The organism is Micromonospora sp. DT15, from assembly GCF_049841475.1.
In the GTDB taxonomy this organism is placed as follows: Bacteria; Actinomycetota; Actinomycetes; order Mycobacteriales; family Micromonosporaceae; genus Micromonospora.
This window is the reverse complement of sequence record NZ_JBNCKJ010000018.1, coordinates 28,771-85,914: the sequence shown is the minus strand read 5'-3', so window position 1 is coordinate 85,914 and position 57,144 is coordinate 28,771. Positions and strand designations below refer to the sequence as shown.

Here is a 57,144-nt window from a genome sequence, read left to right as displayed (position 1 = left end):
GCTCTTCGCGTGGATCAAGCGGCACCCCGCCGGTGACCGGCCGCTGGGTGGGCTGTTCGTGATGGACGAGGCGCAGACGCTCGCGCCCTCGACCGGCACCACTGCCTGCACCGCCAGCTCGATCGCGCTGGCCTCGCAGGCCCGCAAGTACGGGCTCGGGCTGGTCTTCGCCACCCAGGCGCCCAAGGGTCTGCACAACCAGATCTCCGGCAATGCGACGACGCAGTTCTTCGGGCTGCTCAACGCGCCGGCGCAGATCGACGCGGCCCGCCAGCTCGCCGAGGCCAAGGGCGGGCGGCTGCCGGACATCGGCCTGCTCAACAGCGGCGAGTTCTACGCCGCCGGGGAGGGGTTCTCGTTCGTGAAGGTCCGTACCCCGCTGTGCCTGACGCACCACCCGAAGGCGCCGTTGACACCCGAGGAGGTCGTCGCCCGTGCCCGCCCGGCTGGGTAGCCTGGGGCCATGATCTTCATTACCGCCAAGTTCCGGGTCCTTGCCGAGCACGCCGACCGGTGGCCGCAGATCGCCGCCGAGTTCACCGAGGCGACCCGGGCGGAGCCGGGCTGCCTGTGGTTCGACTGGTCCCGCAGCGTGGACGATCCCACCGAGTACGTGCTGGTCGAGGCGTTCCGCGACGACCAGGCCGGCGGGGCGCACGTACAGTCGGCGCATTTCCGCGCGGCCCAGGAGACTCTGCCGCCGTACCTGGCCGAGACCCCGCGGATCGTGAACGCCACGGTGCCGCAGGAGGACTGGTCGCTGCTCGGCGAGATGGCCGTTCCCGAGGGCCGCTGACCGCCACCGGTCCGCGACCGTCGGCGACGCAGCCGGTCCGGGACCCGCCGTCAGCGCAGACGGCGGGCGGTGAACCGGGCCGGCGGGTCGGCGATCACGTCCTGCGCCGCGATCAGCTGGATCTCCCGGGTGCCCGCCGCGAGAGTGGCCTCGAGCACCGCGTAGACAGAGGCGATGGTGCGTTCCAGCGCGGTCGCGGGTGAGCCGGTCGTCCACAGGTGGGCGAGGTACAGCGCCGCGGTGACGTCGCCCCCACCGTTCGGGTTGATCGGCAGCAGCGGCGTGGTCACCGCCCAGGCGCCCTCGTCGGAGACCGCCACCACCTCCAGCGAGTCCGGGGGCAGGTCGCCGTGGAGCACGCTGGTCACCAGGACGTGCCGTGGCCCGGTCGCCCGCACCACGTCGACCGCGTCCAGCACCTCGGCGAGCGAGTTCGTGGTGCGACCGGCGAGGAAGTCCAGCTCGAAGTGGTTCGGCGTGATGATGTCCGCACGGGGCACGACGGTGTCCCGTAGGTACTCCGGAATCCCCGGCCGGACGAACATGCCCCGGCCGGCGTCGCCCATCACCGGGTCGCAGCAGTACACGGCGGCCGGGTTGGTCGCCTTCACCGTCGCCACCGCGTCGAGGATCACCGCGCCCACGGCCGGGTCGCCCTGGTAGCCGGAGAGCACCGCGTCGGCGCTGCCGAGGACGCCCCGGTCCTCGATGCCCGCGATCACCTCGGCCACGTCCGACGCCGGGAGCAGCGGGCCGCGCCATGCCCCGTACCCGGTGTGGTTGGAGAAGTGCACGGTCAGGACCGGCCAGACCTCGTGCCCGAGGCGTTGCAGCGGAAAGGCCGCCGCCGAGTTGCCGACGTGACCGTAGGCGACAGACGACTGGATGGACAGGATCTTCACCGGCCCATCATCGCCGCTGCGGCCGGCGGCGCACCGACGGCCCGCCGTTTCTGTCGGGTGGCCCACTCGCCGCCCGCGCGTCGGGACGGCACGAACGGGCGACCCGGACCGTGTCGTCCGGGCCGCCCGAGCGGTGGCGGGGCGACCAACGCGCTGGGTGGCCGTCCCGTCGTACGGTCAGCCGCCGAGGCTCGCCGCGGCCGAGGCGATGGACGAGGCGAAGTAGCTCACCTGGGTGTAGACACCCGGGTAGTTGGGCCGGGCGCAGCCGTTGCCCCAACTGACGATGCCGACCTGGATCCAGGCGTTGGAGGCGTCGCGGCGGAACATCGGGCCACCCGAGTCGCCCTGGCAGGTGTCCGTGCCGCCGCTGGCATAGCCGGCGCAGATCTCCTGGGCGGGGATGAGATCCCCGCCGTAGTTGGCGTTGCAGGTGGAGTCGCTGACGAACGGCACTGTCGCCTTGAGCAGGTACCGCTGCTGGCTGCCGCCCTCGCGGGCGGCGCCCCAGCCGGCCACGGTGAAGGTGCCGCTGTCGTACGCGGTGGTGCTGGCGATCGGCAGCGTGCTCAGTCCGGTGACGGGGCTGGCCAGCCGGATCAGCGCCCAGTCGCGGCCGGCGCCGTTGTAGCCGGGGGCGCGGTAGACGTAGTTGGACCGGACGGTGATCCGGCTGGACGACTGGAGGTCGACCGTCCCGAGCGTCGCGGTGATGCTGGTGTTGGTGCCGGTCGCGCCCACGCAGTGCGCCGCGGTGAGCACCAGCCGGGGGCTGTACAGGGCCCCGCCGCAGCCCATCGAGAGACGGACCATGAACGGGAACTCGCCCTGCGCGGCGCGGGTGCCACCGACGACGTTCGGCGTGATGGGGCTGTCGGCCGCGGCAGCCGGCGCGGTGAGGGTGAGGCTGGCCGCGGTCACCGCGGCCAACGCGGTGGCCAGCAGGCCAGTGAGGGTACGCCAGCGAACCATGCATTCCTCCGCATCAGGATGGCACGCCTCGTGAGCGCACCGCAGTCGAGATAGCGGTCATCATATTGAGGTCTATGGATCTAGCGGGTCATCCTCTCTGGGTCGTACCACCGGCGGTATGGATCTCGCACCGCGCGCGGGCGACCGGCGGTCAGGCGTCCGGCGTGCCGGTGCTCTCCCGGCGGAGAAGCCGGAACGGTGTCTGCACGGTCAACGGCCCCGCGACCTCGGTGCCCTCGATGCGGGCGACAAGGCGGCGCACCGCGAGACGGCCGATCTCCCTCTTGTCCGGGGCGATCGTGGTGAGGGTCGGGGCAGTGAACCGTCCCTCCTCGATGTCGTCGATCCCAACCACCGCGACGTCCTCGGGCACCCGGTGACCGGCCTCGGCCAGCGCCCGCAGCGCGCCGATGGCGACCAGGTCGTTGTAACCGAACACCGCGTCCGGCGGATCACCGAGGGCGAGCAGGTCACGCATGGCGCGCATGCCGTCGAGCCGACCGAACGCGTCGGTGCGGGCCACCAGCCGTTGTCGGTACGGCAGGCCGGCGGCCGCCAGGGCCTCCCGGTAACCCCGGACCCGCAGGTGGGCCGACTGCCGGTCACCTCCCGGCGTGGCGCCGATGAACGCGATCCGGCGGCGGCCGATCGCCACGAGGTGCCGGATCGCCGCGTGGCTGGCCGCGACGTTGTCGATGGCGATGTGGTCGTGTGGCACGTCGTAGACGCCCTCGCCGATCAGCACGAGTGGGCTGCCGGCCGACCGGGCCAGCACCTCCTCCCGGCCGATGCGCACCGGGCTGAGGATCAGGCCGTCGATGATGCGCTGTCGCGAGCCGTCGAGGAGCGCCATCTCCGCCTCCCGGTCCGCTGCGGTGTTCTCCATGACGAGCGTGTAGCCGAGCACGGCGGCCTCGGAGATGGCGATCTCGGCGAGCTCGGCGAAGTACGGGTTGGTCAGTTCCGGGACGGCCAGGGCGATCAGGCCGGTACGGCCCCGACGGAGGTGCCGGGCGCCGAGGTTGGGGCTGTAGCCGAGTTCGTCGATCGCCTGCTGCACCCGTTGTCGGGTCCGCTCCCCCACCGGCCGGTACCCGTTCACCACGTTGGAGACCGTGGCCAGCGAGACACCGGCGCGCTGGGCGATGTCCTTCAGGTTGACGCCCATCCCCAACCTTTCGCGAATTCGACAGGCGGGCCGACCGGACATTGATGAACGGGCATTGACGGGAGGGTCGGCGCGGCTCTATAACGTTATACAGGTGATGATGGATGTCAATCTTCTTGCCGCCGTTGGCGCGTGGAGATCCCACCGACATCCGTCGCTGACGCCCGTCCCCCGTCAATGACCACCCGATGCCCACCACCCACGCGCTTCGGGCCTGGCTGCACCGCCCGCGGCGACTCGCCCCCCGGAGACGGCATGACACGTCACGTCCCCATCCGCCCCGCCCTGCCACTGCTGCTCATCCTCACCCTGGTCGCCGGCGTCCTCACCGCGCCCGCCTCGCCGGCATACGCCGCACCCGCCAAGACGCCACCACTGACCACCCCCTGGACCAGCCAGGCCCTGACCGGCACCCCACTGCCCGAGTACCCGCGACCCCAGATGACGCGGCCGGACTGGCTCAACCTCAACGGCGAGTGGCAGCTACGCCAGTCGACGACCGACGACGCGCCGCAGTTCGGCACCAACCTGCCCGAGCGGGTCAACGTGCCGTTCCCGGTGGAGAGCGCCCTGTCCGGCATCCAGCGGGCCGCCAACGACAACCGCAACTATCTGTTCTATCGACGCACCGTCACCATCCCGGCGAACTGGTCGGGTCGGCGCACCCTGCTGCACTTCGGCGCCGTCGACTGGCAGAGCACCGTCTGGGTCAACGGTGTCCGCGTCGGCGCGCACACCGGCGGCTACGACGCCTTCACCTTCGACGTGACGCCCCAGCTCACCGCCGGGACGAACGAGATCGTCGTCAAGGTCTGGGACCCCACCGACACCCGGCAGAACGGCAGCCTGCCCGCCATCGGCAAGCAGACCAAGACACCCAGCGGGATCTTCTACACCCCGAGCTCCGGCATCTGGCAGACGGTGTGGATGGAGCCGGTGCCCGCCGCCTCGATCAGCAGCGTGGACGTCTACCCCAACCTGAGCAACAACACAGTGCGGGTCCGGGTCTTCACCCGGGGCGACGTGAGCGGCCACACCGTGCTCGCCGAGGCGCTGAACGGCACCACGGTGGTCGGCTCGGCCACCGGCGGCTTCACCGACTTCAGCGTGCCGGTGCCCAACGCCCGCCGCTGGTCACCCGACGACCCGTTCCTCTACAACCTCCGGGTGACAGTGCGCGGCACCACCGGCGCCACAGTGGACCGCACCACGCACTACTTCGGCATGCGGGAGATCACCACCGGCCTGGTCAACGGGGTGCTGCGTCCCAAGCTCAACGGCCAGTTCGTGTTCCAGGTCGGCACCCTCGACCAGGGCTTCTGGCCGGACGGGCTCTACACCGCGCCCACCGACGCCGCCCTCGCCTTCGACCTTCAGAAACACAAGGACCTGGGCTTCAACATGGTGCGCAAGCACATCAAGGTCGAGCCGCAGCGCTGGTTCTACCACGCGGACCAGCTCGGACTGCTGGTGTGGCAGGACATCCCGTCGCTGACGGCACAGGACGTCAACCCCACCGACGCCCAGCAGGCGCAGTTCGAGGCCGAGGCACGCGAGATCGTCGACGAGCACCGCAGCTCACCCGCCGTGATCGCGTACACGCCCTACAACGAGGGCTGGGGCGAGCGGTCCCTCGCCGACACCCGGCGGGTCGCGCAGAACATCAAGAACCAGGACCCGACACGTCTGGTCAACCCGCACAGCGGCCACAACTGCTGCCAGTCCCTCGGCAACCCCGGCAACGGCGACATCGACGACTGGCACGTCTACCTCGGCCCGGACTCGCCCGTACCGTCGAGCAGCCGGATCGCGGTGCTCGGTGAGTTCGGCGGCCTGGGCCTGCACACGCCGGGCCACGAGTACAGCCCGAGCGGCAGCTTCTTCGCCTACGAGTGGCAGTCCAGCTCGACCGCCCTCACCGACCGGTACGTGGGGCTGGTGCAGGGCACCCAGAACCTGATGCTCGGCAAGGGGCTCAGCGCCTCGATCTACACCGAGATCACCGACCTGGAGGGTGAGCTGAACGGGTTCATCACCTACGACCGCCAGGTGATCAAAATGGACCAGGCGCGGGTACGCGCCGCCAACACCGCCCTGATCAACGCCTCGAAGACCATCGGCAGTTCGGCACCCGTCGCCCTGCCCGTCAACACCCGCCGGTCGTTGCAGGTGACCACGCCCGGCTTCACCAACCGCTACCTACGTCACCAGGACAGCCTGGCCTACACGGAGGTGGTCGACGCCGCAAGTTCCAGCCTGCTCAAGGCCGACGCCACGTACACCATCAGGCCCGGCCTGGCCGGTTCCGGTTGCTTCTCGTTCGAGTCGGTCAACTTTCCCGGGCAGTACCTGCGCCACCAGAACTCCCGGGTCCGCAACTCGCCGGACGACGGCTCCGCGCTGCTGCGCGCCGACGCCACCTGGTGCGCCCGCACCGGGCTGACCGGCACCGGCGTGTCGCTGGAGTCGTACAACTTCCGGGGTAGGTACCTGCGGCACTACAACGCGGAGGTCTGGCTGAGCAACGGCGCCGGCGGCGACGCGTACAACACGCCGACGTCGTGGACCGCCGACAGCACATGGAACATCGCCACCCCGTGGGCGCCCTGACCGCTGGGCACTGACCGGGCCGTCACGACGAAAGAAGGGCGGGGGTTCCGGCGTGGACCGGAACCCCCGCGAGGCGTGGACGGTGTCGCGGGCCGACTCCGCCGACCGATTTCATCAGCGCCAGGGTCGTCGGCACGGTCGGTGACCGGACCCCGGCGTCACTCCTCGTCTCGGGTGTCGTTTCCCCGATCATGAGCGAAAGCGGCGAGTTGATTGCACCGCCCGGCCGGGTCGGCTTCAGGGCAAGGACCGAGCCGCAACTTGCATCCGGCCAGATTCACTCGGCTGTTGCAACACGCAATTATGCCGACCAATAAATAGACGATAACCAATCTTGACTTGTACGGCCGACCAGCGCACCGTAAAGAGCCAGAGGCAGATGCACGCCATTATCGGCCAGACTGAAGTGGATCGCCAATGGGGCGCTGCCGATTTCGCGCCGCGTGCACCAGGAGGCTTTCCATGCGGTTGAATCCGTTTACCGGGGTCTATCTCGCCGATCCGGCGAGCATGTGGCGGCGCATTCTCGACGATCCTGCCGGGGTGCACTACGCCGAGGATCTGGGCCTGTGGCTGATCAGCCGGCACGCGGACGTCCGACGGGCCCTCGCCGACGCCACGACATTCGCCAACGCCCTCACCCTCGCCCCGGTCTACGAGGTGTGTCCACCGGCGCTGAACGTCATCATGCAGATCGACGCGCCACCCACGACGGCCGCGGCGGACCCACCGACACACCCGCGTACCCGGCGGGCCCTACGGGCGACCTTCGCGAACACCGCCGAGCGGGTCGAGGCAGAGTACGGCGCGATCATCCGACGCCGGGTCGACCAGTTGGTGACCCGTCTCGCCGCCCGCCAGGGCGACCAGGTCGACCTGATCCCGGAGTTCGCGACCGAGCTTCCCCTGCTGGTGGTCCTGGACATCCTCGGGGTGCCCGCCGCCGACATCGGGCGGATCCGGAGTTGGGCGGACGGGCAGATCGCCCTCATCTGGGGGCAGCCGGACCCGGCCGAGCAGGTACGCCTGGCCCAGGACCTGCTGGAGTTCTGGCACTACTGCGAGGATCTGGTCCGCCAGCGGGTGGACAGTGGACACCGGGGCGAGGACTTCATCAGCCGCGCCCTGGACTACCGGGACGACGACGACAGCGTGCTGACGGTGCCCGAGGTGGCGAGCCTCGCCTTCAACCTCCTGGTCGCGGGCCACGAGACCACCGCCGGGTTGCTCGCGCACGCCCTCGACCAGGCCCTCTCCGCTCCCCAGCGCTGGTCGGCGATCACCGCGGACCCGGGGCTCGTCCCCGCCTTCGTGGGTGAGACGCTCCGGTTCGCGCCCGCCATCGACGGCTGGCTGCGGGTGACCACCCGCGATGTCACGGTGGGGACGGTGACGATCCCCGCCGGGGAGCGTTGCCTGCTGTTGATCGGCGCGGCGAACCGGGACCCGGCGGCGTTCCATGATCCGGACCGGTTCGACCCACACCGGGCCGATGCGGGTAATCACCTGTCGTTCGGCCACGGTCCACATTTCTGCATCGGCGCGGGACTGGCGCGACTTGAAGCCGTAATCGCCCTCAGCCGACTCGCCGAATCCATTCCCGAGCTGAGGTTGTCACCGGAGCAACATCGGTCGTACAAACACAATGTCGCGTTTCGTGCGCACCGCACGCTGCTCGCGATAATCGACGTCCCGGCGCCCACCGACGTGCCGGCGGCACGGAACGGCGCGACGGCCGAAGTGCGCGCGGGCTGAGCGGGCACCGGCTCCAGCGGTGCTGACCTGCGGACGGGTCGAGGGTGGGGTGGGTCGGCGTCGGCCCGTTTCACCCGGCGCGCCTCAGTGCCAGCGCCGGGTCCGGCGAGAATCTTTCCGGCTTTTCCCGACGATCCATGCCGGTGAACGTCTTCACACCCATCGCTTCCTGGGTTAAGAATTGCCCTCTGTGAATGTTCGGCTCATCGGCCAATCTCGATCTGGCGTCCGCCGCTGAATGTCCGTTCCACGAAGGTGAGCGCATGGAGCACACGTCCCCGTCGAGCTCGGCCCACTCTGCGGCCAGTCAGCGGTTCCGACGGGAGTTGCGCGACTGCCGCGTCCAACGGGGTCTGACCCAACGAGCCCTGGCGGACCTGGTGCGGTTCAGCCGGGAGACGGTCGCGGCGGTCGAGTCAGGTCGCCGGTTCGGCAGTCACGAGTTCGCCCTGCGCTGCGACGACGTGCTCGGCACCGGCGGCCAGTTGGCCGCGCTGTGGCCGCAGGTCGCGGCCGAGCAGTTGGCGGCCGACGGTCGCCGAGGCCCCCGCGCCCCGGAGCCGGCTCGACTGGATCAGCAGGTGCCGCGCCAGCGCGGCCGGCGCGACGCGCGCGACCCGGGCGCCGTGGTGGACGCGATCGACGAGCTGCGTGAGCTGATCGGCCAGGTGCTCAACGGTCAACCCGAACCGGATGAACCGGAGCGGCGGCACCCGTCGGCCGAACCCCTCGACAACCAGCGCTGACCCGACGAGCCAACTCGACCTCGCGGCGTCACCGGCCGCTGACGTTGGGTACAGATGCTGGTACGGGCAGTTTGTACCACGGCCAGGTCTGGTCTATGAGCGCGGCTTCCGGCCGAATGGGACTTGCATTCGGCAACGTGCGGATAGACCGTCATCGAAGTCGTGGGAGTCAATCTTGGCGTCGAGCACCCGGTCCCACGCGGCCAGACCCTACCCGACCCGCCGACGCGGTTGGAAGATAGCCGGCCGGATGCGGCTCATCGTCGCGGCCCCGCTCGTCGCCGTGATCGGCTTCGCCGGTCTCGCACTGACCGAGAGCGCCCGCCAGACGGCCCGCGCCAGCGACCTTCAGATCCTGGCCCAGGTCGGTGCCGAGGCCGGTGACCTGGCCTACCGCCTGCAACGCGAACGCATCGCCGCCGCCGACCTGCTCACCTACGCCCGGCCGGAGCAGCAGGACACCTTCGGCGTGGAGATGGCCGCCACCGATGACGCCGTCGCCCGCTACCGCGGGCAGCGTGACCGACTGGCCACCGACAACGGCACCAGCTCGGCTCTCCTGCGGCGCATCGACGCCGCCCTGGACGGCCTCGCCCCGCTGCGCACCCAGGTGCGCACCGCCACGCACGCGTCGGTATCGGCGATGACCTTCAGCTACCGCATCGCGATCGCCGACCTCATCAACTTCCGGGAGAACGTCTCACACGGCGTGGTGGACGCCCCACTCGCCGACGGGATCCGGGCCTCGGCGGCGCTGTCGAAGACGGCCGAGGCCATCGGTCAGCAACAGGTGGCCGTGCTGCGCGCCGTCGCGGGCGGCGAACTGACCCCGGCCATGCAGCAGGACATCACCGCCGCCCGCACCAGCTACACCGAGTCGAGCCTGTCCTTCCTGGCCCTGGCTCCACCCGACTGGAGCATCTGGTGGGAGCAGGCCGGCACCGGCAAGGAGGCGCTGGCCCTGCAACGAATGCAGGACGAGGTGGCCCGAGCCCAGCCGGGGTCGCAACTGAAACTGGAGACCGACGACTGGGTGTCGACCACCCAGACGCGCGCCGCCCGGCTGGCCGACCTGCGCGCCCGGGTCGACAACGCGGTCCGCGACGACGTTCGGGCCGCGCACGCCGACCAGCGCCGCCGCGCCGTCGCCGAGGCGGCCAGTGTCCTCCTGGCCCTGATCCTGACCGCGTTGGTGACCTGGGCCGTCGCACGGCAGATCACCCGACGGCTGCGCCGGCTGCGGGACGCGGCCAACGCCGTTGCCTTCGAACAGCTCCCCGCCGTGGTGGCCCAGCTCCAACAGCCGGGCAGCGCCGCCGTCGACCCACACAAGCTGGCCCACCAGCAGTCCAGTGCCGCCCTCGAGCCGTCCAGCGACGACGAGATCGGCGAACTGGGGCAGGCGTTCAGCGCCGTGCACCAGGCCGCCGTGCGGACCGCCGCCGAACAGGCCGTCATGCGCGCCAACACCGCCGACATCTTCATCCACCTGAGCCGCCGCGAACAGCGACTGGTCGACGCCGTCCTGGCCCAGGTCGACCTGGTCGAGCGGGACGAAACCGACCCCGACCGGCTCGACCAGCTGTACACACTGGACAACCTGGCGACCCGGATGGGCCGGATCAACGCCAGCCTGCTGGTGCTCGGCGGTGTCGGCGTGGGGCGCGTACGCCAGCGCGACGTTCCGCTTCAGCAGGTGCTCCAGGCAGCGCTGTCCCAGATCGAGCACTACGCACGGGTCCGCCTCGGCATGATCGACGGGGACGTCGCGGTGGCCGCCAAGACCGTCGACGAGGTCGTGCACCTGCTCGCCGAACTCATGGACAACGCCACGACGTACTCGCCGCCGGGCAGCGAGACCTGGGTGAGCGGCCGAAGTCTCGGAGACCGCGTCATCGTCCAGATCAGCGACGAGGGCGTGGGGCTGTCCACGCAGCGGATGCAGCAACTCAACGAGCTGCTGGCGCACCCGCCGGCCATCGACGTGGCCGCCGTACGGGCGATGGGGCTGGTCGTCGTGGGCCAGCTCGCGGCGCGGCTGGGCGTCACCGTCCAACTGCGACGCGGCCCCCGACGCGGCATCCTCGCCGAGGCGACACTGCCCGCGGCGATCATCCGGTCGCTGCCACCGGAGGAGTACCTGCTCGCACCCGGCCGGCTGTCGCGGCGGGCAGCTCGCACACCCAGCCCGCCTCCGCCCTACCAGCCGCGCCCCGAGCCCACCGCCGGCCGCCCACCGACCGAACGAACCCTGCCGGCCGCGCCGGTCTTCCGACCGGCTCCCCCACCGCCGGACCGGGGTGACGCGCCCACCGAGGAGCTGCTCATCTTCGAACAGGTCAACCACTGGTTCCAGAACGACGTCGTCGACGGCCAGAACGGCCAGAACGGTCAGCAGTGGTCCAGTCCCGCCGACGAGGCCTGGCGTACCGCCGCCCAGGCCCACACCCCCGAGGTCGCCACGACCACCAACTCCGGCCTGCCCAAACGCCAGCCGCAACGGCACCTCGTGCCCGGCGGTGTGACAGTGCCCCAGCAGCAGCAACGGTCCGAGTACCGCGACCCGGCGCAGGTGGCCACGGCGATGGCCGCGTACGCGCGGGGCGTGGCCAACCGACGGCGCACCCCGATCAACCTCGGAAACAAATGACGCGACAGGAGAGCACGTGACCGACCAACAGGATCTCGGCTGGCTGCTGGACAATTTCGCGGCGCGCGCGACCGAGGTCAGCCACGCGATCGCCATTTCCAGCGACGGCCTGATGGTGGCCGCCACCCGCGACCTGCCACCGGACCGGGCCGACCAGTTGGCCGCCACGGGTAGCGGGCTGGTCAGCCTGCTGCGGGGGGCGGCGGCCTTCTTCGACGCCGGCGCGGTGATCTCGAACGTCACCCAGCTCGAGGGCGGGTTCATGTTCTCCATGGCCTTCAACGACGGCGCCTCGCTGCTGGTGCTCGCCGCGCCCGAGTGTGACGTGGGCAAGGTCTCCTACGAGATGACCGAGCTGGCCAACCGCATCGGGGACGCGCTGACCCCCGCTGCCCGGGCGGCGCTCGCCCGCAGCCGCTGACCACCCCGGCGCCCCCACGCCGGAGACCACTTCCCCTTCCTCTGGAGTTAGACATGCCTCTCACCACGCCTTGGCGCAGCCGTGCCCTCACCGCCGCGCTGCTCGCCGCCGTGCTGGCCACCAGCACCGCCTGCGGCGACGACGCTCCGGGCACGAGCGCCGGCGGCTCCATAAAGATCGGCCTGCTCGCGTCGCTGTCCGGGACGTACCAGGCTGTTGGCACGGAGATCCGCGACGGCTTCCAGCTCTACCTGGACACCCACGACGGCAAGTTGGGCGGCCGGCAGGTCGACCTCGTCGTCGCGGACGAGGGCAACGGCGCGCAGACCGCCGTCCCGGCCGCGACCAAGCTGCTCAAGCAGGACCGGGTGTCCGCGCTCACCGGCATCGTCGGTGGCGGCTCGGTCGCCGGCGTCACCCCTCTGCTCAACGAGACGAAGGTGCCACTGGTCGGCTCCAACGGCCGGCCGGAGCTCAAGGACGTCTCCCGGGTCTGGCACACCTCGTACCTCTCCGACGAGCCCGGGGCGGCGATCGCCCAGCACGTCCGCGACAACGTCAAGGGCTCCGTGTACGCGATCGGCCCGGACTACCAGGGCGGTTGGGACGAGCTGCGCGGCTTCACCGACGCCTTCGGCAAGATCGGCGGGAAGCTCGCGAACACCGACGGCAAGACGACCTTCACTCCCTTCCCGGCCACCACCAACTTCCTGCCGTACTTCGCCCGCATCAAGGCCTCCGGCGCGGCGGCCGTCTACACCTTCTACGCCGGCAGCGCCGCCGTCGACTTCGTGAAGCAGTACGCCCAGTCCGAGATCAAGGACATCCCGTTGTACGCGGCCGGGTTCCTCACCGAGGGCGGCGTACTCAACGCGCAGGGCGAGGCCGCCCGGGACATCTACTCGGTGCTCAACTACTCGCCCGACCTCGACAACGCCGAGAACCGCGCCTTCGTGGCCGCGTGGAAGGCGAAGCACGACGGTTCGCCGACGACCTACGCGCTGGCCTCGTACGACGCGGCGGCGGTGCTCGACCGGGCGATCGGCGCGGCCGGAAACGACCCGACCCCCGAGGCCATCAATACGGCCATCGGCCAACTCGGGCAGATCGCCAGCCCGCGCGGCACCTGGCAGTTCTCCACCACCACGCACTCTCCCGTGCAGAAGTGGTACCTGCGGCAGGTCCGCCAGGACGGCCGGGCGCTGTCCAACACCGTCGTGGGCGACCTCGCGACCGTCGGCCGGTGATAGTGGTGGCGGCCGGCACGAACCGGATCGACCCGTACCTGATCCCGGCGTTGGACGGAGTCGCCTACGGGCTGCTCGTGTTCGTCGCCGCCTCGGGCCTGGTCTTCTGTTTCGGCGTCGCCAACATCCTCAACCTGGCGCACGGCCTGCTCTACGCGATCGGCGGGTACACCGCGGCGGCGCTGCTCGACGGCGGCTGGGCGAGCCTGGCGTTGGCGCTGACTGTCGGTGTGCTGGCCGCCGCCGCGACGGGGGTGCTCCTGGCCGGCCTGCTCACACCGGTCGCCACCGGCAATCACCTGAGTCAGGCGCTGCTGACGTTCGGGGTGGCGCTGGCCGGCGGCAGCCTGCTCGTCGCCGGCTTCGGGCCTGACAACCCGCAAGTTCAGGTGCCCGCAGCCCTGGAGGGGTCGGTGATGGTCGCCGGTCACCGCTACGCCGCGTACCGGTTGGTCTTCATCGTCGTCGCGGCGGTGCTCGCCGCCGCCCTCTACCTGGTGGTGCGACGCACCAGGGCCGGGATGCTGGTCCGGGCGGCGGTCGACGACCCGGAGATGGTGGCCTGTCTGGGCGTGAGTCCGGCACGGATCCGGGCCGGTGTGCTCGCCGCCGCCGGCGCGCTGGCCGGCGCGGCCGGAGTCCTGGGCGCGCCCATCATCGGCCCCGGCACCGGCACCGCCGACACGGTGCTGCTGCTCAGCCTGGTGGTGGTCGTCCTCGGTGGTCTCGGGTCGATGGCGGGCACCCTGCTGGCCGCGCTCGCGATCGGCGAGATCCAGACGTTGGGAGTGGCGCTGCTGCCGTCCGCCGCGCCGTTTCTGCTCTTCGCCGCCATGGCGGCCGTGCTGGCCGTGCGGGCGCGTGGCCTGGCCGGCAGGTGGCGGGCGGCATGAGGGGCGAGGTGATCCGGCGAGTTCGAGGCGGCATCGCGGCGCTCGTCCTGGTCGGCCTGGTCGTGGCGCCCTGGGTGGTCGACGACTACACCACGGCGATCCTCGCCCGGACGCTGGCGCTGGCAGTGGTCGGGGTGAGCGTGGCCCTGCTCACCGGCGTCGCCGGCATGCCCACCCTCGGCCAGACCGCGCCGTACGCGGCCGGCGCATACGCCTGCGCCGTGGTCGGCAGCCGGGTCTCCGACGTCGGCGTCGTGCAGCTCGTCGTCGCGGCGGCCGCCGGGGCGCTGCTGGCCGCGCTCACCGTGCCGCTCGTCGTGCACGCCCGAGGGGTGATCGTCCTGATGATCACTCTGGCCATCGGTGAACTCGTCGTCATCGTCCTGGGGCGGTGGCGGTCGGTGACCGGTGGCACGGACGGGCTGGCCGGCATCCCCGCGGTCCGCCCGTTCTGGGGGCTCCCGCCCTTGGCCAACGACCAGGCCCGTTACCTGTACGCCCTGGTCGTCGTGGCCACGCTGGTCGGCGCGGTGCTGGTGCTGCTGCGTACCCGGGCAGGGTTGGTGCTGCGGGCCGGCCGCGACGACGAGACGCGGTTGCGGGCCAGCGGTCACCGGGTGGCGTTGCACCTGTCCGGCGCGCACATCGCCGCCGGAGCCATCGCCGGCGCCGCCGGCTCGCTCCTGGTCGTCGCCCAGCAGTACATCTCCCCCGCCGACTTCGGCTTCGACACCTCAGCGCTGCTGCTGCTCGGTGTCGTCATCGGTGGCACCGCCTCGGTGGGTGGCGCCCTGGTGGGTGCGGCGTTGGTCATCGCCGTCCGGGACTGGCTGTTCGGGGTGCTGCCCGGCCATGCGCCACTGGTGCTGGGCGCGCTGTTCGTGGCGACTGTCTACCTGCTGCCCACCGGTGTCAACCGGGCCCAGGGTCGGCTGCGCCCACCAGGCGCCGGGACGCCACAGCCGGACCAGCCAGCCGCCCACGACCAGGCCGAGGTTGCGGAGCTGCACCGATGACCGGCCTGTTGGAAGCCCAGAAAATCAGCGTGCGGTACGGCTCGCTCGCCGCACTCGACGGCGTGGACCTGTGCATCCACGACGGCCAACGGCACGCGTTGATCGGCCCGAACGGGGCCGGCAAGACGACCCTGCTCAACGTCCTCGGCGGGTCCACCCGACCGCAACGCGGCACCGTGCGGTTCGACGGACGGGACGTCGGTCGACTCGGCCCGGCGGCCCGGGCCCGGCGGGGCATCAACCGTATCCACCAACGACCCGCGGTCTTCCCGACGCTCACCGCGACGGAGAACGTCGTGGTGGCCGCGCTGCCACGGATCATTCCGGGCGGCCGGTGGTGGCCGGGCGGCCCCCGACGCGCGGCACAGCGGCTGGCCGGCCCGATGCTGGAGCAGATGGGGCTCAGTGCCGTCGCGGCGGTGCCCGCCGGGCACCTCGCCCACGGGCAACGACGCCAGTTGGAGATCGCGATGGCGATGGCGGGCCGCCCCCGGCTGCTGCTCCTCGACGAACCGGCGGCCGGGCTGTCCGCCGTCGAGGTCGGCCGGCTGGTCGAGGTCCTCCAGGCACTGCCCAGGGCGGTCGCCGTGTTACTGGTCGAACACCGACTGGACCTGGTGTACGCCCTCTCCGACACGGTCACGGTGCTGCGCGACGGTCAGACGTTGGCCGCCGGCACACCGGACGAGATCCGTACCTCGCCGCTGGTGCGGCAGGCCTACGCCGACGGGGTGGCCTGATGCTCACTGTGGATCGTCTCTGCGCCGGCTACGGCGGGGGAATCGTCCTGCACGAGGTCAGCCTGCGGGTACGCCCCGGCAGCATCCAGGCCGTGGTGGGCCGCAACGGGGCGGGCAAGAGCACGCTCGTGCACACCATCGCCGGGCTGGTGCGGGCGTCCAGCGGTCGCATCGAGATCGGCGGCGTGCACGTCGCCGGCCGACAACCGCATCGCATCGCCCAGTCCGGCGTCGGTCTCGTCCCGCAGGGCCGACGGGTCTTCTCCCGGCTGACAGTGGCCGAGCACCTGCACCTGGCAGCCGCGCCGTGGCGGGCCCCCACCTCCGGCGGCGAAGGCTGGACGGTCGCCCGCACCCTGGAGTTGCTGCCGAGGCTGGCGGTGCGGCTGCGGCACCGCGGCTGCGAACTCTCCGGTGGCGAGCAGCAGATGCTGGCGATAGCCCGTGCGCTGCTCGGCCAACCCCGGGTGCTGCTGCTCGACGAACCGTGTGAGGGGCTCTCGCCCGATCTGGCGGCGCGGGTCCGCGAACTCGTCAACGGTCTCGCCGCCGACGGCCTGACAGTGCTGCTCGTGGAGCAGCAACTCCAGTACGCCATCGAGCTCGCGGACCGGGTGGCGGTGCTGGAGTACGGCCGGGTGGTCTACGACCGGCCGACCGCGGAGGCCCGCCGGGATCCGGCCCCACTGGCGGCGATGTTGAGCGTCGCCGCCGTTGCGCCGCCCCCGGCCAACAGAGCGACCCCTCGGCTCTGGGCCGACACCCCGTAGTCACCCGACCATTCTCGAGTCACCCGACCCTCCACGGAGAGGTAGACACCGATGACAACCGCTACGAGCGACGACACCTATACCTTCGACAACGGCGCGCCGGACGCCGTTCCCCAGATGCACGCGCTGGAGTCCTTCCTGGATCCGATCACGACACGTCGGCTGGCCCGCCCGGTGCTGGAGCCCGGCGCGACCTGCTGGGAAGTCGGGGCCGGTGGCGGCTCGATGGCCCGGCGGATGGCCCGCGCGGTCGGCGACGACGGGCACGTGCTGGCCACCGACATCGACCCCACACACCTGGTGGCCGAGGGCAACCTGCACGTACGCCAGCACGACGTGCGCACCGAACCGCCACCCGGGGACGCGTTCGACCTGATCCACGCCCGGCTGGTGCTGCTGCACCTTCCCGATCGACGACGGGTCCTGCGTACCCTCACCGGCGCGCTGGCGCCCGGCGGGTGGCTGGTGGTCGAGGAGTTCGACTGCACCGCGCCGCAGCGGGTGTTGACCGCGCCCAGCGACGACGCAGCGAAGCTCTTCGCGCAGGTCATGGACGCCATGATGGGTGTCCTGGAGGACCACGGCGCCGACCTGGGATGGGCGCAGGACGTCCACACCGAGATGGCCCTCGCCGGCCTGACCGACCTGGACACCATCACCCACTCGCAGAGCTGGGCCGGCGGGTCGACCGGAACATCGCTCTACGAGACCAACTCCCGCCAGTTGGAACCGGACCTGCTGGCTGCCGGGCTGTCGCCCCAGCAACTCAACGCCTTCCGACGGCTGCTCCGGGACCCCGGGTTCGCCGTCATGTCGTACCACTTCGTCTCCACGCGGGGCCGTCTGCCGAGCTGAGCACGCGGACCACCGCGCGGAACGCGGTCACGCCGTCCGTACCTCTCCCGTGCGCAGCACCTCCCCCCGCTTCGCCCCGGACAGCTCTACGACGACGCCGACCGCACCGGCCGGGCTCCCCAAAGGGGAGCCCGGCCGCCCTCACGCCCTCACGCCCTCACGCCCTCACGCCCCGCGCCCGGCGCCCGGCGCCCCGCCGATCTTGCAGTTTCGGTTGTCGATACGCGTGGAACGACCCCTATGTCACGACAGAAAGTGCAAGATCGCGGCATGGGGGCGGGCCCGGCCCGTGGATCATGGAGTTGTGGTGCCTGAATTGTTGCTGTTCACGGCTTTTGTTGACCACCACAACTCCATGATCGACGACGGTGGGGCGGGTTACTGGACTCTGATCCTTGCGACAGTGGCCCAGACCGCCCCGGCTCAGCGCGGAACGGTCTCCTGGTCGGCCAGCACAATCAGGTCGTCGGGGCGGGCCGAAAGCGGCGCCGTCGCTCCGTCGAGCCACACCAGATAGCCCACCGGTGGACCGGACGAACCCCAGCCGGCGCCGATGATCGTGGCTGAGCGCCCGTCGTGCGGCGGTGTGAGAAGGCGTACGCGGGTGCCCGGCGCGTGTCCGTCGTCGGCGACGATCAGCAGCGCGTCGAGGATCTGCCGGACCCCGGCGACGGGCAACCCCGGAACGTACGGCTCGCCCGCGTATCCCAGACGCGGGGTCATCATCGTGCCCAACAGCGCGCTCTGCCGGATCGCCTCCTGGCGGACCTGCCCGTCCACGCTGCGTCCGGCCACGGTCAGCGCCTTCTGGATGCGCGACCAGAGGGCCAGTGGCTCCTGGTCGAGCAGGCGGCGGGCCTCCCTGTCGACTTCGGCGCACGCCGTGTCGAGTGCGGTGTCCTCGCCGAGTTCGGCGATCCAGGCGAGGTCGCCCACCTCCGGCAGCAACCCCGGCGACTCGGCCACGATCACGATGTACAGCATCGCGAGCAGTTCCTCGCGGCCCTCGCCGTGATAGAGCGAGCCGACCCCGCTGCCGGTACGCCCGCGGCTGGGCGGGAACCGCTCGACGAGGTGCCGCGCACGCCCATGAGGCAGGGCCGCGGCCCGCCTGGTGTCCGACACCCGCTCCTCGAACGACCGCCGCTCACGGCGTTCGACGAGCAGCTGGCGATGCGGGTCGAACCCGATCGGATAGATCGTCCGCCCGTACCGGGAAAGGGTTTCGCCGGGCCGAAGGCCGACCGACTCGAGCTGCCGGGCCGCCTCCGAGTAGGCAACGCCAGCCCGCGCTGCGTGCTCCCGGATGGCGCGTTTGCGGGCGCGTCCCGGGGCCGGGGTCCGTCGGGGGGGTGGGATCAGACATGACGCCTCCGGTGCAGCCCCACGCACTCCACCGAACGGACGGCGTGACCGGCACGCCGAGAGTCGACACATCGGCGCGGAGTCGGAGACTCTTGGCCCCAAGCATGTGGTCGGGCGTGGGCCACCACATCGGGCGCTGGCAGGCGCTCTGCCGTGGCCAGCATATCGTGGCGCCGGCCGTCGGTGTGGACGCGCACACCCTGGCCGCCCTCCCCCTCGACGACTGCGGTGTCAGGCCTTGTCAGCCGATGTCGGTGGCGTGTCGGGGCGGTGTCGGCGGACCCGCGCATGCTGTACGCATGACAGCTGACCTGGTGATCGAGGCCGAGGGCCTCGTGAAGACGTTCGGGAAGACGAGGGCGCTGCAGGGCGTGGACCTCGCCGTGCCCCGGGGGACGGTGCTCGGGGTGCTCGGCCCCAACGGCGCCGGTAAGACGACCGCCGTTCGCATCCTCTCCACCCTGCTGACCCCGGACGGCGGAACCGCCCGGATCGGTGGTTTCGACGTGGTGCGGGACGCCGAACGCGTTCGTCAGAGCATCGGACTGACCGGCCAGTACGCCTCGGTCGACGAGGACCTGACCGGTCGGCAGAACCTGGAGCTGTTCGGCACCCTGCTGGAGTTGGGGCGCAGCGGCGCCCGGCGGCGGGCCGCCGAACTGCTCGACTGGTTCGACCTGACCGATGCCGCGAACCGTCAGGCCAAGACCTACTCCGGTGGCATGCGGCGACGGCTGGACCTGGCCGCCAGCCTCGTCGGCTCGCCCGACGTGATCTTCCTGGACGAGCCGACGACCGGGCTCGATCCGGCCAAACGCGAGGACATGTGGGGCGTGGTCCGCACGCTTGTCAGCAACGGCTCGACAGTGCTGCTCACCACGCAGTACCTGGAAGAGGCCGACGCGCTCGCCGACGCGATCACGGTGATCGACCACGGCCGGGTGATCGCACACGACACACCCGACGGGCTCAAGCGGGTGGTTGGCGGGCAGACCCTGGAGGTCCGGCCGTCCGACCCGGCGCACCTGCCGCGTACCGCGGAGATCCTGACTCAGGTCGGCTCCGGCGCGCAGGCCGACGAGATCCGCAAGGGTGTCCTCGCGGTGCCGGTCACCGACGACGCGGCTTTGACCGAGAGCGTCGCGCGCTTCGCCACGGCCGGCATCGCGGTCACCGAACTCTCGCTGCACCTGCCGAGCCTCGACGAGGTGTTCTTCACCCTCACCGGGCGTACGGCATCAGAAGACGACACCACCCGCCCCACGGAGGTCGCGGCATGAGCACTCTGACCGACGCACCACCCACCCGGAACCGGGCGCTGTCGACGATCACCGCGCACCCGCGACCGTTTCGACTGGTCCGGCACTCGTTGGCACTCGCCAAACGCAGCCTCATCAAGACCTGGCGTACGCCCGAGGCGCTCATCGACGTCACCCTGCAACCGGTGCTGTTCCTCATCATCTTCGTGTACGTCTTCGGCGGCGCGGTCGCCGGCTCGACCCACGACTACCTGCAGTTCCTGCTGCCCGGCATCCTGGCGCAGACGATCGCGACCGGTGCCATCGCGATCGGCGTCAACCTCAACACCGACATCGCCAAGGGCATCTTCGACCGGTTCCGGTCGTTGCCGATCCCCCGCTCGGCCCCACTGGTCGGCGCGGTCCTCGGCGACGTCGTCCGGTACGTGATCGTCACCGTGTCGACCCTCGCGATCGGCTACGTGATGGGTTTCCGGATCGAGACCGACGTGTTCCGGGCCATCGCCGGGTGTCTGCTCGCGGTGCTGTTCGCGCTCTGCCTGAGCTGGCTGCCGGTCTTCGTGTCGATGAAGGTGCGCACCCCGGGTGCCGTACAGGGTCTGATGTTCGCACTGATCATGCCGCTGAGCTTCGCGTCGAACGTGTTCGTCGGCGCCGACACGCTGCCGGGCTGGATGCAGGCGTTCGTGGACGTCAACCCGATGACCCACCTGGTGGCGTCGGTGCGCGGGCTGTTCCTCGGCACCCCACTGGACAACCACGTGTGGTGGACGCTCGCCTGGTGCGCCGGCTTCGTCGCGGTGTTCATGCCGCTGGCGCTGCGCGCGTACCGGAAGAAGATCTGACCTGGTCACGGCGTCGGCACCTCGACCTGCCGGCGCCGTGGCCGAATGCTGGCCCGGCGGGATGCACCGCCGACGGCAGCAACACTGCGGCCGGGACGCCCGGTCGCCGGCCCGACGACAACCCACTACCGGGAGGTGAGCCTGCCGCTGGATGTGACGCTGACCGCGGGCAATCTTCGGGACGTGTCCGCGGCCTACGCCGTGCGGTCGAACAACCTTTCCCTGCCGGGTTACTACCGGCGGCACGCGCAGCAGATGATCGCGCAGATCGACGCCGGGACGTTCGCGACGTCGATTCCGGTGCCCCTGCAGTCCTGGAGATTCGCCGGCAGCCCGGACCTTCGGCTGCTGCTGGCCGGCGGCGAGATCGTGTCCGGATACGCCGTCTACTTCCGGGCGCGATACGGCACGTCGAGCCAGCTGCTGTTCGCCGGCTACGCGAACGAGGTACCCGCGTACCTGCCCAGCGACGAACTGCTGCGGAGACCCGAGACGTACGCCGGCGGGATCGACACCGACTTCCCGGGTATCGCCGGCGGCTCGATGACGGTCTACGGCTCGTTGGGGCACCTCAAGGGAAAACCGACCGCCACCTCTCCCGACGGGGCGGAACAGATCCTCATCGGAGCGATCACCGCGGCACTGGCGGCGTAGCAGACTCCACCAGGCAGACTCCACCAGGCACTAGGCGAGCAGGTCGTCCATCAGCTCGCGGACCCGGGCGAGGGTCGCGGAGACCGACCGCCCGCGCCACACGGCCACCAATGGCTCACGTTGCTCCTCGTCCCCGAGGGCGGCGTTGAGTCGTTCGGCGTCGCCGGGCGGGAAGAACGTCCCGGCGTGGGTGCCGATGCGCGTCGCGAGCGCGAACAGCTCGCGAGCCGCCGCCACGTCGCCCCGGTGCGCGGCGAGTTCGGCGCCGCCCTGCGCCCATGCCCCGATGACCGGCAGGTCCCGTGAGGAGAGCGCCTCGTCGCTGGCGAGGCTCAGTGCGGCGGCCGCGCGCGCGTCGGCGTTCTCTCCCGGCACCGGTCGCACCTGCGCCACCCGCAGGTGCAGAACCGCCACCGCGACCCGGAGCATGGCGCGTGGCTGTGGCGGCGGGCCGGTCCAGCCGGCCAGGATGCGGATCACCCCGTCGCCGTACGCCCGGGCTTCGTCGTACCGCTCGCGCTGCCACGCCACGTGGGCCAGCCCGAGGCACGCCACCGCGGCGTCCACGGCCTCGGCTTCGCCCGGCGCCGCCGTCTCGACCAGCCGCCGCTCGGCGTCCGGGTCGCCGGCGAGGGCGAGCTGCACGTCCAGCCGCACCCGGATGGACCGGGCATCCTGCGTGGCACCGATCAGCTCCATGTGGCGGACGCTGCGCGCGAGCCACTCGGCGGACCGGGCACCCTCGCCCGGCACCAGGAACTGCCCGACGGCACCCGCCGCCATCGCCATGCCCCACTGGTCGCCGGCCATCTCGAAACGACGGTAGGCCTGCTCGGCGTCGACGATCGACGCCTCGTGCATGCCACCGTTCTCCCGGACCGCGGCGCGGGCGAACAGGCCGAGCCCCTGCACGTACGGGTCGGGGTGCCCGACCATCTCGACGGTGCCCTTCATGCTCTCCTCCGGGTCGACGGCGTCGAACAGGGGTAGCGCAGTCGCGATAACGGTGAACCGGGACGACACCTCGTCCGGCCGGTCGGCGAGAACTGTCCGAAGTGCCCGACGGGCGAGCACTGCGAGCCGGAGGTCGCCGCTGATGCCGGCGTTGACCCCGGTCAACAGGCACATCCAGGCCAGCCGGTCGGCGTTGGGCAGCGGTCTGCCGCTGCGGCGGCCGTACGTGATCGCGGAGTGGAGCCGTCGCTTCGGGTCCTCGACGTGCAGCAGACCCGCCGCCCACCCGGACACTTCCAGGTGCAGTCCCCGAACCGCCCAGAGGTGGAACAGCGCGGTGGCGACCTCGACGGCGGCCGGCTCGTCGTCCTGCCCGAGTGCCCAGCGCAGACCCGCGACCAGGTTGTCCTGCTCGTCGGCGCAGCGGGTGAGCGCGTCGATCTGACCGGGGCCGACGAACTGGTCGGCGAGCGCGACCGCCTGCTCCCGCGCCCACTCGACCAGGCCGCCCATGGCCGGACCCCGTGCACCCACCGCGTCGAGGCGGGCTTCGCCGTACTCGCGGACCGTTTCGAGCATGCGGTAGCGCGGTGGACCGTCCCCCTCGACGAGGGTCAGCAGGGACTGTTCCACGAGTGTCGCCAGTCCACGACGGACATCCGAAGTCTGGGCGACCGCCGCGGCGAGGCCCGCGGTGAACGGCGCGGGGATGACCGCGACCCGCTGGAGCAGGTCACGGTCGTCCTCGGCGAGTAACTCCCTGCTCCAGTCGACCATCGCCCACAGGCTCGCGTGGCGCTCCGGCAGGCCGCGCAGGGCGTCGTCGAGCAGCGCGAAGCGGTCGCTCAGACCGGCGAGGACGTCGTCGATCGGCATGCTGCGCAGTCGCGCGGCGGCGAGTTCGAGTGCCAGCGGCAGGTTGTCGAGCCGGTGGCACAGAGCGAGTGCCCGCGTCGTGTCCCAGGTGGGCACCGCGCCACCGGCCCTCGCCCGGGTCTCGATCAGGGCGAGCGCGTCGCTGTCCGGCAGGGCGGTCAGCCGGTGGACCAGTTCGCCGGCCAGGCCCAGCGGTGCCCGGCTCGTCGCGAGCACGGTGACCTCGGGCGAGGTCACCGCGACCAGGTCCGCGACGACGGTGGCCACCGCGTCGAGGACGTGTTCGCAGTTGTCCAGCACGACCAACCCGTCGAGGTCGGGTGCCACGGCGCGAAGCCGTTCTGCGGGGTTGAGCACCCGCCGCTCCAGGCCGAGGTTGCCGCCGGTCGCCGAGGTGTCCGCACCCCCGAGGGCCGCGAGCACCGTGGGCAGCACCTCGTCGGACGAGCGCAGGCCGGCCAGTTCGATCACGCGTACCGACTGCCCGGCCGCCGCCGCGCGACGCGTCACCTCGGCGGCAAGACGGGTCTTGCCCGCGCCGCCGGCTGCCACGATCGTCACCAGAGGCGCGTCGGCGAGTCCCTCCACCACTGTCGCGACGTCGCGTTCCCTGCCGACGAGGGCGGTCATCGGCCGACGCCACGCGGCGGGCAGGGCGATCCGCATCGGCTGCCGGGGCGAGGGCTCGACGGCCGGGGTAGTCAGCTCGCCGCGCAGCAGCGCCAGGTGGACCTGTGTGATCACGGGTGATGGGTCGGTGCCGTAGCGGTCGGCCAGGTCGGCGCGCAGCCGCTCGACCACCTCCAGCGCCTCCGCCTCCCGCCCCTGGGCGGCGAGCACCCGGACGAGCAGGGCGGCGGAGGGCTCGTCCGGCGGTGTCCGCGCGGCGAGTCGGCCCAGGTCGACCTCGTCGTACGGGCCCGCGCCGGCGAGTGCCGCCTGCGCGCGTAGCGCGGCGACCTCGGCGAACAGGCGGGTGTCCTCTGTGGTGTCGAGTTCGGGAACCTCGGGGAACAGGGCCCGCGCCTGATCGGCAGTGCTGCGGGCGGCGCCGGCGTCGCCCGCTTGGAGCAGGGTGCGCGCCCGGTCGACGAGCGCGCGTGCCTCGACCGCGTCGATGGTGATCTCGTCGGCGGGCAGCCGGTAGCCACCCGGCACCGCGACCACGGGCAGCCCGAGGCGACGTACCCGGGACACGAGCGCCTGGACGGCGCCGGTCGCGTCGTCGGGTGGCACGCCGTCCCAGACGGCGTCGACGAGCAGGCTCACGGAGACCGCTCGCCCCCGCGCGTCGACGAGCGCGCGGAGCACCGCCGCGAGCCGTTCACCTCGAACGGGCTTGCCGTCGACGGCGAGTGGGCCGAGGGTCGCGATGTGCACGGACCCAGCATCCCCCACGCGCGCACGGGCCCGACGAGCACCGGTCCGTCCGGCCGGTCACGGCCGCGCGACCGGCTTGACAGGCCGTCATTCGGTTAGGTTAGCCTAACCTCATGCAGAACGAGTTGGCGTCGGTCAACGGGGAGCGCAGCCTGTCCGGCGTCGACCTCCGTCTGGGCTATCACGGTGTGCCGGTGGTACACGGTGCCGCGATCGACCTCCGCGCGGGTGCCGTCACCGCACTGGTGGGGCCCAACGGCAGCGGCAAGTCCACCCTGCTGCGGGCTCTGGCCCGGCTGCACCCGATCGAGGCCGGAATCGTGCACCTCGCCGACGGCGTCACGGCCGCCAGCCTCGCGGCCCGGGAGTTCGCCCGGCGGGTCACGCTGCTCGCCCAGAGCCGGCCGGTGCCCAGCGGCGTCACCGTCCGCGACGTCGTCGGCTACGGCCGCCACCCCTACCGGGGGCGCTGGCGCACCGAGGACCCGGACGGCCCCGCCGCCATCGCACGCGCCATGGACGTCACCGGCGTGGCCGCGATGGCCGACCGTCCCGTCGACGAACTCTCCGGAGGCGAGTTGCAGCGGGTCTGGTTGGCCACCTGCCTCGCCCAGAACACCCCGGTCCTGCTCCTCGACGAACCCACCACGTTCCTCGACCTGCGCTACCAGGTGGAGATCCTCGACCTGGTCCGTGACCTCGCGGACGATCACGGCGTCGCCGTCGGCGTCGTACTGCACGACCTCAACCAGGCAGCCGCAGTGGCGGACGAGGTGGTCCTGTTGCAGCAGGGCCGGGTCCGCGCCACCGGCACCCCGGCGACGGTGTTCACCGAGAACGCCCTCACCGAGACCTACGGGATCCGCATCGAGGTGACCACCGATCCGGTCAGCGGACTGGTCACCACCCGCCCGGTCGGGCGGCACCAGATCCGCACCCTGGTCTGAACACCCCCATCCACAGCAGAGAAAGACCGTCATGACCCGTACCCGTTTCACCGCCCTCATCGCCGTCGTGGCCGCGCTGACGCTCGGCGCCTGCGGCACGACCGAGAAGACCGCCACCCCCGAGACCTCCGCCTCGGCCGCCGGCGGGCCGGTCACCCTCACCGACAGCCGAGGCAAGGAGATCACCCTCAAGGCCCCGGCGACCAAGGTCGTCGGTCTCGAGTGGGGTGAGGTCGAGATGCTGGTCAGCCTGGGCGTCATGCCGGTCGGCGTGGCCGACCCGAAGGGCTACAGCACCTGGGTCACCTCGGCGAAGCTCGACCCCGGCGTCAAGGACGTCGGCACCCGTGGCGAGCCCAGCGTCGACTCGATCGTCGCCCTCCAGCCCGACCTCATCGTGATGGAGGACGACCGGGGCGCCAACATGATCAGTCAGCTGGAGAAGTACGCCCCCGTCGTGGTCGCCAAGGGCAGTGACGCCACCGACAACCTGGGCCGGATGCGCACCGACCTCACCATGATCGCGAAGGCGGTCGGCAAGACCGCGCAGGCGGAGAAGCTGCTTACCGACTTCGACGCGGCCATCGCCGACGGCAAGAAGAAGATCGCCGACGCGGGTGCCGCCGGCCGACCGTTCGCCATCGCCGACGGCTGGAAGGAGGGCAGCACCGTCAGCATCCGGATGTTCGGCACTGGCGCGCTGGTCTCCCAGATCGGCATCCAACTCGGCCTCACCAACGCCTGGACCGGCAAGACCGATGAGGTGTGGGGCCTGGGCCAGACCGACGTCGAGGGCATGACGGTCCTCAAGGACCCGGACACGCACCTCTTCTACAACGCATCCGACGGCGACGACGTGTTCGCCGACGGTCTCGCCGGCAACGCCATCTGGAAGTCGCTGCCCTTCGTGCAGAAGGGCAACCTGCACAAGATGCCCAGCGGCATCTGGACCTTCGGCGGTCCGCTCTCCGGCAAGCAGTACATCGACGAACTCGTCAAGACGTACACGGTGTGAGCGTGCTGAACGCGCCCCCACGCCCGGAGCCGGCCACCCGGCCGGCTCCGGGCGGACGCCTGGCCGTGCCCCGCATCGCCGTCGTCTTCGCCGCCGCGATCCTGCTGCTGCTCGTGGTCGGCGCGGTGCACCTCACCCAGGGCACCTCGAACGTCGGCGCCCTCGACCTGCTGCGGCTCGCGACCGGCGCCGACGATGAGGCGGCCCGCGTCCTGATCGCGTCCCGCCTGCCCCGGCTGCTCGCCGGGCTCGCCATCGGCGTGGCGCTCGGGTTCGCCGGGGCGGCGTTGCAGTCGATCGCCCGCAACCCGCTCGCGTCCCCCGATACCCTCGCTGTCAACGCGGGCGCCCACCTGGCGATCGTCGCCGTCGCCGCGTTCGGCGTCTCACTGCCCGCGCTGCCCGCCGGCGGCCTCGCCTTCGGCGGCGGGCTGGCCGCCGCCGGCCTGGTGATGGCGATGTCCTCCGGTGGGCAGGCCGGCACCACCCGGCTGATCCTCGCCGGCTCGGCGACCGCGCTGGCGCTCGGGTCGGTGACCACCCTGCTGCTGCTCCTGTTCGAGCAGGCCACCATCGGGCTGTTCGCCTGGGGGAACGGCTCGCTGGTGCAGAGCGACCTGACCGCGCTGACCCAACTCGCCCCGGTGATCGTCGGCGCCGCCATCGTGCTCGTGCTGCTCGGGCACCGCCTCGACATCCTCGCCCTCGGCGACGACACCGCCACAGTGCTCGGCCTCGACGTGCGGCGCACCCGGCTCACCGTCATGGTGCTGGCCGTGCTGCTCTCCGCGGCGGCCGTCACCCTCACCGGCCCGGTCGGCTTCGTCGGCCTGTGCGCACCCGTGATCGTCAGGCTGCTCGCCCCCGTGGTGCCGGGCGTGCACCGCCACCGCGTCCTGCTGCCGTTGTCCGGCATCGTCGGGGTCATCATCGTGCTCGGCTCCGACGTGCTGCTGCGGGCCGTGATGGGCGGGCAGGCCGGGGTCGACATCCCCACCGGCGTGGTCACCACACTGTTCGGCGCGGTGATCCTCATCTGGCTGGCCCGCCGGCACCGCGACGCCGGCCCCACCCGTCGTCCGCCCGGCGGGCACGCGGCCGTCCGCTCCGCCGCCTTCCACCGCGGCGTCGTCGCCGTCACCGCCGTCCTGACCGTCTGCGCGGTGGCGGTCGGCATGCTCGCCGGTGACACCTGGGTGCTGCTCGGTGACGTCGTCAACTGGGTCAACGGCAGCACCGGGCCCGCGTACACCTTCGTGCTGGACCAGCGGTGGCCGCGCGTCGCCGCGGCGGTCCTGGCCGGCGCGGCGCTCGCGGTAGCCGGCACCACAGTGCAGGCGGTCTGCCGCAATCCGCTGGCCGAACCCGGCATCCTCGGCATCACCGCCGGCGCCGGGCTCGGCGCGGTCTCCCTGCTCACCTTCGTGCCGCTGGCCGGGGTGTGGGCGGTCTCCGGCGTCGCCGGACTCGGCGCGATGCTGGCGTTCGCCCTGGTCTACGGCCTGGCCTGGCGCGGCGGGCTGAGCTCCGACCGACTCGTGCTGATCGGCTTCGGCGCCTGGCAGGGCGGCATGGCGGTCATCACCTACCTGGTCGTGGCCTTCGACCCGTGGAACACCGGGAAGGCGTTGACCTGGCTGTCCGGGTCCACCTACGGTCGGATGCCCACCCAGGTGCTGCCGGTGGCGATCGCGCTGCTGGTGCTCACCCCGGCCGTTGTCGCCGCCCGCCGGGAGCTCGACCTGATGGCGCTGGACGACGACACCCCCCGCGTGCTGGGCGTCCGGCTGGAACGCACCCGGTTGATCGCGCTCGGCGCGGCGGCGCTGCTCACCTCCACCGCCGTCTCGGCCGTCGGGGTCATCGGCTTCGTCGGTCTGGTCGCCCCGCACGCCGCGCGGGCGCTCGTCGGCGGCCGGCACTCCCGGGTGCTCCCGGTGGCCGCCCTGCTCGGCGCGGCGTTGGTCAGCATCGCCGACACCTTCGGTCGGACGGTCATCGCGCCGGCCCAGATCCCCGCCGGCCTGGTCACCGCCATGATCGGCACCCCGTACTTCGTCTGGCTGCTGTGGCGCTCCCGCGCCGTGGCGAGCACCACCCGGTAGAGCCGCCCGAGTCGAGAGAGGCACCATGACCGAGACCCTGCCCATCGCCCCGTGGCGCGTGTTCACCGTCACCGTCCGCGCGGTACGCCGCCTGAGCCCGTCCTTCACCCGGGTGACCTTCACCGGGGCGAACCTGGACCGCTTCGCCGACAACGGTTACGACCAGCGGATCAAGCTGGCGCTGCCGCTGCCCGGTCAGGACCGGGCGACCCTGCCGGAGGGCGCGGACTGGTACGCGACGTGGCGGGCCCTGCCCGAGCATCTGCGCAACCCGATCCGCACCTACACCGTCCGGGCGGTCCGCCCGCACCTGGCCGAGGTCGACGTCGACCTGGTGCTGCACGGCGACAGTGGCCCGGCGACGCGCTGGGCGCGGCGGGCCAGCGTCGGCGACGAGATCGCCCTGGTCGGGCCAGATGCCGGCTACGACGGCAACCACGGCGGGGTCGAATTTCGACAGTCCGCCGGCGGCACCGTGCTGCTGGCCGGGGACGAGACCGCCGTGCCGGCGATCAGCAGCATCTGCGAGCGACTTCCCCTCGACGCCCGGGGCACCGTCGTGCTGGAGGTGCCCGACGCCGCCGACGTGTTGCCGCTGCTCGCACCGCCCGGCGTCGAGATCCGCTGGCTGGCCCGGGGCGCCGACGGGTACGGCAGCCGACTGGTGCCCGCCGTCGTCGCCGCGGCCGGGGAGCTGCTGGCCCCCGGCGCGTCGACAGCCGCCCAGCCCGTGCCGGACGTCGACGTGGACACCGAGATCCTGTGGGAGGTGCCCGAGCAGGTGGCCCCGGCGCCGCTCTACGCGTGGCTGGCCGGGGAGGCCGGCGTCATCCGCAACCTGCGCCGGCACCTGGTCGCCGAGCGGGGTCTGGACCGGCGGGCGGTCGCCTTCATGGGCTACTGGCGTCTCGGACACTCCGACGCCGCCTAGCGCCGCGAGGCGCACCACGCCGGGCGGCCGCGAGGTGCGTCGGAGGCCGTGAGGCGCGTACCGTTTCGGGTCGGACTTGGGGCGGGCCGGCTGGAGCCGGTCCGGGATACGGGACGAGACAACGACGCATGACGGTGGACAACATTACCGAAAACGGTCAAGAGGGTATTGACCGAAGCCGGCTGGAGGCCTGCCTCAGCGTCTTCGAGGAATTGGAGGCGCTGCCCTCCGACCACCCCGACGTGGTGCAGGTGCAGCGGGCCACCGCCCGGCTCTACAAGGTGATCAAGCAGCGGCGGCGGGAGGAGCGGCGGGACGCCATCCTCGCCGCCGACCGCGCGGTGACGGAGGCCACCGCCACCGGCGCTCCGGGCCGGATCGACGACGAGACGCAGGGCATTCCGCTCGCGTCCTCCGTCGCGGGCGAGACGGCCGGCTTCCTGCACAACGCCCGCGGCTGCTACGTCTGCAAGCAGCGCTACCGCGAGGTGGACGCCTTCTACCACCAGCTCTGCCCGTCCTGCGCCGCGCTGAACCGTGAGCGCCGCGACGCCCGCACCGACCTGACCGGCCGCCGTGCGCTGCTCACCGGCGGCCGGGCCAAGATCGGCATGTACATCGCGCTGCGGCTGCTGCGCGACGGCGCGCACACGACGGTGACGACCCGGTTCCCGCACGACGCGGTCCGCCGCTTCGCCGCGATGCCCGACAGCGCCGACTGGCTGCACCGGCTGCGGATCGTCGGGATCGACCTGCGCGACCCCGCCCAGGTGATCGCCCTCGCTGACGACGTCAGCAGCCAGGGCCCCCTCGACATCCTGATCAACAACGCGGCGCAGACCGTCCGCCGGTCCCCCGGGGCGTACGCGCAGCTCATCGCCGCCGAGGCCGCGGCCCTGCCGGACGGCCCGCTGCCGGAGCTGATCACGTTCGCCAAGCCGGACGCGCAGGGCGGCCCGGTGGGCACCCTGACCGCCGGCCCACAGTCGACGGCGCTCACTCCGCACGCGCTCACCGCGCTGGCACTGACCAGCGGTTCGGCCTCGCCGGAACGGATCGCGGCGTCCACCGCCATCGACGCCGGCGGGCTCGTGCCCGACCTCGACTCGGTCAACAGCTGGGTCCAGCGGGTCCAGGAGGTGGACCCGGTCGAGCTGCTCGAAGTGCAGCTGTGCAACGTCACCGCGCCGTTCGTGCTGGTCAGCCGGTTGCGCCCGGCGATGGCCGCCGCGTCGGCCCGCCGCAAGTACGTGGTGAACGTGTCGGCCATGGAGGGTCAGTTCGGCCGCGGTTACAAGGGGCCGGGGCACCCGCACACCAACATGGCCAAGGCGGCGCTGAACATGCTGACCCGCACCAGCGCCGAGGAGATGTTGACCGACGGCATCCTGATGACCAGCGTCGACACCGGCTGGATCACCGACGAACGCCCTCACCCGACGAAGATGCGGCTGGCCGACGAGGGCTTCCACGCCCCACTGGATCTGGTCGACGGCGCGGCCCGGGTGTACGACCCGATCGTCCGCGGCGAACAGGGCGAGGATCTGTACGGCTGTTTCCTGAAGGACTACGCGCCCTGCGCCTGGTGATCGCCCCGAGCGACGAGGATGATCGCCCGCACCAACAAGGAGAAGAACATGTCAGCTGACCGTGAATCGTGGCCGACGCTCGACGAGCTGCTGCGCGAGGAGAACGAGCTGGAGCTCGCGGGCCTGTCCGAGACCGACGCGTACGAGCTGGGGATGCTCGCCGTCGCCGCCGCGACCGAGCAGCGGCTGCCGGTCTCGGTGGGCGTGTGGCGGGCCGGGCGGCAGCTGTTCCACTGTGGCCTGCCGGGGTCGACGGCGGACAACGACGCGTGGCTGCGCCGCAAGGGGCGGGTGGTGATGCGCTTCGAGCACTCCTCGCTCTACATGGCCCGGCTGTGCCAGGACAAGCAGGTGACGCTGGCCGAGCGGTTCGGTCTGCCGGCCTCGCGGTACGCGGCGGCGGGGGGCGCGGTACCCCTGCGCGTGCGCGGCACCGGTGTGGTGGGCTGGGTCGGTGTCTCCGGGCTGCCGCAGTTGGACGACCACCGTTTCGTGGTCGACATCCTCCGCAAGCTCCCCCGATAGGGCGTTGCCGGCGGCCTCGCAGGCGAGGCCGCCGGGTCACTCGCTCAGTGTGCGCGCCGGTTGGCGCGCAGGGCGCCCAGGAGCACGCCGGGGCGGGCCAGGGAGTGCGGGTGTTCGCGCATGGAGACGACGTCGTTGAACCGCCGCGCGGTCACCACGTCCGTGACGGTCGCGGCGATGACCTGGCTGCTGGCCCAGCGGGAGAACCGGTAGCCGCGCGGGTAGGGCCCGTCGACGTGGGGCAACGCCAGGTCCGCCGAGGTGGAGAGCGACCAGGCGGCGTCCACCACGACCTTCTGGAGCGCGAGGTAGTGGCGCGCGGGCGCCCGGAGATCCGGGCCGGACCGAAGGTACATCGAGAGGCAGGCCGCGTGCAGGGCCGCCGCCGTCATGCCCTGCCCGTACACCGGGTTGAACGACGCGACGGCGTCGCCGACGCTGATCAGGCCGGCCGGGAACCGCTTGAGCGCGTGGAAGTCCCGTCGTCGACTGTCGGCATGGTGGTAGGTCTGGACGTCGCCGATCATCTCCTGGTCGGCGACGTCGCCGAACTCCGGTGGGAACTGCTCGCGCAGGCGGCGGACGAAGTCATCCGCGGTACGCCCCGGGCGGTCGTTGCCGTAACCGGCCATCATGGCCATCCACCGGCCGTCCTCGATGGCGAAGAACGCGGCCCCGGCCACGTCCATCCCCGATTTCGGCGTGTTCAAAGCCAGGACGACAGTCGAGGCCGGGGTGACCTCCGGGCGGCGGAACAGGGCGGTCGCGTAGTTGAGGTGCACTGTCATCCGCCGGGTGACCGGCCGGTCCCAGTCGGCCTGCTCCAGCCAGTCCGAGAGTCGGCTGGACCGCCCCATGGCGTCCACCACGAGGTCGGCGCGTTCGACCCCGGGCACCCCATCGACCTCGGAGCGGACCCCGGTGACCGCGGTGCCGTCGAACACGAGGCCGGTGGCGCGGGCGGTGATCGTCTTGACGTTGGGCAACCGAAGCACCTGCTGGCGGATCAGGCCCTCCAGCAGCGGTCGACTGCCCGCCAGACTGTCGGCGTCGTCGGGGACGACGACCTTCAGACGCCCGTCGAGGTAGTTGCGCCGGGCCTCGGGCGGCGCCTCGACCGCTCCGCGCGCCAGTGCGTCGTCGCGAAATCCGGGGAACAGGCGCTCCAGTTGGAAGAGGCCGCCGGGCAGCAGCGCGTGCAGCTGTGTCCCCTGGGGTACGCCGGGCCGCGCGCCGGTCACCTGCGGGTCGTCCCGGTCGATGATGACGACGGTGTCGGCGTGGTCGGACAGCACCCGGGCGGCCAGTAGACCGGCGACACTGCCGCCGACCACAACGGCCGTGCCCATCGTCGGGGTCGGCTGGTCAGGGGGTCGCGGCGCGTTCAGTTCCGCGAAGACCCGGGACGGGGAGAGGGACATGGTGCTCTCCAAGGGGGGTAACGGGGGGCGTGCCCTCCCCGGTTGCTGTCAGCGACCGTGCGCGGACAGACCGGTGGACGGTCGTTCGACGTATTGCCTGCCGATCGTCGCACAACCACCTGAACGGCAACCGGCTGTGTCTGCCAGATGACCGCCTGTTGGCCGATGGGCCGGACGGGTCCGTCGTTCGGACGGGTCCGGTGGCGCGTCCTCCGGCCGGCTGTCACGATCTCCGGCATGTCCGTCGCACGTCGAACTCTGCTCGGGGCCGGCCTTGCCGCCGCGACCTCCGCCCTCACCGGTTGCGGTGCCACCGGCGCGCCGGACACCGGCTCGGCCGGCCCTGGCGACGCAGCGACCGCGAAGGGCGCCACCGGCAGCCGGGTCGGATTCGGAGCGGCGGGTGACGCCGGGCCGCCGCTCAGGGCACCGGACGCACCGGTCGGCGGCAACCCGCCGGTGCGTCAGGCCCCCTACGCCCAGGACGTGACCGCCCTGCTCCGGCGAAACCTGCCCGCGACTTCACAGACCGTGCAACACAAGGGTTTTCCCGGTGCTGTCGCTCTCGTCGTGGTGGGCGGGAAGGTGACTGTGCACACCGCGCTCGGTGAGGCGCTGCGGTATACGGCGGGTCCGAAGCTGCTCGCGGCGAACCAGCGCGTCGCGATGCGCCGGGACTCCATCTTCGACCTCGCCTCGGTCACCAAGGTGTATACGGCCATCCTGCTGTTGCAGCAGGTCGACAAGGGCCGCGTCGACCTCGGCGCTCCGGTGCGTGACTACCTGCCCGCCTTCACCGGCACGGGCAAGGAGCAGATCACCGTCGAGATGCTGCTCACCCACACCAGCGGTCTTCCCGTCGGCGCCACGGTCACCGGCCTGCCCGACAACGCGGCCCGCTGGAACGCCGTGCTCGGCACGCCGCTGGTCTCCGGCGCGGTGCCGGGGAAGACGTTCCGCTATTCCAGCGTCGGGCTCATGGTCGCCGGCAAGATCGTCGAGAAGGTCACCGGCCAGCGGCTCGACCAGGCGCTCAAGACCAACCTGACCGGCCCGCTCGGTCTGCGCGACACCGGCTTCAACCCGAACAGCTGGCTGTCGGCCGCCGCGAAGGCCAGCCGACTGGTCGCCACCGACGCCCGCTCGTCCCGAGGGCTGCTCCGTGGCGTCGTCCACGACGACGTCGCCAACCACCTGGGTGGCATCGCCGGTCACGCCGGCATCTTCGCCTCCGCGACCGATCTCGCGGCCATCGGTCAGTTGCTCCTGAACGCGGGCGCCCACCAGGGCAAACGGATCCTCTCCGCGGCGACGGTGCGCCGGATGCTCACCAACCACAACGCCGGCAAACCGGCCATCGATCCCGAGCGCCCCAACCGGACCTCGGCGCACGGCCTCGGCGTCGTGCTCAACCAGAGCTGGTTCATGGGCAGGCTCGCCTCGGCCCGGACCTTCGGCCACACCGGATTCGCCGGCCCCTCGCTCCTGGTCGCGCCCGACCGCAAACTCGTCCTGGCGCTGCTCACCAACCGCGCGCACCCCAACTGGAGCTGGTCGAACCCCGACCCGGTCCGCGCCGCTGTCGGCGACCTGCTCGCCACGAAGGTCAACTGACCGGAAGGTGTGGACCATCGCGCCCCACCCTGACACGATACTTGCGCTAGTAGTGCAAATACTTCGTCCGTCCTGGTGGAGGATCGATGCACAAATCTCGCCGGAGCCTGCTCTCCGTGGTGGCCGGGGTCGCCCTCGCGGCCAGCCTGTCCGCCGTCGCCGTGCCACGCGCCGCCGAAGCCGCCGCCACACCGACACACCGTCCAGTGATCTTCGTGCACGGCAGCGCGGGATCAGCAGCGCAGTTCGAGACCCAGGCCAAACGGCTGGCCAGCAACGGGTACCCGATCGACATCATCGAAGCCCACGAGTACGACTCCCCGAGCATCGCGACGATCCTGCCCCAGGTGTACGCGGGACTCGACGCACGGATCTCCCGCCTGCTGGCGGCCACCGGCGCGGACCGGGTCGACCTCGTCGCGCACTCACTGGGCACCTTCGTCTCGCAGGGCTACCTCAACAGTTCGCCGGAGCGTGCTGTCCGGGTCGCGCACTACGTCAACCTGGACGGGCGCACCGCGACCTCCCCGCCGGGTGGTGTGCCCACGCTCGCCATCTGGGGCGAGGGTGACCCGGCCCGCGCCGTCGCCGGCGCGACGAACGTGCACCTGCCGGACCAGTCGCACACGCAGACCGTGTCGTCGGCGGAGTCGTTCACCGAGATCTTCGGCTTCCTCCGGGGCCGTGCGCCCCACACGACGCGGATCGTGCCGCAACTCTTCGGCGCCGCCCGGGTCTCCGGCCGCGCCGTGCTCTTCCCGAGCAACGTCGGTGTCACCGGTGCGACCCTGGAGGTCTACCCGGTCAGCCCACTGACCGGCGGCCGACTGTCACACCGGCCCGCGCATCGGCTGTCGCTCGGCGTCGACGGCTCGTTCGGCCCCCTCCCGGTGCTCGCCACGGCACGCTACGAGTTCGCCATCGTGCGCCTGGGCGCCGCGACGCACCATTTCTACTTCCAGCCATTCCTCCGCTCGGACTCGTTCCTGCGCCTGGCGACCAGCGAGCCGGGCGAGGGCCTCAGCGGTCTGGTCGAGACCAGCGACCGGCACACGGCGCTCACGATCCAACGGCAGAAGGAGTGGTGGGGCGACCAGGGCGACGCCGGCGACCACCTCTGGATCAACGGCAGGGACGTCCTGAACGCGGCGAACACGCCACGCGCCAAGCGGACGATCGGCATCTTCGCCTTCGACGACGGCAGCGACGGCGTCACCGACCTGTCGGCCCCGCTGCCGGAGTTCTTCAGCCAGACCTTCATCACCGGCATGGACGTCTTCATCCCGGCGACGCCGGCACACCTCGGCCTGGTACGCATCACCGTGGGCCAGCGCGGCGGCGGCCACGAGGTGATCAACGTGCCCAACTGGAGATCGAGCACCGACCGGGTGACGGTCAGCGTGGACGACTTCTGACCGCACCTCGCGGATGGCCCGGCCACCTCAGGTCGAGACGGTGGCCGGGACCCGCACTCGTCAGACGGTCGCCGGGACCCGCTCGCGCACTCGTCGCCCGACGGCGAAGCCGATCAGCCCCAGGATCAACCCGACGACCGCCAGAGCGACACCCACCCGGGCCGGCGCGAGGTAGCCGAATCCGGCGGCGATGGCGACGCTGCCCAGTGCGGCGCCCAGGCTGTTCGCGATGTTCATGGCCGACTGGTTGACCGCCGCGCCCATCAGTTGCGCTCCCGGGGCGACGGTGATCAGAAGTGCCTGCAGGACCGGACCGAGATACAGGCTGGTCGCACCGACCAGGAACGCGCCCACGAACAGGCCCACGCTCGTTGACGCCACGAGGCTGAACACGGCGATGCTCACGATCATCGCCACGAAGCCGATGACCATGCTCCGCTGGAGGTCGCGGTCCGCCAGCCAACCGCCCAGGGCGTTGCCGACGGTCATCCCCAGACCCACCGCGACCAACGTCCACGGCACCGTCGCGGCGGAGAGACCGGCGACGTCGGTGGTGACCGGTGCGATGTAGGTGTTCACCGCGAAGAAGCCGGCGAAGCCGACAGCGCCGGTCGCGGCGACCAGCCAGACCTGCGAGGTCCGCAGCGCCCGCAACTCGGCGGCCGGCGAGCCGTCGACCGCCGCGGCGACCTCCGGAACGACCGCCAGCACCGCCAGCAGGGTGAGCAGGAAAAAGCCGGCGATGACCAGGTACGCCACCCGCCAGTCGACCGTCTGCCCGAGCCGCGTGATGAGCGGTACGCCGACCAGGTTGCTCACGGTCAGACCGCCGAGCACTGTGGCGAAACCACGGGCCTCGTTACCGGGGCCCATCAGGGTCGCCGCGAGCAGACCGGCCGCACCGAAGTACGCGCCGTGCGGCAGCGCCGCCACGAACCGGGCCACCAGCACCAGATCGAAGGTGGGGGCGAGCGCGGACGCGACAGTGCCGACGGCGAACATCACGAGCAGCCCGAGGACGAGCTTCTTGCGGGGCAGGCGCGCGCTCAACGCGGCGATCAGCGGCGCGCCGACGACCACACCGAGCGCGTACGCGGTGATCATCCAGCCCGCCTGGGCGACGGCGTCCGACGACGACCGCGCGTACTCGTGCGGGAGCAGACCGCGGGCGATGTCGGGCAGCAGCCCCATCGCCACGAACTCGGTCAGGCCGACCGCGACGCCGCCCAGTGCCAGAGCGGCAAGCGCCGCCAGCCGTCGACCTCTACTCAACTCGATCACCGAAAAAATTTAGCAACAGCGTTGCGTAATAGGGTGGTGAGATGACTCGCGTCACTGCCGACGTCACGTTCCTCCGCGGCTACAACCAGGCTCTCGTGATGGCGGTGGGGCGCACGGCTCGCACGTTCGAGCGCGCGACAGTGGTCGAGGCCACCGGCCTGACACCACAGGCGGTCTCCAAGGTCATCGCCCGGCTGACCGCCGACGGCCTGATCCGCCCCGCCGGCGTCCGGCGTCCGGGCATCGGCAAGCCCGCTGTCGTCTACGAACTCGTCCCGGACAGCCGGTACGCGATCGGCGCCCACGTGGCCCGACGCACGCTGCGGCTCGTCCTGGTCGACCTGGCCGGCACCGTGCACCACTCGGCGGTCAGCCCGCTGCCCCGCGACTTCACCCCGGGGCAACTCCTCGACGCCCTGAGCACCGGCATCGACACGATGGCCGGCATCGGCGACCTGCGGGGCCGACTCACCGGGCTGGGCATCGGCATGATCGGCCCACTCGACCACGCCAACGGCCTGGTCCGGGACGCCCACGGCCTGCGGCACTGGCACGACGTACCGCTGCGCGAGATCGCCGAGAAACACCTCGGTCTCCCCGTCCACCTGGACAAGGACGTCACCGCGGGGATCACGGCGGAGGCCTGGCGGCACGGCGCGGCGTTCGGCGACGCGGCCCTCATCATGGTCGAGTCGGGCATCGGCGGAGGCTTCTGGCTGGGCGGCGCGGCCCATCGGGGGGCACACACCAACGCGGGCGAGTTCGGCCACACTGTCGTCGACCTGACCGGGCCCCTCTGCGTCTGTGGCCGGCACGGGTGCCTGGAGATCGTGCACCACCGCGCCGTCGAGGCTGGCGACATCGCACACGCCGCCCGCGTGCTGGCCGTCGGCGTCGTCAACCTGCTCCAGACCCTCGACCTCGCCCACGTGGTGCTGACCGGCGCGGACCTCCTGCGGCATCCGCAGACCTATCTCGCGGCGGTCACCGAGGCAGTCGGGGCAGACACCCTGCGCGCGGACTGGCTCAGCACCAGGGTGGCCCTGTCCAGCCTCGGCGCGGACGTGATCGCCGCGGGCGCCGCCATGCAGGTCCTCGACCAGCACTACGGCATCCCGGAGCTGGCCCATTCCGTGATCGCTGGCAGCTGAGCGAATCGACACGCCAAGCGACGCCCTGCTGAGCCGCCACCGATCGCCCTGAGGTCAGATCGCGGCGGGTGGTGACGGCCGGGACTCGCCGTGTCGCTACGCCACCACGGCGTCGGTGCCCGTATGAGTGCATCCGCTGGCTGGGCTCTCGCTGTCCGCGATGACCTCGTCGAGCCGCTTGCGCGCCTGCCGGAGTTGGGTGATCTGTCGATCGATGCGGTCGCGTTCGGCGCGCAGCAGTGCCCGCGACTGCGGTGTGTTGACCTTCGCGTCGACGCAGGGCAGGAGGTCCAGGATGGTTCGGCTGGACAGGCCGGCGGCGTACAGCATCTGGATCAGATAGACCCGGTCCATCGCGTCGTCGAGGTAGTGGCGCTGACCGCCACTGCTCCGTGCGGCAGTCAGGAGGCCCTGCTCCTCGTAGTAGCGCAGGGCTCGTACCGACACCCCGGTCTTCGTGGCGAGTTCCCCGATCCGCATCGACCCCTCCCTCCGAGCCGGTGGCGTCAGCCACACAGCCTTCTTCCTCACGTGAGCGTCAGGTTCACCGTAGCTCGCGCACCAACTTCTGCGCGGCGACGGTGCGGTCTCTCACTGGCAGACGCGCCACTCGCCGTCCTCCTTGACCAGCGCCACCCCCTGCGTGAACCTCGCACCGGTGGCCGCCTGGACCACCTCGACCTGGACGGTCCCGGTGACCCGCCCGTTGTAGTTGTTGACGTTCACGCCGGTGATCTCGTAACTGCTGATCTTCAACTGCGCGCTCTGGATCCGGGCGAAGTCCTCCTGCGGCATGGTGTCGCGCACCCGGTCGCACAGCCGCCCGTACCGTCATGGCCCGGAGGGTAGGGCCGCCGCGCCAGCGGCGAGAGCCCGCCGGGTGCCCGGTGGTTCAGCCTCCGGAGGCGGACGGTCCCGGCGTCGGCACGCCGCCGGCGACCGCACGGGCGGGCGGCGCCGACGCCGGGGCCGGTCGCAGATTCGCGGGTACGGGCAGCGCGCTGCCCTTGATGAACTGGCCCCAACTGGTGTTCCAGGCCGTCCAGCCGTTGCCCGACTGGAGCCGGACCTCGGTGCCGGTGAAGGTGACCAGGTCACCGACCCGGGTGACGCCCATCAACCAGTCGGCGTTGGCCGCCGAGATGTTCGTGCAGCCGTGCGAGACGTTGCGGTGTCCCTGATCCGACACCGACCAGGGTGCCCCGTGGATGAACTCGCCGCCCCAGGTGAGCCGTTGCGCGTCCTCGACGTTCACCACGTAGCCGCCGTTCGGCTCGCCGCGCGTGTCGAACGTGGTGTACTGGTGCTTCTCCATGATCACCATCTTGCCGCTGGACGTGGGGGTGCTGCGCTTGCCGAGGCTGACCGGGATCCTGCGGATCAGCTTGCCGTCCCGTAGCACGCGCATCTGCTTGGTGGCGTTGTCGACTTCGAGCGACACCTGCCGTCCGATCCGGGACGTCGCGGTGCGGTCGGCGTCACCGACGTGGCTCTTCCCGATCGGCAGACCCGTCAGGCCCGCCCGGACACTGATGGTCGTTCCGGGTCGCCAGAAGTCGGGAGCCCGGTAGTAGACCTGGCTGCCGTCGTCCACCCAGGACCAGACGCCCGGCTGCGGCGGGTTCGTGGTGACGAACAACCGACGTTGCACGTCGGCGCGGGCGGACCTGGCGATGGGCGGATCGAAACCGATGGTCACCGGCATCGCGGTGCCGTACGTCTGCTTGTCGGCGAAGTACAGCGTGCTGCTCACCTGCGGCTTCGTCGACGCCGCCGCGGTGGTGAAGCTGCTGGTGCGGGTGGTGGTCCGCCCGGAGTCGCCGGTGGCGGTCACCGACGCGGTGTACGTGTGCTGCGGGCGCAACGGGGCGCTCGGCACCCAGGCCGAGCCGTCCTCGCGTGGCTCCGCCCCGACCGTCGTGCCCGCCTCGTCGACGATGCGCACGGCGGTGATCTTTCCACCCGTGACGAGCGGAACCACCTCGGCGCTGAGCGGCACGTTCCGGGAGAGATCGGCCGGCGTGACGGTCAGCTCGGGCGAGGGCACCACCTGCTCGGCGGGACGTACGGCGGCCTTTCGCTCGGTGGTGCACCCACCGAGGACCAGCGGTGTCGCCGCGACGGCCACCGCGACGAGCGCCATGCGCCTCCGTAAAACCATCTAACGTCCCCCGGCTTCCGTGTGCTCCGTGGCGGCAATTCTCTCCGCGTCGACGGCACCCCGCGCTGTTTCCGGAAATCACGCAACGAAGGTGGGAAGGTTCCGGCACGGCACGCGGTCCGGGCCCTTCGGTCGCGCTTCCCTTTCGTGATCCTCGGGGCATCGAAGTGTGATGCCGCCGTGGAATGCTGCCGACATGCGCGGAAGACGACGTCCATGGATTCTGCTCCCGCTCCCCCTCATTGTCCTGACCGCCTGCTCGCCTGCGGAGCAGCCGATTGTCGCTCTCGCCGTCCAGGACGGCCGGCCGACCGGCGTACTGGTCACCTGCGACGACCGTGACGCCAATATCCGTGTGTTCGAGAACGACCATCAGGGCGAACCGGGCAAAAGTTCCCTGATCAGGTGGCGCATCGGCGGCCCGCCCGCGAGCGAGGTCGTCGAGGTGGCGCTGTTGGGTCAGCCGCCGGAGGGCTGGGAGGTCGCCGACGCTGTCGACAGCCCTGCGACCGAGGCGGACATCGAGCTGCTCACCGAATTTCGGGCCGGGGTCACCTACACCCTCGACGGGTCAAGCCGCAGCGAGGCCCTCTCGGTGGACTTCACCCTCGCGGACCTGCCACGGATCGGCCCGGACCAGGTGTTGGCGCCGAACGGACACAACTCGAAGGTCATCTCACGGGAGACCTTCCTGCGCAAGGCACGGGACCGCTGCTGACCCGACACGGCCGACCACTCAAAGGAGCAGAGTGCCGCCGCTGCCGCCGATTACGGTTTTTGAAAAGAAATCAGGGAATTGAGATCGAGCCGACATCACGGCGACTCCACAAAGCTGACCAGGCAATCGCTGAGCGCTATTTAAGGGAGAATTAATCGTTTCAACTGGGAGCGGGCAGGGGGTCCACTCGTATTCTTCCCTCTCGGAAGAAAGGTGCGCCCCCGTTGATAAATCTCCGTTCCACCCCTCGACACCGTCGTTCCGTCACCGCCCTGCTGCTGGTGAGCCTGGCGCTGGCCGGCGGATGCAAGGAGGCGCCGGGAACCCCCGGCGCGTCCGGCCCGTCCAGCGACACCGGCATCGGCTCGTCCGGCCCGGACGCGCCGACGGCCACCGCCCCGGGCGACCCGTCGGCCACGCCGAGCGCCCCGGGCACCTCGGCCACCCCGTCCGCGCCGGGCAAGCCCGGAACGCCGGCGACCAGCGCCGCCCCGCCCACCGCATCCGGCGGCTGGATCACCATCGACGCTGGCGCGCAGGCCGCCGCGACGAAGGCGTTCTTCGCGCGCAAGCCCAAGCCGGTGACCGGCAACCCGGTCAAGGTGCCCGAATTCAACGTCGGCTGTACGACCAGCCACCACAACAGCGACGACCCGATCGTCCTGCCGAAGCTGGTGGGTGGCTCGCACAACCACACCTTCTGGGGCAACAAGTCGACCGACGCCAACTCGACAGCCGAATCGCTGCGGACGTCCAAGGCGACCACCTGCAACTCGCCGGACGACCAGTCCGCCTACTGGGTGCCGACGATGTACCAGAACGGCAAGGTCGTGGACCCGAAGGAGGTGACCGTCTACTACGGTTCCCGCCTGAAGGACCCGAGCAAGACCCAGCCCTTCCCGTTCGGCCTGCGAATGATCACCGGTAACGCCAAGACCCAGGTCGACACCCCTGACAAGCAGGGCAACCACTTCTGGTGCGCCGGCATCGGCGGCGAGATCGGCCGCAGCGCCGACAAGACGTTCCCGGTCTGCGCCAAGACCGCGAACATCGTCCGGCAGATCACCTTCCCGGACTGCTGGGACGGCAAGCACCTGGACAGCCCCGACCACAAGGCGCACATGGCCAACGGGGACCACACCGGGGCCTGCCCGAAGAGCCACCCGGTGCCCGTACCGTCGGTGTCCTTCGTGATCTCGTACCCGTTGAGCGCGAACACGGACGGCATCACCCTCGCGTCCGGCACGTCGTTCTCCATGCACGCGGACTTCTTCAACGCGTGGAAGGACGAGGCGCTCGCCGCTCGGGTGCGCAACTGCCTCGACCAGGGCGTCAAGTGCAACTCGGCCGGTAACTTCTAGAGCAGACAGTCGTTCTGAACTGGCCCACGGATCGTCGCGGGCCAGCTCAGATCGAGACGTAGCGAGGTCTCCGGTGGACGGCTCAGCCACGGAGCGGAATTGAAGACCGGAGACCTCGCGTAGTCGGAGGCCTGGCATCAGACGAGGCGCTGGATCCGCACCTTCGGGTGCACGTTCCTGAGGTGGCCGTGCTTGTGTTGGCGGACCTGTTCGTTCCAGACTTCCTGGTCGTAGTCCGGGTCCGGCGGGATCCACTTGTGCGAGCCGTCGCTGTAGTGGAACTTCTCGTCGCCGGGCCGCAGGATGCTCATCGGAGCCAGCCAAGGAAGCGTTTGTGCAGCGTCCCCGCCGGCACCCAGGTCAGGTCCTCCGAGGCCCGCACCAGCTGGGCACCTAGGTAGAGGGCCAGGGAGATCGGAGCGTCATCGAACTCGGCGCGTAGCTCGCGCTGCCGCGTGCGGCAGGGCCAGGGCGCTTCGCAGCCGCCGCAGCTCCAGATCGGCAGCACCGGGCCGTGCGTGGTCATGCGCGGCCTCCAAGCAGCGCCGCCGTCAGGGACCGCGCATGCCGGCTGGTCGCCCAGGCCACCTGCCAGCACAGGTACGGCGTGAGCCGCGACCATGACGCCCAACAACCGTTGTACGAACCACTTTTGCCCGGCACATGCGCAACCAAGATCCGCTGCTCCACTTCGCTGCTCACTGCTCCTCCTCCGCGGGCCAGTGCCCCCGGTTAATCGGGATGCGGTGTCGGCTGCGACAGGGCAGCTCGGCCCCACAGCGGCAGATCCACCTCCACTTCGGCCACGACCACGCCGGGCGGTGTCGCCGTGCCAGGGTCATCGCGACGGCGATCAAGTACTGGTCGTAGGTCACTCGTCGCCACGGTGGTGTCCTGGCCCGCATCACTGGCTCCCTTCACCGGGCAGCACTTCACGGCCGACCCCGAAACGACGGGACCGGATCTGGAACGTTCGGTAACTGCGACGCTACGATCACGACGACGATGGTTGGACTCACCCGCAGTACGCGTGAGCAGGCCAGATGGCCTGCCGCAGCTTTGTTTTCACGGCGGAACGTCGACCACGAGTCAACGTAGGGGTGACGGGATGACAGCTCGCGGACGATCAGCACCACATCGCGGCGCGGTGACCGGCTACCTGTTCAAGCTGATCCGGGAGTCCATCCCGCTCACGCAGGAGCAGCTCGCCGTCGACTTGGACGTCGATCGGGTGACCGTGCAGAGCTGGGAATCTGGGCGCCGGCCGTTCACCGCGGTACCGCTCGGGCAGGCGATCACCGTCCGACGCCGGCTCGGACGGCTCGGCGCAAACACCCTCCTACTCGCAGCACTTGACGATGCCGCCGAGGCGGATCTCATCCTCGCCGCCGTCCTCAACGAACATGTGGACCGCTGCGACCTCGCCGAACAGCCGCTGGGCTGGTCCGTCCTCACCCACCGCCTGACCGACTTGATCCTCTGGGCCACCCTCGGGCAGACCCCGACCTTCACCAGAGGGCTACCCATCACCCACCCCCGGCGGGGTCCAGTCGCGTCGGGGCCGAGCCTGCCCGCCGACGAGCAACGTGCGTTCTTCGCTCACCTTCACGTCCTCGCCGATCGCGCCGCAGCCGGACGGCACCAAAACATGCTGCTGCACCGGCAAGGCTGCTTCCTTGCCGGCATGGACCCAACCAAATCGGCAGCAGGTTGGCTCACTCAGACCACCGCCCGCGCACACCGCACGACCACCTTTCACACCTGGTCACCGCTGTGGCCCGACGCCCGCTCCGTCGTCACGTCCCTCGCCAACCAGGGCGACCCGGAACCGTTGCGGGACTTCATTGCTCGCGCACATCCCGATGACGCCTGCGAGCGTGCAGCCCTCAACTACTCGGCCTACTGGGTGGGCGAGATCCCGTACCGCCACCGCGACGACTCCTTCATGCCCGAAGCGCTCGCGGACTGGCACGGCTCAATCCTTCTTCGGCACCTGGTCCAGCGCCTCGATCCGGGGCACCCCTTCGTCGACCTCAACATCCACAACGTCTGGGCTCTGCTGGCCGCACGACGCGGCCTCGCGCCCGACAACCTCGCCGTGACTCGGGCGCTCCTCGACCGCAGCGTCCCGCTCCTGGACAGTGACCGGATCTCCGCGCAGTCACGGAAGGAACTAACCTCTATCGTCTACAGCCTGCGGGCGGACGGACTCACCGGCACAGGGACGGGCAGATGACCGACGACCACGACGCCGCCGGAGCGATGAACTTCATCTTCGAAGCTGGCGTCCTCAAACGCGCTGCCCGGACCGGCTGGTGGTTCGCCGGCGTCAAGCAACCCGAATCCATCGCCGAACACTCCTTCCGAACAGCGCTCATCGGAATGATGCTCGCCGCCATGGAGGGCGCCGACCCAGCCAGGGTGTCGATGCTCTGCACCCTGCACGACACCCAGGAAACCCGGATCACCGACATCCCGCACATCGCCAAGCGCTACCTCACCGCCGTACCCAACACCGCCGTCACCGCCGACCAGGTCGCCACCTGCCCACCGGCCGTCGCCGACGTCATCACCGCCGCCGTCGCCGAATACGAAGCTGGCGAGACGCTGGAAGCCGTCGTCGCCCGCGACGCTGACAAGCTGGAATGCCTCGTCCAAGCCGTCGAATACCGCCACCAGGGCATCGACAACGTGCAGCGCTGGATCGACAGCTCACGAGCCGCCCTGAAAACCGCCAGCGCACACCGCCTCGCCGACGCCGCCCTCACCGGACAACCCCTCGCCTGGCTCACACCCCCACCGCAGCAGTAAGCGCTCAACCCTTGGCGTTGAACTGTCGCCGGGCTTCTAGCCTGTCCGGCGAAGCCAGTCAACTTGGGCGCTGAGCTGCGCGAACGTCAGGCGTTGATGGCCTTCGTTGGGCACGGTTGGTCCGCCTTTGACGGCCTGGCGACGGCGTGGACCTGGTTCTCTCTTCTCCCGGCTCGCTCCGACCCCTCGCTTGTAAGTTCTGGGTGCAGCGCCTCGGCTACTCGACTCGCCTCCTTCTGCTGGTTTCTCACTGCTCGCCTTCCTACGACAAGTCGCCACCACCGATCGGAATCTAGTGCCGGCGACCCGGTCGGATCGGGCTTACTGCGAGGTCAGACAGCTTCCCGGCGCGTCTCTCGGCTCGACTCGGTTGGCACCGTTGCTGCGCTTCGCTGCTGTACTTCTGACCCCCTGGAGGGCATCCGTGTTCACACCAAGCCGAGGCCAATGGCGAAGTCGGTGATCGTCGTAGGGGCGTCCGGCCGTTGGGCGACCTCGGTAACGACGCGCCGCGCCGCCGGTCGGTGCCGTATCTCCGAGGGTGCGATGTTGTCGACCAGCAGCAGGCTCCGCCCATCGTGGTCATGAGACGTGCTCCGCGGCCGTGCTGCGGGGCGTCCCCGCTGCGGGCGACGTCGTGTGCCGCTGTCCGACGAGGGTGATCAGCACGGCGGTGGCCGCCAGCAGCAGCGCCACTCCGATCGGCAGGAACCGGGCAGCGGCACCGGCGACGGCCGCGGCCGCCAGGGCGACCGGCACCAGGCGATGTCGCAGACGATTCAGCTCCACAGCGTCCCGACACCACCTCGGCCAGCGTGGCTGCGGCTGGCCTCTACCGCGGTGGCGAGACGTACAGCCCGGTCCTGCACCCTGTCTCGCCGGGTTGCAGCCAGGTGGGGTCGTACCCGGGTGACTCGACTGCTCCGGAGGGGGTCCGGATCAGGAGGAGACATTCCCGCTCGGCGGGGACGCCCACCGCGGCGACGAGTACGCCCTTGTGGGTGGCCGTGTCGACGGTGATGTGTCTGGCGGGAAACGCCGCCCGCACCGCGCCAGCGAGGGCGCCAGGTGTGGCGGTGCGCAGCGCCACACTGAGCCGGTCGCGTGCGTCCGGGGGCAGCGCCGGGATCGGCCCTGCGCTGGGCACCGGCGGAGTGGCCACCGAAGGGCAGTCCATTTCCTGGTACGGCGTGTGGCGCTGGAGTTCGATCCGGTAGCGGTAGCACCGCGTGGCCTGGCCGGCGGAGTTGCCCAGGTCTCCGAAGGTGGCCCCGTAATCCTCCGCGACCGTGACCACGATCCGTACGTCGATGACGGCCTGCTCGTTGATGCCGGTGCGCCCCGACCATGCGAGTGGTTCCCGCCGGATGGTCGAATTGGTGCCCTCCACCGTCTCCGGGACGTGTGTCGCGGCGAGCCACTCGGCGTCCCGGACCCGGTCGCGGGTGAGATCGTCATCGAGGCGTTTCGCCTCTGCCGCCGCGAGGTCCCGCGCCATCGTGTCGCCGTCGCGCTGTTCCGCGCACCCGTTCAGCAGCAGACACAGCACCAGGGGCACCACGCTGATCCGGCGGCTCAGGGCCATGGCGTCGAGCATGCCATCCGAACGGTGGCCGGTCACCCCGAGAGGTGACCGGCCGCCGTCGTGTCGATCGGTCAGAGCCGGGCGGCGCCCGCCTCGGTGGCCTCCTGCACCGCCAAGGTACGGCGGACCTCGGCCCGTTGGTCGCCGGCGTTCTCCCGGTCCGGGTCGGCCACCCGGGCCGACCGGTTGGTGGTCGCGGCCGCCTGGTCACCGGTCACCCCGCCACGGATGCGGTTGTTGGCGGCGACCTGGGCGGCCGGGTCGTTGGACGTCACCGCCAACTGGCCGTTGATGATGTTGTCGTCCACCGTGACACCACCGGTGGTGCTGGTGATGCTGACGTCCCCGCCCCAATAGCCACCGGAGGCGCAACTGTCGAGCCCACCGTTCGGGCCGAGCTGCACACCGCCCAGGTTGCCGGCGAAGGTGGCCCGGCCCTGGACGGCGCTGCCACACACCACGCTGCCGGTGGCGCTGTTGAGCACCGACAGCGTGCCGTCGACGAACGAGTCATGCACGTCGGTGTAGTAGGTGCCGGTGCTGCTGAGGTTGCGCTGCACCTGGGTGCCCCGGTCGAGCCGGACCTCACCGGCACCGACAGCGACGTTCCCGGCGACAGTCGACGCCTCGGCGAACAGGAAGCTGTCGATCGTCGCGCTGCCCTTCGGCCGCACTGTCATGGTGCCGGTCCGGGCGTCGGAGAGGAAGATGCCGTACCCCCCGGCGGCCAGCACCACCTGGCCGTCGACTGTCGTCTCGGTCGCGTCGAGGTACCCGTCGGCGGCGACGCGTACCTCACCGCTGATCCGGCCGCCGGTCACCACCAGGTTGCCGCCGGCCGCGACGGTGACGTTGCCGGTGATCGTGGTGCCGGTGAGCGCGCAGGACTCGCCGGCGGGCACGAGCAGGTCGTTGGGCACAGTCACCGCGCCGCCGGTGCCGATGCAGTGGGTGACCAGGTCGGCGTGTGCGGTGGGCGCCACGGCCAGCACCGAGGCCGCGATGACGGCGCTCACGGTGGCGAGCTTGGCGACGGTACGTCCGGGCATCGTGGTACTCCCTGTCGGTGAGGTTCGAGGACTCATGCGCCGACGTCCGATCGGGCCGCGGCCCGGACGATGGCGCCCTGCTGCCGCCGGTCGAGCGTGCCGCCCGTCACGAGTGCGGCGGTGACCGCTTCGACGTGTCGGACGAATTCGGCGTGGCCGGGGTAGTCGGCGTGTTCGTCGATCAGATCGTTGATGGTGCAGCCGTCACCGGTGTCCACGTTGGGCACGCCGGTGTCGCCACCGTCGATGACCACTGTGGCCCGGGTGTCCGAGTCGGGGCAGCGGTCGGTGCTGTCGGCCACCACTGTGAACGACGTCGACTGCTCGGTGGAGGAGTTCCCCGCCGTGTCGGTCGCCCGGTACCGGACTGTGTGCGCGCCGGGTGCGCGGACGGCGACCGGAGCGGCGTACGCCGTCCAGCCTCCGGTGTCGAGCGCGTACTCGATCTTCGCCACGCCCGACTCGGTGTCGCTGGCCGTGACGGTGACGGTCGCCCCGCCCACGTACCCGCCGTCGTCGTTCTGGTCACCGGCCACGGTGGCGGCGACGGTGGGAGGGGTCGTGTCCTCGGCCTGCGGCTCGACGACGGTGAAGTGGGACATCTGCTCCGCCGAGGTGTTCCCGGCGACGTCGGTGGCCCGGTAGTGCAGCATGTGCATCCCGGCCGTGTTCACCACGATCGGGTTCGCGTACGCGGTAAAGGCCGCCCCGTCCAGGGCGTACTCGATGGTGGCGACACCGGATCCGGTGTCGGTGGCGGTCAGCGTGGCGGTGGCCGTACCGATGTAGTTGCCGTCGCCGTCGCGGTCGCCGGCCAGCGCGGCCGTGACCACCGGCGCTGTGGTGTCCTCCTCCCCCGGCTCGACGATCCGGAACGCCACCGAGCCGACGGCGCTGGTGTTGCCGGCCTGGTCGGTGGCGCGGAACTGCACCGCGTGGTCGCCGATCGCGGTCACCCGCACCGGCTCGGTGTACGGCAGGAAGCTGGTGTCGTCGACCTGGTACTCGACGGTCTGGACCCCCGAGTCGGCGTCGGTGGCGGTCACTGTCACAGTGGCCGCGCCGAGGTAGTTGCCGTCCTGGTCCTGGTCGCCGGAGACCGCGGCGGTCACTGTCGGCGCGGTGGTGTCGCCACCGCCACCGCCGTCGGTGACCACCAGTTCACCGACCATGGAGCTGTGGCCGGGGATCGAGCAGAAGTACCGGTACCGGCCGGGGGTCAGCGTCACTGTCGCCTGGTGGCGGCCGTCGTTGGCGTCGAACGGGCTGGCCAGGATGTTGACTGTGACGTCGTGGTTGTAGCCCTCGGTGCTGGTGTCGAAGGTCAGGGTGTGCGGCATCCCGGTGGTGTTGCCGGTGGCCGCGCTGTTCTCCCAGATGATCGTGGTCGCTCCGGCCACCGCCGTGGTGGGCGCGGACTTGTATCGGGTGATGCTGTCGTCGGCGGTCCAGGTCAACACCTGGTCGGCGGCGACGCGCGGGGCGGCGGAGGCGGGCGTCACTGCCAACGGGATCACCGTGAGCAGGAACGCCGCCAGCGCGGCCGTCAGTCGTCGGGTCATCGTCACTCCTAGAGTTCTCGCGCACGGATGTTGCGGAACTCGGTCAGGTCGTTGTCACCGTGGTTCTGAAGGCCGATGAAGCCGCGCAGGAACTGCCGCAGGTCGGTCGGCGGGTCTCCGGCTCGCGACGACTGCTTGCCCGGCGTGTTGTCGAATTCGTTGATCACCACGCCGTTGCGGATCATCGTGTAGTGCTGCCCGACGGCGCGGATCTCGTAGTCGTTCCACTCGTTCTTCGGCGTGACGCCGGCCTGGGCCAGCGGCACCGGGTCGAAGTTGTAGACCGAGCCGGTCTTCTGCGGCTCACCGGTGTCACCGTCGTAGATCTGGATCTCGTGTCCGCAGTAGATCGCCATCCAGGCCGGCGAGGTCCGCGCCGATCCAACAGTGCCGCAGCTGTCCGGTGGCCGCTGGTCCAGGGGCGTTCGCAGGTCCGGGAACCGGATGAAGACTCCGGTGTTGGCCCGGCCGGTGCCTGGGGCGATGTCCCGGAACTGCAACTTCAGCGAGAAGTCGCCCAGCTCCTTGGTGTGCCAGAGCATGCCCAGGCCACCGCTGGAGCGCAGCGACCCGTCCGGCTGGATGTCGAACTGGCCCGACGGCGCCTGCTGCCAACCGCGCAGCGACTCGGTGGTGCCGTCGAAGAGCGGCTCGTACCCGGTGTGCCCCTCCCGGCCGATCTCCGACGCGGCGGCCAGGCGGGTGAGGGTGCCCGCTTCACGGGTGCTGAGCAGGTCGTCGTCCTGCAACGCGCGGGCGACCGCTGTGACGTGCCGGACGAAACCGTTGTGGTCGGTCCAGGTGCTCTCGTCGTCGATCAGGTCGTTGGCCGTGCAGCCCTGCCCGACAGTGCGACTGGGCACCCCGGTGTCGGTGTCGCCGAGCCATACCGTCGACCGGTCGTCGGGCACCGCGCAGCCCACCGTCACAGTGGTCTGCACCGTCGCCGTCTGACCGTCGGCGTACGTGACGGTCAGCTTCGCGGTGTAGGTGCCGACAGTGGCGTACGTGTGCCGAGGATCCGCCTCGGTCGACGTGGTGCCGTCGCCGAACTCCCAGCGGTGGCTGACGCCGCCGGAGCGGGAACCGGTGAAGGCGATGGTCAGCGGCTTGTTCTGCACGGCGACCGAGGTCGCCGCCGGTGCCGGGGTGGGCGCCCCGCCGGTGTAGGTGACCCGGATCAGCTTCTGGTTCGCGTGCAGGCTGAAGAAGCCGCCGCCGTAGTCGAGGAGGTAGAGCGCGCCGTCCGGGCCGAACTTCGCGTCCATCCAGCTCTGCAACCGGGTGTCGCCGTTGCCACCGGGGATGATGGCCCGCAGCGACTCGGCGTACACCGGTGGGGCGGCCTGCGGCACGCCGGCCGGGTCGACGGTGACCGCGACCCGGTTGGCGGCGTTCGACTGGTCGCCGATGAACCACTTGCCGTCCCAGTGCTCCGGCCACGCCACGCCGCTGGCGGTGTCGACGAGGCTGCGGTGGTAGGTCGGGCCGGACATGATGGCCTGCCCGCCGCCGCGCAGGTACGGCTGTGTGTAGGTGGCGTCGGCGGCCACGTAGGTCGGCAGGTTGCTGCCGTCGGTCCGCTTCGGGAACACCGGGCCGCCACCGTCGGGCGAATACCAGATCATGTTGTCCCGGGCCGCCGGGATGTCCTCCAGTCCGGTGTTGCGCGGCGAGGTGTTCTTCAGGTTGTCGCAGTCGTACCAGCCGGTCAGCACTGTCGCGTCGGTGTTGCTGCGGTCGCGGTACGGCTGCCGGTTGCCCATGCAGTAGGGCCAGCCCTGGTTACCGGCGGAGGTGATGATGGTGGCCGTCTCGTACTTCGCCGGGCCCAGGGTCGGGCTGGGCGACGAGGCGTCCGGGCCGACCCAGCCGGCGGTCAGCCACTGGTGCACCGGGTCGATCTGGAGGCGGGCGATGTTGCGTACGCCCATCACGTAGATCTCCGGCCGGGTCTTCTCGGTGCCCGGTGGGAACAGGTTGCCCTCCGGGATGGTGTACGTGCCGTCCGGCTCCGGGTGAATCCGGATGATCTTGCCGGCGAGGTCGTTGGTGTTACCCGACGTGCGACGGGCGTCCTGGAACGAGATGCCCTGGTACTCCTCGGTCCAGTTGTTGCCGGCGTAACCCTGCGACCCCTCCGAGGAGTTGTTGTCGCCGGAGCCGACGTAGAGGTTGCCCTTGGCGTCGAACGCCATGCCGCCGCCGGCGTGGCAGCAGCTGTGGATCTGCACCGGGAACTGCAACAGGTCCTTGCGGGTGGCCTGGTCGACGGTCTGCGCCTGCCGGTCGTAGGTGAACCGCGAGACGGTCCGCTGACCGACCCGCTTCACCCGGTCGACCGAGTCGTGCGGCATCCAGTAGACGTAGAGCCAGCCGTTCTCGGCGAACGCGGGGTCGGGCACGATGCCGAGCAGACCCTCCTCGTTCTTGACCAACTCCGAGCCGCTGCCCCGGTTGCCCATCACCTCCAGGGTGGTGAGCAGCTTGACCTGCTTGGTTCGCGGGTCCCAGGAGTGGATGGTGCCGCAGCCCAGGCCGACCTTCGGGTTGTTCCAGTCCGCGATGGGGCCGCTCGGGCAGGCCGCCTTGCCGACGTAGAAGACGGTGCCGTCCGGCGCGATGGTGAGCCCGTGCGGCTCGCCGATCTGGTCCAGCTGCCCGGTCTGGTTGGCGGCGGTGAGTCGCTCCACCTTGTAGTTCGCGGCGATGGTGGCCTGGCAGTCGCCGCGCACCCGACCGGTGGTCCAGTTGAGTGCACCGGTGAGGTGCGTGCGGAACGCCTCCTCGCCGTAGCTGCCCTCGGTGTGGCCCATCCCGGTGTAGAACGACCGGCCGCCGTCGTAGTCCCGGCACCAGGACACCGGGTGGAAGGCGCCGTTGGCGGCCGCCCCCGGGTTGTAGTGCCGCTCCTCGACCTGGGCGAGGGTGTGCACCGTGCCGATCGGGTTCGGGTCCCAGTTCTCCCAGCGGTCCGACCGGGTGATGGTGAGCGGCAGCGACGCGGTGGCCGGGTGCTTGCGGTCCAGGATGTTCACCACCGCGCGGTTCACCGCGGGTGGCTCCGGAGCGGTGGTGCTGCCGGTGAACAGGCGCAGGTCGGCGAGCTGGACCAGCGGTTCACCGCTGTTCGCGGTGACGTTGAGCCGGTAGCGCGTGAACTCCTGCGGCGTGGCGATGTCGAACCGGCGGGTCTGGAAGCGGTCCGGGAAGGTCTGCCCGGTGCGGCGGTCCAGGTCGGTCCAGCTCTGACCGTCGGTGGAGCCCTGAAGGGTCCAGTCCTTCGGGTCCCGGCCGGCGGAGTCGTTTGCCGACGTGAGCGCGTACCCGGTGATCTTCTTCGGTGCGCTCAACTCGTACGCCACCCAGGCGGTCGGGGTGCGGACCAGCCACTTCGTGTTGGCGTCGCCGTCGGTCAGCTTCTCCTTGGTCTCGTTGGGCGGGTTCTCACCGCTGGCGGTCACCCGGGTCACCGGCTCGGCGACCGGGATGGCGCCGGCCGGGCGGGTGCCGATCAGCCCGGTGAACCAGGTGGAGTCGACCTGGGCGCGGGCGGCGTCGGCGATGCCGACGAAACCGCCGCCGGCCTTGACGTAGCTCTGGAGCGCCGACTCCTGGTCGCGGTTCAGCGCGGCGCCCGTCGCGGAGAGGAAGACCACGCTGCGGTACGCGGACAGCCCGGCCGCGGTGAAGGCACCCGGGTCCGTGGTGGCCGTGACATCGATGTCATGACCGGCACCAAGCTGTTTGATGGTGTCCACAGCGCGCGACACCGGGTCCTGTTGCTCGGCCACTGGGCCGTGGAACACCAGGACAGCGGTCTTTTGCGGCGACGCAGCCTGCGGGGCGGCCGCCGTTCGTGGTGCGGCCGCGGCCGCCGTCGTCGTCGCCGGGAGCAGTGTCGCCAAGGCCGCTACCGCGGCAAGGGTTCGTCGTAGTTCTCTCGTCATGCCCGTCCCCACTTTCGGTTCGGTCAGCTTCCGTGCGTGTGGGTGTGGCCCTGGAACCGGTGGATCGCCTCCTCGGCGCCCGGCGGCATGCTGCCGTCGGCGTTGCGCACCAGGAAGATCCCGGCCATGCCGCCGTCGGAGTGCGTCTGCACGTGGCAGTGGTACATCCACGCGCCGGGTCCGACGCCCTCCCCGGCCAGCACCTGGAAACCGAAGGAGCTGCCGGGGTTGAGGTCCTTGTTGTCGACCACCAGGCTCGGGTCGCTCGGCCCCTCCAACATCCCGGTGCGGTTGTCCGCCCAGCGGTGCGCGTGCAGGTGGAAGGTGTGGAACAGGTTGCCGTGGCCGATGGCGATCCACTCGACGCGCTCACCCAGGTTCGCCTCGAACATCGGCGTCGCCGGAGCCATCTTGTTGTTGATCATCATGTCGTGGAACACCGCAGTGAACTGCTTCGACGGCAGGATGTCGCCACGCCGCCGGACGATCAGCGCGCCGTACAGTCCCTTCGCGACCCCGCCGGTGCCGTGGTCGGTGCCCATCGCGTGATCGTGGTAGTGCCAGTAGCCGGCGCTGCCCGGCATGTACCGCCGACCCGCCGCGGCCACCATCTCGTGCGAGCGCCAGACGTACGTCCGCGTCTCACCCGGGTTGTTGAACGAGGCGTTGAACGGGCTGCCGTCGGACTCGGTGCTGTAGTCCACTCCGTGCGGATGGATGGACAGCCGCTGGTTGGTGGTGTTGACCAGGGTGATCTCCAGCGTGTCACCCTCGTACATCTCCAGGATCGGACCCGGAACGGTGGCCTGACCAGGCGCCAGGCCGTACCCGAACAGGTTGCCGGGCAACTGCTCGGCGTAGATGGTGATCTTCTTGGTGACACCGGCGGCGGCCCGGGCGGGGCTGCCGCCGAACGCGGTGCCGATCGTTGGGGCGGACGCGCCCAACGCCCCGGCGGCGAGCGCGCCGGTGGCGATCAGCGATCTGCGGGACAGGTGGCGGTGAGGGCCACCAACGTGATCGTCCATGGGTCTCCGTTCCCGACCGGGCGAAGACGCGACGAGGGCAGGGTGCATCGACCGCCGAGCACGGGGGCGGTGGCACGACTGAGGTGAGGCTCGTCGCGGACTTTGCTCGGAAGACTCAGAACTTTCGATGGATGACAGCAACTTATGTAATCCATCGACGAAAGTACAGGTCTGATTGCAAAAAGATTACCTTGACATCACGACGTCCGTCGATTGACATGAAGCTGACACGCAAGCAGACGCCGGGCTGCCGTCAATGCGGCAGCCCGGCGGGCAGACGTACGGAAGCTGTGGTCAGAGATCGTCGCGTTGGTCAGCCGGCCGGCGGTGGGCCCGACTGGTCGGGCGCGCCGAGCTGCGCCACGTGGGTCGGGTCGAGCACCCGGGAGAGGAACGCGCGGGTCCGTTCGTGCTTCGGCGCGCCCAGCACCTCCTGCGGCGGCCCCTGCTCGACCACCACGCCACCGTCCATGAAGACGACCCGGTCGGCGACGTCGCGGGCGAACGCCATCTCGTGGGTGACCACCATCATCGTCATACCGTCCTCGGCCAGCTTGCGCATGACGGTGAGCACGTCGCCGACGAGTTCCGGGTCGAGCGCGGAGGTCGGCTCGTCGAAGAGCATCAGCTTCGGCTCCATCGACAGCGACCGGGCGATCGCCGCCCGCTGCTGCTGCCCACCGGAGAGCTGCGCCGGGAAGGCGTCGGCCTTGTCGGTCAGCCCGACGCGCTCCAGGTTGGCCCGTGCGATCCGCTCGGCCTCGGCCCGACCTCGCCGGAGCACCCGGCGCTGGGCGATGGTGAGGTTGTTCAGGACGGTCAGGTGCGGAAACAGGTTGAACGACTGGAACACCATGCCGATGCCGCGGCGGACCGCGTCGATCTCGACGTCCGGGTCGGTCATCTCGACCCCGTTCACCCAGATCTTGCCGGCGGTCGGCTCCTCCAGCAGATCGACGCAGCGCAGCAGGGTCGACTTGCCGGAACCGGACGGACCGATGACGCAGACCACCTCGCCCTGGCCGACCTCGAAGTCGATGCCCTTGAGCACCTTGAGCGGCCCGAAGGACTTGTGCAGGTCGCGGATCTCCACGGCGGGGCGGGATGGGGTGGTCGTCATCGGGGTCACCGAGCCTTGGCGTAGCGGAGTTCGAGGCGTCGTACCACCTGCGACAGCGGCAGGGTGATCACCAGGTAGGCGAGGCCGGCCACCAGCAGCGGCGTCGCGTTAACCCGGTCGTTGAGCATGTCCCGACCGAACTTGGTGATCTCGATCGTCTGCGCCGTCACCCCGAGCACGTACGCCAGCGACGAGTCCTTGGTGAGCAGGATGAGCTCGTTCGTCAGCGGCGGGATCACGATCCGGAACGCCTGCGGGATGACGATCGTGCGCATGGCGGTGAATTGCGACATGCCGAGGGTCCGCGCCGCCTCCATCTGCCCCTTCGGCACGGCCTGGATGCCGGCCCGGATCGTCTCCGCCATGTACGCCGCGGCGGTCAACCCGAGGCCGATCGCTATCGAACCGAACACCCCGCCCGGAATCTCGCGCTCCGGGAAGGCGATCGGGATGCCGTACCCGACGAGGAAGAGCACCAGCAGCGCGGGCAGACCCCGGAACAGCTCGATGTACGCCGTCGCCGCCCAGCGGTACGGCGCCACCCGGGACAGGCGCATCAGCGCCAGGATCGTCCCGAACACGAGGCCGAAGGCGAACGCGCCCAGCGTGTAGAGGATGGTGTTGCGCAGAGCGACGGTGATGATCGTCGGGAACATCGACTTGATGATGTCGACGCGGAAGAACGCGTCGGCCAACCTGTCCCAGTCCGCGGCGACGAGCACCGTGGCGATGATGGCGATGAAGACCAGGTACTGGAGCCCGAGGGACAGCCGCTCCCGCTGGCGGCGTCGCAGCTTCACGTTCGCTCGTTGCCTTCCCGGAGGTTACCGACGTCGGAGGGCGCGCGGGACGCGCGCCCGCCGGTACAGCGTGGCGCTCAGGCGCGCGGCGGGTTGCCGATCCACGTATCGTAGTACGGGTTTTAAGTGCC

At 70.8% G+C, this 57,144-nt stretch carries 48 protein-coding genes and 1 pseudogene (1 of these 49 only partly in view); 29 read left to right on the top strand and 20 right to left on the bottom strand.

Features of this window, described 5'->3' with window-relative positions:
* Positions 1–454 carry the 3' end of an ATP-binding protein gene (locus ACLQ3F_RS30415; RefSeq protein WP_425853040.1) on the top strand. It extends 2,792 nt beyond the left edge of the window, so only the last 454 of its 3,246 coding nucleotides appear in the window; its start codon lies beyond the left edge, outside the window; the stop codon is at positions 452–454.
* Between the two features lie 9 nt (positions 455–463).
* Entirely contained in the window at positions 464–796 is a 333-nt protein-coding gene (locus ACLQ3F_RS30410) for a putative quinol monooxygenase (RefSeq protein WP_357198703.1), read from the top strand.
* Positions 797–846: 50 nt separating this feature from the next.
* Here the strand turns inward: ACLQ3F_RS30410 and pdxY are convergent, their stop codons facing one another.
* The 3 genes from pdxY to ACLQ3F_RS30395 form a co-directional block, all read right to left on the bottom strand.
* Positions 847–1,698, bottom strand: a complete 852-nt coding sequence (pdxY, locus tag ACLQ3F_RS30405) for a pyridoxal kinase PdxY (protein ID WP_425853039.1) — start codon at positions 1,696–1,698, stop codon at positions 847–849.
* A gap of 177 nt (positions 1,699–1,875) precedes the next feature.
* On the bottom strand, positions 1,876–2,670 hold the full coding sequence (locus ACLQ3F_RS30400; RefSeq protein WP_357198698.1) for a S1 family peptidase: 795 nt from the start codon (positions 2,668–2,670) through the stop codon (positions 1,876–1,878).
* Between the two features lie 151 nt (positions 2,671–2,821).
* On the bottom strand, positions 2,822–3,838 hold the full coding sequence (locus ACLQ3F_RS30395) for a LacI family DNA-binding transcriptional regulator (protein ID WP_425853037.1): 1,017 nt from the start codon (positions 3,836–3,838) through the stop codon (positions 2,822–2,824).
* Between the two features lie 255 nt (positions 3,839–4,093).
* On the opposite strand from ACLQ3F_RS30395, the gene ACLQ3F_RS30390 reads away from it, so the two are divergent.
* The 11 genes from ACLQ3F_RS30390 to ACLQ3F_RS30340 all read left to right on the top strand — a co-directional run bounded on the left by ACLQ3F_RS30390 (position 4,094) and on the right by ACLQ3F_RS30340 (position 17,541).
* Positions 4,094–6,448 (top strand): AbfB domain-containing protein, encoded by a 2,355-nt coding sequence (locus tag ACLQ3F_RS30390; protein WP_425853036.1) that lies wholly within the window; start codon positions 4,094–4,096, stop codon positions 6,446–6,448.
* Positions 6,449–6,910: 462 nt separating this feature from the next.
* The gene (locus tag ACLQ3F_RS30385) at positions 6,911–8,203 is read left to right on the top strand and encodes a cytochrome P450 (RefSeq protein WP_425853034.1); all 1,293 of its coding nucleotides are present in this window, start codon (positions 6,911–6,913) and stop codon (positions 8,201–8,203) included.
* A 263-nt stretch (positions 8,204–8,466) separates the two neighbouring features.
* Complete coding sequence (locus tag ACLQ3F_RS30380) at positions 8,467–8,949, top strand: helix-turn-helix transcriptional regulator (protein ID WP_355010085.1); 483 nt, start codon at positions 8,467–8,469, stop codon at positions 8,947–8,949.
* A 250-nt stretch (positions 8,950–9,199) separates the two neighbouring features.
* Positions 9,200–11,599, top strand: a complete 2,400-nt coding sequence (locus tag ACLQ3F_RS30375) for a sensor histidine kinase (RefSeq protein ID WP_425853033.1) — start codon at positions 9,200–9,202, stop codon at positions 11,597–11,599.
* A gap of 16 nt (positions 11,600–11,615) precedes the next feature.
* Positions 11,616–12,020 carry a roadblock/LC7 domain-containing protein gene (locus tag ACLQ3F_RS30370; RefSeq protein ID WP_030490280.1) on the top strand — a complete coding sequence of 135 codons (405 nt, stop codon included), beginning with the start codon at positions 11,616–11,618 and terminating at the stop codon, positions 12,018–12,020.
* Between the two features lie 53 nt (positions 12,021–12,073).
* The gene (locus ACLQ3F_RS30365; RefSeq protein WP_425853031.1) at positions 12,074–13,267 is read left to right on the top strand and encodes an ABC transporter substrate-binding protein; all 1,194 of its coding nucleotides are present in this window, start codon (positions 12,074–12,076) and stop codon (positions 13,265–13,267) included.
* Complete coding sequence (locus ACLQ3F_RS30360) at positions 13,264–14,160, top strand: branched-chain amino acid ABC transporter permease (RefSeq protein ID WP_425853030.1); 897 nt, start codon at positions 13,264–13,266, stop codon at positions 14,158–14,160. Before ACLQ3F_RS30365 ends, ACLQ3F_RS30360 begins: the two co-directional genes overlap by 4 nt.
* Positions 14,157–15,176 (top strand): branched-chain amino acid ABC transporter permease, encoded by a 1,020-nt coding sequence (locus ACLQ3F_RS30355; protein ID WP_425853027.1) that lies wholly within the window; start codon positions 14,157–14,159, stop codon positions 15,174–15,176. Before ACLQ3F_RS30360 ends, ACLQ3F_RS30355 begins: the two co-directional genes overlap by 4 nt.
* On the top strand, positions 15,173–15,916 hold the full coding sequence (locus tag ACLQ3F_RS30350) for an ABC transporter ATP-binding protein (RefSeq protein ID WP_425853025.1): 744 nt from the start codon (positions 15,173–15,175) through the stop codon (positions 15,914–15,916). The genes ACLQ3F_RS30355 and ACLQ3F_RS30350 overlap by 4 nt, the downstream gene beginning before the upstream one ends.
* A complete protein-coding gene (locus ACLQ3F_RS30345; protein ID WP_355010079.1) occupies positions 15,916–16,686 on the top strand; it encodes an ABC transporter ATP-binding protein in 771 nt (256 codons plus the stop codon). Before ACLQ3F_RS30350 ends, ACLQ3F_RS30345 begins: the two co-directional genes overlap by 1 nt.
* 51 nt (positions 16,687–16,737) lie before the next feature.
* Positions 16,738–17,541 carry a methyltransferase domain-containing protein gene (locus ACLQ3F_RS30340; protein WP_357260852.1) on the top strand — a complete coding sequence of 268 codons (804 nt, stop codon included), beginning with the start codon at positions 16,738–16,740 and terminating at the stop codon, positions 17,539–17,541.
* A gap of 423 nt (positions 17,542–17,964) precedes the next feature.
* Here the strand turns inward: ACLQ3F_RS30340 and ACLQ3F_RS30335 are convergent, their stop codons facing one another.
* Positions 17,965–18,666, bottom strand: a complete 702-nt coding sequence (locus ACLQ3F_RS30335) for a hypothetical protein (protein ID WP_425853023.1) — start codon at positions 18,664–18,666, stop codon at positions 17,965–17,967.
* A 539-nt stretch (positions 18,667–19,205) separates the two neighbouring features.
* On the opposite strand from ACLQ3F_RS30335, the gene ACLQ3F_RS30330 reads away from it, so the two are divergent.
* The 3 genes from ACLQ3F_RS30330 (at position 19,206) to ACLQ3F_RS30320 (ending at position 21,664) form a co-directional block, all read left to right on the top strand.
* Entirely contained in the window at positions 19,206–20,186 is a 981-nt protein-coding gene (locus tag ACLQ3F_RS30330) for an ATP-binding cassette domain-containing protein (protein WP_355010271.1), read from the top strand.
* Entirely contained in the window at positions 20,183–21,010 is an 828-nt protein-coding gene (locus ACLQ3F_RS30325) for an ABC transporter permease (RefSeq protein ID WP_425853022.1), read from the top strand. Before ACLQ3F_RS30330 ends, ACLQ3F_RS30325 begins: the two co-directional genes overlap by 4 nt.
* 135 nt (positions 21,011–21,145) lie before the next feature.
* Positions 21,146–21,664, top strand: coding sequence for a hypothetical protein (locus ACLQ3F_RS30320; RefSeq protein WP_425853020.1), 519 nt, complete (start codon positions 21,146–21,148; stop codon positions 21,662–21,664).
* A gap of 30 nt (positions 21,665–21,694) precedes the next feature.
* Here the strand turns inward: ACLQ3F_RS30320 and ACLQ3F_RS30315 are convergent, their stop codons facing one another.
* Complete coding sequence (locus ACLQ3F_RS30315) at positions 21,695–24,874, bottom strand: BTAD domain-containing putative transcriptional regulator (RefSeq protein ID WP_425853018.1); 3,180 nt, start codon at positions 24,872–24,874, stop codon at positions 21,695–21,697.
* 113 nt (positions 24,875–24,987) lie between these two features.
* On the opposite strand from ACLQ3F_RS30315, the gene ACLQ3F_RS30310 reads away from it, so the two are divergent.
* From ACLQ3F_RS30310 to ACLQ3F_RS30285, 6 genes are all read left to right on the top strand, one after another.
* Positions 24,988–25,821, top strand: a complete 834-nt coding sequence (locus ACLQ3F_RS30310; RefSeq protein WP_425853016.1) for an ABC transporter ATP-binding protein — start codon at positions 24,988–24,990, stop codon at positions 25,819–25,821.
* Between the two features lie 31 nt (positions 25,822–25,852).
* Entirely contained in the window at positions 25,853–26,836 is a 984-nt protein-coding gene (locus tag ACLQ3F_RS30305; protein ID WP_425853014.1) for an ABC transporter substrate-binding protein, read from the top strand.
* A gap of 5 nt (positions 26,837–26,841) precedes the next feature.
* Entirely contained in the window at positions 26,842–28,941 is a 2,100-nt protein-coding gene (locus ACLQ3F_RS30300) for an iron ABC transporter permease (protein WP_425853091.1), read from the top strand.
* 25 nt (positions 28,942–28,966) lie between these two features.
* Positions 28,967–29,872, top strand: coding sequence for a siderophore-interacting protein (locus ACLQ3F_RS30295; protein ID WP_425853012.1), 906 nt, complete (start codon positions 28,967–28,969; stop codon positions 29,870–29,872).
* A 128-nt stretch (positions 29,873–30,000) separates the two neighbouring features.
* A complete protein-coding gene (locus ACLQ3F_RS30290; protein ID WP_357198646.1) occupies positions 30,001–31,461 on the top strand; it encodes an SDR family NAD(P)-dependent oxidoreductase in 1,461 nt (486 codons plus the stop codon).
* Between the two features lie 48 nt (positions 31,462–31,509).
* Complete coding sequence (locus ACLQ3F_RS30285) at positions 31,510–31,986, top strand: heme-degrading domain-containing protein (protein ID WP_355010264.1); 477 nt, start codon at positions 31,510–31,512, stop codon at positions 31,984–31,986.
* A 44-nt stretch (positions 31,987–32,030) separates the two neighbouring features.
* Here ACLQ3F_RS30285 and ACLQ3F_RS30280 read toward each other — a convergent pair whose 3' ends face one another.
* A complete protein-coding gene (locus ACLQ3F_RS30280; protein ID WP_425853010.1) occupies positions 32,031–33,407 on the bottom strand; it encodes an FAD-dependent oxidoreductase in 1,377 nt (458 codons plus the stop codon).
* A 237-nt stretch (positions 33,408–33,644) separates the two neighbouring features.
* On the opposite strand from ACLQ3F_RS30280, the gene ACLQ3F_RS30275 reads away from it, so the two are divergent.
* Positions 33,645–35,021, top strand: a complete 1,377-nt coding sequence (locus ACLQ3F_RS30275; protein ID WP_425853008.1) for a serine hydrolase domain-containing protein — start codon at positions 33,645–33,647, stop codon at positions 35,019–35,021.
* A gap of 86 nt (positions 35,022–35,107) precedes the next feature.
* Positions 35,108–36,436 carry an alpha/beta hydrolase gene (locus ACLQ3F_RS30270; protein ID WP_425853006.1) on the top strand — a complete coding sequence of 443 codons (1,329 nt, stop codon included), beginning with the start codon at positions 35,108–35,110 and terminating at the stop codon, positions 36,434–36,436.
* A gap of 60 nt (positions 36,437–36,496) precedes the next feature.
* Here ACLQ3F_RS30270 and ACLQ3F_RS30265 read toward each other — a convergent pair whose 3' ends face one another.
* Positions 36,497–37,717 (bottom strand): MFS transporter, encoded by a 1,221-nt coding sequence (locus tag ACLQ3F_RS30265; protein WP_357206908.1) that lies wholly within the window; start codon positions 37,715–37,717, stop codon positions 36,497–36,499.
* Positions 37,718–37,758: 41 nt separating this feature from the next.
* Between ACLQ3F_RS30265 and ACLQ3F_RS30260 the strand changes: the two genes are divergently transcribed.
* Positions 37,759–38,868 (top strand): ROK family protein, encoded by a 1,110-nt coding sequence (locus ACLQ3F_RS30260; protein WP_425853004.1) that lies wholly within the window; start codon positions 37,759–37,761, stop codon positions 38,866–38,868.
* A gap of 96 nt (positions 38,869–38,964) precedes the next feature.
* Here ACLQ3F_RS30260 and ACLQ3F_RS30255 read toward each other — a convergent pair whose 3' ends face one another.
* The 3 genes from ACLQ3F_RS30255 to ACLQ3F_RS30245 all read right to left on the bottom strand — a co-directional run bounded on the left by ACLQ3F_RS30255 (position 38,965) and on the right by ACLQ3F_RS30245 (position 41,011).
* Positions 38,965–39,348 carry a MerR family transcriptional regulator gene (locus tag ACLQ3F_RS30255; protein WP_425853002.1) on the bottom strand — a complete coding sequence of 128 codons (384 nt, stop codon included), beginning with the start codon at positions 39,346–39,348 and terminating at the stop codon, positions 38,965–38,967.
* 111 nt (positions 39,349–39,459) lie between these two features.
* Positions 39,460–39,675, bottom strand: coding sequence for a hypothetical protein (locus tag ACLQ3F_RS30250; protein ID WP_425853001.1), 216 nt, complete (start codon positions 39,673–39,675; stop codon positions 39,460–39,462).
* Positions 39,676–39,760: 85 nt separating this feature from the next.
* Complete coding sequence (locus tag ACLQ3F_RS30245; protein ID WP_425852999.1) at positions 39,761–41,011, bottom strand: Ig-like domain-containing protein; 1,251 nt, start codon at positions 41,009–41,011, stop codon at positions 39,761–39,763.
* Positions 41,012–41,225: 214 nt separating this feature from the next.
* Between ACLQ3F_RS30245 and ACLQ3F_RS30240 the strand changes: the two genes are divergently transcribed.
* Positions 41,226–41,747 carry a hypothetical protein gene (locus ACLQ3F_RS30240; RefSeq protein ID WP_425852997.1) on the top strand — a complete coding sequence of 174 codons (522 nt, stop codon included), beginning with the start codon at positions 41,226–41,228 and terminating at the stop codon, positions 41,745–41,747.
* Positions 41,748–41,971: 224 nt separating this feature from the next.
* Positions 41,972–43,108: a DUF1996 domain-containing protein gene (locus tag ACLQ3F_RS30235; RefSeq protein ID WP_425852995.1), complete on the top strand. Its 1,137-nt coding sequence runs from the start codon at positions 41,972–41,974 to the stop codon at positions 43,106–43,108.
* Between the two features lie 137 nt (positions 43,109–43,245).
* Here ACLQ3F_RS30235 and ACLQ3F_RS30230 read toward each other — a convergent pair whose 3' ends face one another.
* On the bottom strand, positions 43,246–43,419 hold the full coding sequence (locus tag ACLQ3F_RS30230; protein WP_425852994.1) for a hypothetical protein: 174 nt from the start codon (positions 43,417–43,419) through the stop codon (positions 43,246–43,248).
* On the bottom strand, positions 43,416–43,634 hold the full coding sequence (locus ACLQ3F_RS30225; protein ID WP_425852992.1) for a hypothetical protein: 219 nt from the start codon (positions 43,632–43,634) through the stop codon (positions 43,416–43,418). The genes ACLQ3F_RS30230 and ACLQ3F_RS30225 overlap by 4 nt, the downstream gene beginning before the upstream one ends.
* Positions 43,635–44,216: 582 nt before the next feature.
* Here ACLQ3F_RS30225 and ACLQ3F_RS30220 point away from each other — a divergent pair.
* Complete coding sequence (locus ACLQ3F_RS30220; RefSeq protein ID WP_425853090.1) at positions 44,217–45,344, top strand: helix-turn-helix domain-containing protein; 1,128 nt, start codon at positions 44,217–44,219, stop codon at positions 45,342–45,344.
* Positions 45,341–45,919: an HD domain-containing protein gene (locus ACLQ3F_RS30215; RefSeq protein ID WP_425852990.1), complete on the top strand. Its 579-nt coding sequence runs from the start codon at positions 45,341–45,343 to the stop codon at positions 45,917–45,919. Before ACLQ3F_RS30220 ends, ACLQ3F_RS30215 begins: the two co-directional genes overlap by 4 nt.
* 582 nt (positions 45,920–46,501) lie before the next feature.
* On the opposite strand, the gene ACLQ3F_RS30210 is transcribed toward ACLQ3F_RS30215, so the two are convergent.
* The 8 genes and pseudogenes from ACLQ3F_RS30210 to ACLQ3F_RS30175 all read right to left on the bottom strand — a co-directional run bounded on the left by ACLQ3F_RS30210 (position 46,502) and on the right by ACLQ3F_RS30175 (position 57,013).
* Positions 46,502–46,708, bottom strand: a complete 207-nt coding sequence (locus tag ACLQ3F_RS30210) for a hypothetical protein (protein WP_425852988.1) — start codon at positions 46,706–46,708, stop codon at positions 46,502–46,504.
* 43 nt (positions 46,709–46,751) lie between these two features.
* Positions 46,752–47,516 carry a hypothetical protein gene (locus tag ACLQ3F_RS30205; RefSeq protein ID WP_425852985.1) on the bottom strand — a complete coding sequence of 255 codons (765 nt, stop codon included), beginning with the start codon at positions 47,514–47,516 and terminating at the stop codon, positions 46,752–46,754.
* Positions 47,517–47,575: 59 nt separating this feature from the next.
* Positions 47,576–48,553: a hypothetical protein gene (locus tag ACLQ3F_RS30200; RefSeq protein WP_425852983.1), complete on the bottom strand. Its 978-nt coding sequence runs from the start codon at positions 48,551–48,553 to the stop codon at positions 47,576–47,578.
* Positions 48,554–48,792: 239 nt separating this feature from the next.
* Positions 48,793–50,016 (bottom strand): annotated as a pseudogene (locus tag ACLQ3F_RS30195) (OmpL47-type beta-barrel domain-containing protein); the annotation flags it as partial.
* A gap of 107 nt (positions 50,017–50,123) precedes the next feature.
* Positions 50,124–54,065, bottom strand: a complete 3,942-nt coding sequence (locus ACLQ3F_RS30190; protein ID WP_425852981.1) for a ThuA domain-containing protein — start codon at positions 54,063–54,065, stop codon at positions 50,124–50,126.
* Between the two features lie 23 nt (positions 54,066–54,088).
* On the bottom strand, positions 54,089–55,093 hold the full coding sequence (locus ACLQ3F_RS30185) for a multicopper oxidase domain-containing protein (RefSeq protein WP_355008615.1): 1,005 nt from the start codon (positions 55,091–55,093) through the stop codon (positions 54,089–54,091).
* A gap of 313 nt (positions 55,094–55,406) precedes the next feature.
* Positions 55,407–56,213 carry an amino acid ABC transporter ATP-binding protein gene (locus ACLQ3F_RS30180; RefSeq protein ID WP_425852979.1) on the bottom strand — a complete coding sequence of 269 codons (807 nt, stop codon included), beginning with the start codon at positions 56,211–56,213 and terminating at the stop codon, positions 55,407–55,409.
* Between the two features lie 5 nt (positions 56,214–56,218).
* Positions 56,219–57,013, bottom strand: coding sequence for an amino acid ABC transporter permease (locus ACLQ3F_RS30175; RefSeq protein WP_425852977.1), 795 nt, complete (start codon positions 57,011–57,013; stop codon positions 56,219–56,221).
* Positions 57,014–57,144 lie beyond the last annotated feature (131 nt).

Excerpts from the sequence above, each read along its gene's own strand:
- ACLQ3F_RS30410 (WP_357198703.1), top strand. The coding sequence starts at position 464 with ATGATCTTCATTACCGCCAAGTTCCGGGTCCTTGCCGAGCACGCCGAC.
- ACLQ3F_RS30400 (WP_357198698.1), bottom strand. The coding sequence starts at position 2,670 with ATGGTTCGCTGGCGTACCCTCACTGGCCTGCTGGCCACCGCGTTGGCC.
- ACLQ3F_RS30395 (WP_425853037.1), bottom strand. The coding sequence starts at position 3,838 with ATGGGCGTCAACCTGAAGGACATCGCCCAGCGCGCCGGTGTCTCGCTG.
- ACLQ3F_RS30390 (WP_425853036.1), top strand. The coding sequence starts at position 4,094 with ATGACACGTCACGTCCCCATCCGCCCCGCCCTGCCACTGCTGCTCATC.
- ACLQ3F_RS30385 (WP_425853034.1), top strand. The coding sequence starts at position 6,911 with ATGCGGTTGAATCCGTTTACCGGGGTCTATCTCGCCGATCCGGCGAGC.
- ACLQ3F_RS30380 (WP_355010085.1), top strand. The coding sequence starts at position 8,467 with ATGGAGCACACGTCCCCGTCGAGCTCGGCCCACTCTGCGGCCAGTCAG.
- ACLQ3F_RS30375 (WP_425853033.1), top strand. The coding sequence starts at position 9,200 with ATGCGGCTCATCGTCGCGGCCCCGCTCGTCGCCGTGATCGGCTTCGCC.
- ACLQ3F_RS30365 (WP_425853031.1), top strand. The coding sequence starts at position 12,074 with ATGCCTCTCACCACGCCTTGGCGCAGCCGTGCCCTCACCGCCGCGCTG.
- ACLQ3F_RS30355 (WP_425853027.1), top strand. The coding sequence starts at position 14,157 with ATGAGGGGCGAGGTGATCCGGCGAGTTCGAGGCGGCATCGCGGCGCTC.
- ACLQ3F_RS30350 (WP_425853025.1), top strand. The coding sequence starts at position 15,173 with ATGACCGGCCTGTTGGAAGCCCAGAAAATCAGCGTGCGGTACGGCTCG.
- ACLQ3F_RS30345 (WP_355010079.1), top strand. The coding sequence starts at position 15,916 with ATGCTCACTGTGGATCGTCTCTGCGCCGGCTACGGCGGGGGAATCGTC.
- ACLQ3F_RS30340 (WP_357260852.1), top strand. The coding sequence starts at position 16,738 with ATGACAACCGCTACGAGCGACGACACCTATACCTTCGACAACGGCGCG.
- ACLQ3F_RS30330 (WP_355010271.1), top strand. The coding sequence starts at position 19,206 with ATGACAGCTGACCTGGTGATCGAGGCCGAGGGCCTCGTGAAGACGTTC.
- ACLQ3F_RS30325 (WP_425853022.1), top strand. The coding sequence starts at position 20,183 with ATGAGCACTCTGACCGACGCACCACCCACCCGGAACCGGGCGCTGTCG.
- ACLQ3F_RS30310 (WP_425853016.1), top strand. The coding sequence starts at position 24,988 with ATGCAGAACGAGTTGGCGTCGGTCAACGGGGAGCGCAGCCTGTCCGGC.
- ACLQ3F_RS30305 (WP_425853014.1), top strand. The coding sequence starts at position 25,853 with ATGACCCGTACCCGTTTCACCGCCCTCATCGCCGTCGTGGCCGCGCTG.
- ACLQ3F_RS30295 (WP_425853012.1), top strand. The coding sequence starts at position 28,967 with ATGACCGAGACCCTGCCCATCGCCCCGTGGCGCGTGTTCACCGTCACC.
- ACLQ3F_RS30290 (WP_357198646.1), top strand. The coding sequence starts at position 30,001 with ATGACGGTGGACAACATTACCGAAAACGGTCAAGAGGGTATTGACCGA.
- ACLQ3F_RS30285 (WP_355010264.1), top strand. The coding sequence starts at position 31,510 with ATGTCAGCTGACCGTGAATCGTGGCCGACGCTCGACGAGCTGCTGCGC.
- ACLQ3F_RS30280 (WP_425853010.1), bottom strand. The coding sequence starts at position 33,407 with ATGTCCCTCTCCCCGTCCCGGGTCTTCGCGGAACTGAACGCGCCGCGA.
- ACLQ3F_RS30275 (WP_425853008.1), top strand. The coding sequence starts at position 33,645 with ATGTCCGTCGCACGTCGAACTCTGCTCGGGGCCGGCCTTGCCGCCGCG.
- ACLQ3F_RS30270 (WP_425853006.1), top strand. The coding sequence starts at position 35,108 with ATGCACAAATCTCGCCGGAGCCTGCTCTCCGTGGTGGCCGGGGTCGCC.
- ACLQ3F_RS30260 (WP_425853004.1), top strand. The coding sequence starts at position 37,759 with ATGACTCGCGTCACTGCCGACGTCACGTTCCTCCGCGGCTACAACCAG.
- ACLQ3F_RS30255 (WP_425853002.1), bottom strand. The coding sequence starts at position 39,348 with ATGCGGATCGGGGAACTCGCCACGAAGACCGGGGTGTCGGTACGAGCC.
- ACLQ3F_RS30245 (WP_425852999.1), bottom strand. The coding sequence starts at position 41,011 with ATGGCGCTCGTCGCGGTGGCCGTCGCGGCGACACCGCTGGTCCTCGGT.
- ACLQ3F_RS30240 (WP_425852997.1), top strand. The coding sequence starts at position 41,226 with ATGCGCGGAAGACGACGTCCATGGATTCTGCTCCCGCTCCCCCTCATT.
- ACLQ3F_RS30230 (WP_425852994.1), bottom strand. The coding sequence starts at position 43,419 with ATGAGCATCCTGCGGCCCGGCGACGAGAAGTTCCACTACAGCGACGGC.
- ACLQ3F_RS30225 (WP_425852992.1), bottom strand. The coding sequence starts at position 43,634 with ATGACCACGCACGGCCCGGTGCTGCCGATCTGGAGCTGCGGCGGCTGC.
- ACLQ3F_RS30220 (WP_425853090.1), top strand. The coding sequence starts at position 44,217 with ATGACAGCTCGCGGACGATCAGCACCACATCGCGGCGCGGTGACCGGC.
- ACLQ3F_RS30215 (WP_425852990.1), top strand. The coding sequence starts at position 45,341 with ATGACCGACGACCACGACGCCGCCGGAGCGATGAACTTCATCTTCGAA.
- ACLQ3F_RS30205 (WP_425852985.1), bottom strand. The coding sequence starts at position 47,516 with ATGCTCGACGCCATGGCCCTGAGCCGCCGGATCAGCGTGGTGCCCCTG.
- ACLQ3F_RS30200 (WP_425852983.1), bottom strand. The coding sequence starts at position 48,553 with ATGCCCGGACGTACCGTCGCCAAGCTCGCCACCGTGAGCGCCGTCATC.
- ACLQ3F_RS30190 (WP_425852981.1), bottom strand. The coding sequence starts at position 54,065 with ATGACGAGAGAACTACGACGAACCCTTGCCGCGGTAGCGGCCTTGGCG.
- ACLQ3F_RS30185 (WP_355008615.1), bottom strand. The coding sequence starts at position 55,093 with ATGGACGATCACGTTGGTGGCCCTCACCGCCACCTGTCCCGCAGATCG.
- ACLQ3F_RS30180 (WP_425852979.1), bottom strand. The coding sequence starts at position 56,213 with ATGACGACCACCCCATCCCGCCCCGCCGTGGAGATCCGCGACCTGCAC.